At 60.9% G+C, this 55508-nt stretch carries 65 protein-coding genes (2 of these 65 only partly in view); 53 read left to right on the top strand and 12 right to left on the bottom strand.

The window, feature by feature from the left end:
- The 3 genes from LOX95_RS09780 to LOX95_RS09770 form a co-directional block, all read right to left on the bottom strand.
- On the bottom strand, positions 1-590 hold the 5' end (the start) of the coding sequence (locus LOX95_RS09780) for a M61 family metallopeptidase (RefSeq protein WP_242914300.1). The gene continues 1402 nt to the left of window position 1, outside the view; 590 of the gene's 1992 nt are visible here — the first part of the coding sequence; it begins with the start codon at positions 588-590; its stop codon lies beyond the left edge, outside the window.
- Between the two features lie 28 nt (positions 591-618).
- Positions 619-2565, bottom strand: coding sequence for a M61 family metallopeptidase (locus tag LOX95_RS09775; RefSeq protein WP_242914299.1), 1947 nt, complete (start codon positions 2563-2565; stop codon positions 619-621).
- Between the two features lie 141 nt (positions 2566-2706).
- Positions 2707-3252, bottom strand: a complete 546-nt coding sequence (locus LOX95_RS09770) for an FKBP-type peptidyl-prolyl cis-trans isomerase (protein WP_242914298.1) — start codon at positions 3250-3252, stop codon at positions 2707-2709.
- A 322-nt stretch (positions 3253-3574) separates the two neighbouring features.
- Between LOX95_RS09770 and rpoB the strand changes: the two genes are divergently transcribed.
- Both rpoB and rpoC read left to right on the top strand, forming a co-directional pair.
- The gene (gene rpoB / locus LOX95_RS09765) at positions 3575-7690 is read left to right on the top strand and encodes a DNA-directed RNA polymerase subunit beta (protein WP_242914297.1); all 4116 of its coding nucleotides are present in this window, start codon (positions 3575-3577) and stop codon (positions 7688-7690) included.
- Positions 7691-7790: 100 nt separating this feature from the next.
- On the top strand, positions 7791-11981 hold the full coding sequence (rpoC, locus tag LOX95_RS09760) for a DNA-directed RNA polymerase subunit beta' (protein ID WP_242914296.1): 4191 nt from the start codon (positions 7791-7793) through the stop codon (positions 11979-11981).
- A gap of 71 nt (positions 11982-12052) precedes the next feature.
- Here the strand turns inward: rpoC and LOX95_RS09755 are convergent, their stop codons facing one another.
- Together LOX95_RS09755 and LOX95_RS09750 are read right to left on the bottom strand one after the other, a co-directional pair.
- Positions 12053-13243 carry a hypothetical protein gene (locus LOX95_RS09755; protein WP_242914295.1) on the bottom strand — a complete coding sequence of 397 codons (1191 nt, stop codon included), beginning with the start codon at positions 13241-13243 and terminating at the stop codon, positions 12053-12055.
- A gap of 111 nt (positions 13244-13354) precedes the next feature.
- Complete coding sequence (locus tag LOX95_RS09750) at positions 13355-14164, bottom strand: hypothetical protein (RefSeq protein ID WP_242914294.1); 810 nt, start codon at positions 14162-14164, stop codon at positions 13355-13357.
- 355 nt (positions 14165-14519) lie between these two features.
- Here LOX95_RS09750 and rpsL point away from each other — a divergent pair, with 355 nt between their 5' ends.
- From rpsL to LOX95_RS09710, 8 genes are all read left to right on the top strand, one after another.
- The gene (rpsL, locus tag LOX95_RS09745) at positions 14520-14894 is read left to right on the top strand and encodes a 30S ribosomal protein S12 (protein WP_003165508.1); all 375 of its coding nucleotides are present in this window, start codon (positions 14520-14522) and stop codon (positions 14892-14894) included.
- A 45-nt stretch (positions 14895-14939) separates the two neighbouring features.
- On the top strand, positions 14940-15413 hold the full coding sequence (gene rpsG / locus LOX95_RS09740; RefSeq protein ID WP_242914293.1) for a 30S ribosomal protein S7: 474 nt from the start codon (positions 14940-14942) through the stop codon (positions 15411-15413).
- A 150-nt stretch (positions 15414-15563) separates the two neighbouring features.
- A complete protein-coding gene (gene fusA, locus LOX95_RS09735; protein ID WP_242914292.1) occupies positions 15564-17642 on the top strand; it encodes an elongation factor G in 2079 nt (692 codons plus the stop codon).
- 116 nt (positions 17643-17758) lie between these two features.
- A complete protein-coding gene (gene tuf, locus LOX95_RS09730; protein ID WP_242914291.1) occupies positions 17759-18949 on the top strand; it encodes an elongation factor Tu in 1191 nt (396 codons plus the stop codon).
- 173 nt (positions 18950-19122) lie between these two features.
- Positions 19123-20223, top strand: coding sequence for a GNAT family N-acetyltransferase (locus tag LOX95_RS09725; RefSeq protein WP_242914290.1), 1101 nt, complete (start codon positions 19123-19125; stop codon positions 20221-20223).
- Positions 20224-20225: 2 nt separating this feature from the next.
- Complete coding sequence (locus tag LOX95_RS09720) at positions 20226-21140, top strand: cupin-like domain-containing protein (protein WP_242914289.1); 915 nt, start codon at positions 20226-20228, stop codon at positions 21138-21140.
- A gap of 95 nt (positions 21141-21235) precedes the next feature.
- A complete protein-coding gene (locus tag LOX95_RS09715; protein ID WP_242914288.1) occupies positions 21236-22129 on the top strand; it encodes a GIN domain-containing protein in 894 nt (297 codons plus the stop codon).
- A 196-nt stretch (positions 22130-22325) separates the two neighbouring features.
- A complete protein-coding gene (locus LOX95_RS09710) occupies positions 22326-23168 on the top strand; it encodes a class I SAM-dependent methyltransferase (protein ID WP_242914287.1) in 843 nt (280 codons plus the stop codon).
- 80 nt (positions 23169-23248) lie between these two features.
- Here LOX95_RS09710 and LOX95_RS09705 read toward each other — a convergent pair whose 3' ends face one another.
- Complete coding sequence (locus LOX95_RS09705; protein WP_242914286.1) at positions 23249-24001, bottom strand: hypothetical protein; 753 nt, start codon at positions 23999-24001, stop codon at positions 23249-23251.
- A gap of 704 nt (positions 24002-24705) precedes the next feature.
- On the opposite strand from LOX95_RS09705, the gene rpsJ reads away from it, so the two are divergent.
- The 29 genes from rpsJ to LOX95_RS09560 all read left to right on the top strand — a co-directional run bounded on the left by rpsJ (position 24706) and on the right by LOX95_RS09560 (position 40472).
- Positions 24706-25011, top strand: a complete 306-nt coding sequence (gene rpsJ / locus LOX95_RS09700; RefSeq protein ID WP_003164367.1) for a 30S ribosomal protein S10 — start codon at positions 24706-24708, stop codon at positions 25009-25011.
- A gap of 20 nt (positions 25012-25031) precedes the next feature.
- Positions 25032-25763, top strand: a complete 732-nt coding sequence (gene rplC, locus LOX95_RS09695; RefSeq protein WP_242914285.1) for a 50S ribosomal protein L3 — start codon at positions 25032-25034, stop codon at positions 25761-25763.
- Complete coding sequence (rplD, locus tag LOX95_RS09690; protein WP_242914284.1) at positions 25763-26401, top strand: 50S ribosomal protein L4; 639 nt, start codon at positions 25763-25765, stop codon at positions 26399-26401. The genes rplC and rplD overlap by 1 nt, the downstream gene beginning before the upstream one ends.
- Positions 26401-26706 (top strand): 50S ribosomal protein L23, encoded by a 306-nt coding sequence (locus LOX95_RS09685; protein WP_242914283.1) that lies wholly within the window; start codon positions 26401-26403, stop codon positions 26704-26706. The genes rplD and LOX95_RS09685 overlap by 1 nt, the downstream gene beginning before the upstream one ends.
- Before the next feature lie 4 nt (positions 26707-26710).
- Positions 26711-27547: a 50S ribosomal protein L2 gene (rplB, locus tag LOX95_RS09680; RefSeq protein ID WP_242914282.1), complete on the top strand. Its 837-nt coding sequence runs from the start codon at positions 26711-26713 to the stop codon at positions 27545-27547.
- Positions 27548-27549: 2 nt separating this feature from the next.
- Entirely contained in the window at positions 27550-27828 is a 279-nt protein-coding gene (gene rpsS / locus LOX95_RS09675) for a 30S ribosomal protein S19 (RefSeq protein WP_167178089.1), read from the top strand.
- Between the two features lie 3 nt (positions 27829-27831).
- Positions 27832-28212 (top strand): 50S ribosomal protein L22, encoded by a 381-nt coding sequence (gene rplV / locus LOX95_RS09670; protein WP_242914281.1) that lies wholly within the window; start codon positions 27832-27834, stop codon positions 28210-28212.
- Positions 28212-28958, top strand: coding sequence for a 30S ribosomal protein S3 (rpsC, locus tag LOX95_RS09665; RefSeq protein WP_242914280.1), 747 nt, complete (start codon positions 28212-28214; stop codon positions 28956-28958). The genes rplV and rpsC overlap by 1 nt, the downstream gene beginning before the upstream one ends.
- A 7-nt stretch (positions 28959-28965) precedes the next feature.
- On the top strand, positions 28966-29403 hold the full coding sequence (gene rplP, locus LOX95_RS09660; RefSeq protein ID WP_242914279.1) for a 50S ribosomal protein L16: 438 nt from the start codon (positions 28966-28968) through the stop codon (positions 29401-29403).
- Positions 29403-29597 (top strand): 50S ribosomal protein L29, encoded by a 195-nt coding sequence (gene rpmC, locus LOX95_RS09655; protein WP_242914278.1) that lies wholly within the window; start codon positions 29403-29405, stop codon positions 29595-29597. The genes rplP and rpmC overlap by 1 nt, the downstream gene beginning before the upstream one ends.
- 10 nt (positions 29598-29607) lie before the next feature.
- The gene (gene rpsQ, locus LOX95_RS09650) at positions 29608-29850 is read left to right on the top strand and encodes a 30S ribosomal protein S17 (protein WP_242914277.1); all 243 of its coding nucleotides are present in this window, start codon (positions 29608-29610) and stop codon (positions 29848-29850) included.
- A gap of 18 nt (positions 29851-29868) precedes the next feature.
- Entirely contained in the window at positions 29869-30237 is a 369-nt protein-coding gene (gene rplN / locus LOX95_RS09645; protein ID WP_167178083.1) for a 50S ribosomal protein L14, read from the top strand.
- Positions 30238-30239: 2 nt separating this feature from the next.
- On the top strand, positions 30240-30548 hold the full coding sequence (rplX, locus tag LOX95_RS09640; protein WP_242914276.1) for a 50S ribosomal protein L24: 309 nt from the start codon (positions 30240-30242) through the stop codon (positions 30546-30548).
- Positions 30548-31105 carry a 50S ribosomal protein L5 gene (gene rplE, locus LOX95_RS09635; protein WP_242914275.1) on the top strand — a complete coding sequence of 186 codons (558 nt, stop codon included), beginning with the start codon at positions 30548-30550 and terminating at the stop codon, positions 31103-31105. Before rplX ends, rplE begins: the two co-directional genes overlap by 1 nt.
- A 19-nt stretch (positions 31106-31124) precedes the next feature.
- Positions 31125-31430, top strand: coding sequence for a 30S ribosomal protein S14 (gene rpsN, locus LOX95_RS09630; protein ID WP_242914274.1), 306 nt, complete (start codon positions 31125-31127; stop codon positions 31428-31430).
- Between the two features lie 15 nt (positions 31431-31445).
- Positions 31446-31844 carry a 30S ribosomal protein S8 gene (rpsH, locus tag LOX95_RS09625; RefSeq protein ID WP_242914273.1) on the top strand — a complete coding sequence of 133 codons (399 nt, stop codon included), beginning with the start codon at positions 31446-31448 and terminating at the stop codon, positions 31842-31844.
- 1 nt (position 31845) lies between these two features.
- Positions 31846-32379 (top strand): 50S ribosomal protein L6, encoded by a 534-nt coding sequence (rplF, locus tag LOX95_RS09620; protein WP_242914272.1) that lies wholly within the window; start codon positions 31846-31848, stop codon positions 32377-32379.
- Positions 32380-32382: 3 nt separating this feature from the next.
- Positions 32383-32739, top strand: coding sequence for a 50S ribosomal protein L18 (rplR, locus tag LOX95_RS09615; RefSeq protein ID WP_242914271.1), 357 nt, complete (start codon positions 32383-32385; stop codon positions 32737-32739).
- A gap of 13 nt (positions 32740-32752) precedes the next feature.
- Positions 32753-33352: a 30S ribosomal protein S5 gene (rpsE, locus tag LOX95_RS09610; protein ID WP_242914270.1), complete on the top strand. Its 600-nt coding sequence runs from the start codon at positions 32753-32755 to the stop codon at positions 33350-33352.
- Between the two features lie 3 nt (positions 33353-33355).
- Positions 33356-33550 carry a 50S ribosomal protein L30 gene (gene rpmD, locus LOX95_RS09605; RefSeq protein ID WP_242914269.1) on the top strand — a complete coding sequence of 65 codons (195 nt, stop codon included), beginning with the start codon at positions 33356-33358 and terminating at the stop codon, positions 33548-33550.
- Positions 33551-33768: 218 nt separating this feature from the next.
- The gene (gene rplO, locus LOX95_RS09600) at positions 33769-34362 is read left to right on the top strand and encodes a 50S ribosomal protein L15 (RefSeq protein WP_345791442.1); all 594 of its coding nucleotides are present in this window, start codon (positions 33769-33771) and stop codon (positions 34360-34362) included.
- Between the two features lie 146 nt (positions 34363-34508).
- Positions 34509-35888, top strand: a complete 1380-nt coding sequence (gene secY / locus LOX95_RS09595) for a preprotein translocase subunit SecY (RefSeq protein ID WP_242914268.1) — start codon at positions 34509-34511, stop codon at positions 35886-35888.
- A 27-nt stretch (positions 35889-35915) separates the two neighbouring features.
- Positions 35916-36476: an adenylate kinase gene (locus tag LOX95_RS09590; protein ID WP_242914267.1), complete on the top strand. Its 561-nt coding sequence runs from the start codon at positions 35916-35918 to the stop codon at positions 36474-36476.
- Positions 36477-36916: 440 nt separating this feature from the next.
- On the top strand, positions 36917-37306 hold the full coding sequence (locus LOX95_RS09585; RefSeq protein WP_242914266.1) for an energy transducer TonB: 390 nt from the start codon (positions 36917-36919) through the stop codon (positions 37304-37306).
- A 153-nt stretch (positions 37307-37459) separates the two neighbouring features.
- Positions 37460-37828 (top strand): 30S ribosomal protein S13, encoded by a 369-nt coding sequence (gene rpsM / locus LOX95_RS09580; RefSeq protein WP_242914265.1) that lies wholly within the window; start codon positions 37460-37462, stop codon positions 37826-37828.
- A gap of 16 nt (positions 37829-37844) precedes the next feature.
- On the top strand, positions 37845-38234 hold the full coding sequence (rpsK, locus tag LOX95_RS09575; RefSeq protein ID WP_242914264.1) for a 30S ribosomal protein S11: 390 nt from the start codon (positions 37845-37847) through the stop codon (positions 38232-38234).
- An 84-nt stretch (positions 38235-38318) separates the two neighbouring features.
- Positions 38319-39338 (top strand): DNA-directed RNA polymerase subunit alpha, encoded by a 1020-nt coding sequence (locus LOX95_RS09570; protein WP_242914263.1) that lies wholly within the window; start codon positions 38319-38321, stop codon positions 39336-39338.
- A gap of 121 nt (positions 39339-39459) precedes the next feature.
- Complete coding sequence (gene rplQ / locus LOX95_RS09565) at positions 39460-39876, top strand: 50S ribosomal protein L17 (protein ID WP_242914262.1); 417 nt, start codon at positions 39460-39462, stop codon at positions 39874-39876.
- A gap of 119 nt (positions 39877-39995) precedes the next feature.
- Entirely contained in the window at positions 39996-40472 is a 477-nt protein-coding gene (locus LOX95_RS09560) for a GNAT family N-acetyltransferase (RefSeq protein WP_242914261.1), read from the top strand.
- 6 nt (positions 40473-40478) lie between these two features.
- On the opposite strand, the gene LOX95_RS09555 is transcribed toward LOX95_RS09560, so the two are convergent.
- Together LOX95_RS09555 and LOX95_RS09550 are read right to left on the bottom strand one after the other, a co-directional pair.
- A complete protein-coding gene (locus LOX95_RS09555; protein WP_242914260.1) occupies positions 40479-41327 on the bottom strand; it encodes a hypothetical protein in 849 nt (282 codons plus the stop codon).
- Positions 41317-42231, bottom strand: coding sequence for an ABC transporter ATP-binding protein (locus LOX95_RS09550; RefSeq protein ID WP_242914259.1), 915 nt, complete (start codon positions 42229-42231; stop codon positions 41317-41319). The genes LOX95_RS09555 and LOX95_RS09550 overlap by 11 nt, the downstream gene beginning before the upstream one ends.
- Positions 42232-42356: 125 nt before the next feature.
- Here LOX95_RS09550 and LOX95_RS09545 point away from each other — a divergent pair, with 125 nt between their 5' ends.
- The 7 genes from LOX95_RS09545 to LOX95_RS09515 all read left to right on the top strand — a co-directional run bounded on the left by LOX95_RS09545 (position 42357) and on the right by LOX95_RS09515 (position 48846).
- Entirely contained in the window at positions 42357-43619 is a 1263-nt protein-coding gene (locus tag LOX95_RS09545; protein ID WP_242914258.1) for an alkaline phosphatase family protein, read from the top strand.
- Positions 43620-43820: 201 nt separating this feature from the next.
- Positions 43821-45197, top strand: coding sequence for a trypsin-like peptidase domain-containing protein (locus LOX95_RS09540; RefSeq protein WP_242914257.1), 1377 nt, complete (start codon positions 43821-43823; stop codon positions 45195-45197).
- Between the two features lie 53 nt (positions 45198-45250).
- A complete protein-coding gene (locus LOX95_RS09535; protein ID WP_242914256.1) occupies positions 45251-46597 on the top strand; it encodes a replication-associated recombination protein A in 1347 nt (448 codons plus the stop codon).
- Positions 46594-46980 carry a VOC family protein gene (locus tag LOX95_RS09530; RefSeq protein WP_242914255.1) on the top strand — a complete coding sequence of 129 codons (387 nt, stop codon included), beginning with the start codon at positions 46594-46596 and terminating at the stop codon, positions 46978-46980. The genes LOX95_RS09535 and LOX95_RS09530 overlap by 4 nt, the downstream gene beginning before the upstream one ends.
- Before the next feature lie 68 nt (positions 46981-47048).
- Complete coding sequence (locus LOX95_RS09525; protein WP_242914254.1) at positions 47049-47480, top strand: hypothetical protein; 432 nt, start codon at positions 47049-47051, stop codon at positions 47478-47480.
- 40 nt (positions 47481-47520) lie between these two features.
- Positions 47521-48246, top strand: a complete 726-nt coding sequence (locus LOX95_RS09520) for an RluA family pseudouridine synthase (protein ID WP_242914253.1) — start codon at positions 47521-47523, stop codon at positions 48244-48246.
- 78 nt (positions 48247-48324) lie between these two features.
- Positions 48325-48846: a CC0125/CC1285 family lipoprotein gene (locus LOX95_RS09515; RefSeq protein ID WP_242914252.1), complete on the top strand. Its 522-nt coding sequence runs from the start codon at positions 48325-48327 to the stop codon at positions 48844-48846.
- A 3-nt stretch (positions 48847-48849) separates the two neighbouring features.
- Here the strand turns inward: LOX95_RS09515 and LOX95_RS09510 are convergent, their stop codons facing one another.
- Together LOX95_RS09510 and LOX95_RS09505 are read right to left on the bottom strand one after the other, a co-directional pair.
- Positions 48850-49113: a DUF2214 family protein gene (locus tag LOX95_RS09510; RefSeq protein ID WP_242914251.1), complete on the bottom strand. Its 264-nt coding sequence runs from the start codon at positions 49111-49113 to the stop codon at positions 48850-48852.
- The gene (locus LOX95_RS09505) at positions 49046-49288 is read right to left on the bottom strand and encodes a hypothetical protein (RefSeq protein ID WP_242914250.1); all 243 of its coding nucleotides are present in this window, start codon (positions 49286-49288) and stop codon (positions 49046-49048) included. The genes LOX95_RS09510 and LOX95_RS09505 overlap by 68 nt, the downstream gene beginning before the upstream one ends.
- 44 nt (positions 49289-49332) lie before the next feature.
- Here LOX95_RS09505 and crcB point away from each other — a divergent pair, with 44 nt between their 5' ends.
- From crcB to LOX95_RS09470, 7 genes are all read left to right on the top strand, one after another.
- On the top strand, positions 49333-49719 hold the full coding sequence (gene crcB, locus LOX95_RS09500) for a fluoride efflux transporter CrcB (protein WP_242914249.1): 387 nt from the start codon (positions 49333-49335) through the stop codon (positions 49717-49719).
- Entirely contained in the window at positions 49716-50711 is a 996-nt protein-coding gene (locus tag LOX95_RS09495) for an RluA family pseudouridine synthase (protein ID WP_242914248.1), read from the top strand. Before crcB ends, LOX95_RS09495 begins: the two co-directional genes overlap by 4 nt.
- Before the next feature lie 26 nt (positions 50712-50737).
- Positions 50738-52240, top strand: a complete 1503-nt coding sequence (locus tag LOX95_RS09490) for a putative 2OG-Fe(II) oxygenase (RefSeq protein ID WP_242914247.1) — start codon at positions 50738-50740, stop codon at positions 52238-52240.
- Between the two features lie 12 nt (positions 52241-52252).
- Complete coding sequence (locus LOX95_RS09485; RefSeq protein WP_242914246.1) at positions 52253-52939, top strand: HAD-IA family hydrolase; 687 nt, start codon at positions 52253-52255, stop codon at positions 52937-52939.
- A gap of 16 nt (positions 52940-52955) precedes the next feature.
- Positions 52956-53717 carry an ATP12 family chaperone protein gene (locus LOX95_RS09480; protein WP_242914245.1) on the top strand — a complete coding sequence of 254 codons (762 nt, stop codon included), beginning with the start codon at positions 52956-52958 and terminating at the stop codon, positions 53715-53717.
- A 115-nt stretch (positions 53718-53832) separates the two neighbouring features.
- Positions 53833-54300, top strand: coding sequence for a hypothetical protein (locus LOX95_RS09475; protein ID WP_242914244.1), 468 nt, complete (start codon positions 53833-53835; stop codon positions 54298-54300).
- Positions 54297-54599, top strand: coding sequence for a winged helix-turn-helix domain-containing protein (locus LOX95_RS09470; protein WP_242914243.1), 303 nt, complete (start codon positions 54297-54299; stop codon positions 54597-54599). Before LOX95_RS09475 ends, LOX95_RS09470 begins: the two co-directional genes overlap by 4 nt.
- On the opposite strand, the gene LOX95_RS09465 is transcribed toward LOX95_RS09470, so the two are convergent.
- Positions 54596-55363 (bottom strand): pseudouridine synthase, encoded by a 768-nt coding sequence (locus LOX95_RS09465; protein ID WP_242914242.1) that lies wholly within the window; start codon positions 55361-55363, stop codon positions 54596-54598. The genes LOX95_RS09470 and LOX95_RS09465 overlap by 4 nt on opposite strands.
- Before the next feature lie 55 nt (positions 55364-55418).
- Positions 55419-55508, bottom strand: the 3' portion of a protein-coding gene (locus LOX95_RS09460; protein WP_242914241.1) for a DUF938 domain-containing protein. 543 nt of this gene lie beyond the right edge of the window; only the last 90 of its 633 coding nucleotides appear in the window; its start codon lies beyond the right edge, outside the window — the gene reads right to left on this strand; it ends in the stop codon at positions 55419-55421.

Genomic DNA, 55508 nt, shown 5'->3' with positions numbered 1-55508 from the left:
GGGGCGAAGGTGATGCCGGTCGAATGATAGCCTGCGGGATAGAGCAGAGCTTTTTCCCACTGCAGGTTGACCATGTCAGGCGTCATGACAACGCGCCACTGGCTGTTGTCCGGCTGGGTCAGCCATTGGAACTCGACCACGATTTCCGACACACCTTGCGGTACGTCGACATGGAAGGCGTAAGGGTCAATCGTATCGCGCAGCCACTCGATGCGTTGGCCCGCGCCGGTGACGGTCACGCCCGAGATAAGCTGGATCGGCCCTGTGTCGGCATGGTTGCCCGGCAGGAATTTCGGGTACAGCAGGACTAGGGAGCCCGACTTGACCGGAATGGTCTGGCGCAAATTGACGATCTTGCGTTCGACGTCTGTGGCATCGACCTCATAGCGGATGATCCCCGGATAGGTCGCCTCGGTCGGGGCGGGGATCGGTGGCAGGGCGCGTGACAGGGCCAGAGGGGTGTTCTGGGGCGTCGGATTGGCGGGCGCTGCCGGCCCGGTCCACTGCTGGCTTCCGTTATGGGCAAGGGCAGCCGTCGCGGTGCTGCTGAGCAACAGAGCCATTGCGGCGGCGGACAGATGTTTCTTCATGTCGTGTACTCGGGTCTAACGGAAGGTCTTAGCGGCGTGCGGTCAGGATATCGCCGAGGCGGTCCGGCGTGCCGGCGATGCGTTCGAGGTGCGGATAGCGCAGGCCATCGCGGTAGTCGAAGTTGACCGTCTTGAAGCGGTCACCCTGCTTAAGGATCAGGGTGATCGGCGATGAGCCGTCCTTGGCAGCCGTCACCGCCTTTTTCAGCGCATCCTCGCTGGCAGCTACGTTGTTGACCGCCACCAGTTCCCAACCTGCGGTCAGGCCCTGCTGGAACGCCGGGCCGTTCCACACCACCGAGGTGATGCGGTTGGACTTGTTCATCTGGAAGCCGAGAGAATAGGTGAAGTCCATGCGGCCCAGCTCCTTGTTGAGCTGGCTCATGTAGGCGTTCGGGGTGTCTTTCCAGACCAGCCGATAGCCGCCCTGTTCAAAGCCGTTGATCGGTGCCGGCGCGTCCGGCCCGACCGCATCCACCCGTTCACGCAGGAACGTGGCCCAGTCGTGCGCAACGACGCCGTTAAGTGCCGTCACGACGTCTTCAAACGTATAGGGTTTGGCTTCCCAGTTGCCGTCCTCAATGCCGAAGAAGGCTTTAGCGAAGTCATCGAGCGACTTGCGGCCATTGGTCTTCTCGCGGATCAGGGTGTCGGCATCCAGCCACACAAGCGACCCTTCGCGGTAGTAGTCTTCCGAGCGCTGGACGCTGGGCCACGGCGAGGGGCGACGCTGCTGGATGATGGGATCATTGGTGGTGTCCTGCATGGCGCGCCACGCACGGGCAGGCGTGGTGGAGTACTGGGCAGCGTTATTGGCCATAACGCCCAGCGCTTCTTCCTTGGTCATCAGACCGGCGCGCGCAGTCAGCACCAGACCCCAATACTGCGTCTGGCCTTCATAGACCCACAGCAGCGAGTTCTGCAGCGGCTCGTTAAGGTTCGCCGTCATCTGGTCAGCAGGGCGACGCCATTTGCCGTTCCAGCTGTGGGTGTATTCGTGGCCGAGCAGGTCGCGGTCGGCGATGGTGCCGGTCGGATCCGTGAAATATTTGGTGTCGACGCTGTTCTCGCTTGAGCGCTGGTGCTCCAGACCGATGCCGCCCAGCTTGTCCGTGACCGCCAGCAGGAAGTCGTAGCGGTCGTAATGGCGGGCTCCGAACAGTAGATCGGCCTGACGCACCAGATTGCGGTGCTGGGCCAGATGCTCGTCCTTGATTTTCACCATCTCGGCGCTGTCGCCAACGACGTTCAGGTAAACCGGAGAACGGCCGTTCGGGTCCAGATCATACTGGGCGAAATGCTTTCCCGCGAATACCGGGCTGTCGGCCAGATGCTCGAGGTTGATGGGCTCAAGCTGGAGATAGCCGTCGATATTGCCCTCGACCTTGAGTGCGCCGGAATATCCCCAGCCTTCCGGCAGTTTCAGGCGGGGCAGGAAGCCGATGTGGCTGCTGCGGTAACCGGCGGGATAAAGCACAGCCTTTTCCCACTGGTGGTTCAGCATTTCGGGAGTGACGACGATGCGCCCCTGCGAACTTTCAATCGGGGTCAGCCATTGGAAGGAAACGTCGACCTTGTCCGCGCCTTGGGGCACTTCGATCTGGTAGGCCCACGGCTGCAGCGTATTGCGCACCCACTCGATACGCTGGCCATTGGCCGAGAACTGGAGGTTGGCGACCTGAGACACAGGGCCGACGGGGCCGTGGTTGCCGGGGATCCATTGCGGATAGAACAGGACCATCGGTCCCGACTGGGTAACGGGAATGGTCTGGCGCACCGACATGATACGGCGGTCGATATCCGAAGCATCGACCCAGAGTTCTATTGCACCGGGGCGGACCTGATCGCTGACAGGCGGGATAGGCGCCAGGGCGACAGGCAGGGCGGGCGCTGCGGCTCCGGTCTGGGCCAGCGCAGGCGCGGCCACCAGAAGAGCGAGAGCAGAAGCACAGACGGCCAGAGAGTGGCGAGACATACGGTGTTCCCCCAAGGAAGGCCGCCAGGCGGCAAAAACATGTCGGGGGAAGGCAAGCCGCGCGCGCCGCCCTACGTCAAGCGTATTGCGGCCCGTCGGTGATTTTAATCCACGATTGCGGCCACTTGGGCTCGGTCGTGCTTACGGATTGACCTTCAAAAGTTCGACAGTGAACAGAAGGGCCGAGCCCGGCGGGATCAAGCTGCCGCCGACCCAACGCTCGCCGTAGGCCAGGTTGGCGGGGATGACGAACTCGTATTTTTCGCCTTCGCGCATCAGGCCCACGCCCTCGGTCCAGCCCTTGATAACGCGGTTCAAAGGGAAGCTGGTCGGTTCGTTGCGCGAATAGGAGCTGTCGAACTCGCGGCCGTCGATGAAGGTCCCGCGGTAATGAACGCTCACAGTGTCCGTCTCGGCGGGTTGCGGGGCATTGGGCTTAGCCTTGCCGACGCGGCGGTACTGCAGGCCGCTTTCGGTTGTCGTCCAGCCCCGCCGCGCCTTGTTCCAGTTTTGATAGGCAAGCTGTCCGGCTTCCCACGTGGCCTGCGCCGCGCGCTGTTCGGCGACGGCACGCTCATAGGCGACCATGGCGTCGGAAGGCGTTTCCTGCGCCATGGTAGAGACGGGCAGGGCCAGCAAGGTGGCGGCGATCAGGGTGGAGACAGCGCGATTCATGGGCTTAGGCATAACACGGAAACCGTAAGGTGCCAGAACCCGCTTAAAACGCCCAAAGGGTCTTTATTTTGCCGCGTCAAGCGTTATATATGGCCGCTTCGTAGATTCCATGAATCCGCGCATTAGCGCCGAGGCCCGGTTTGAAGCCCTCCAAACCGGTGCGAAGGCGTCGCTCCTTCCCAAGGGAGCGTGACATTTCAGGCATCCTGTTCTGCCCGGCAGTTCGAGGGTGGATGCCGAAAGACGTTTAACGGTCACGGACCGCCGATTGGCGTGCCGTGGCTGCTGCATTGAGAGCTGGGTCCTTCACGGGGCTCACTATTGGGAAAACAGAATGGCCAAGTCCACCGACGGTCTCGCCTTGGGCAAGATCGCAGCCGCGACCTCCTTCACTGGCAAGAAGCGCATTCGCTACAGCTTCGGGCGTATCCCGGAAGCCGTGCAGATGCCGAACCTGATCGAGGTTCAGCGCGCTTCCTACGAACAATTCCTGCAACGCGAGAGCCGTCCGGGCCTGCGTCGCGACGAAGGCATCGAAGCTGTCTTCAAGTCGGTCTTCCCGATCAAGGACTTCAACGAACGCGCTGTGCTCGAATACGTTTCGTACGAATTTGAAGAGCCGAAGTACGACGTTGAAGAATGCATCCAGCGCGACATGACCTATGCCGCGCCGTTGAAGGTCAAGCTGCGCCTCATCGTCTTCGAAACCGAAGAAGAAACCGGCGCGCGCTCGGTCAAGGACATCAAGGAACAAGATGTCTACATGGGCGACATTCCGCTCATGACCGAGAAGGGCACCTTCATCGTCAACGGCACCGAGCGCGTCATCGTTTCCCAGATGCACCGTTCGCCGGGCGTGTTCTTCGACCACGACAAGGGCAAGACCCACTCGTCGGGCAAGCTGCTGTTTGCTGCCCGCGTGATCCCTTACCGCGGTTCGTGGCTGGACTTCGAGTTCGATGCCAAGGACGTGGTTTACGTCCGTATCGACCGTCGTCGTAAGCTGCCGGCCACCACCTTCCTGTACTCGCTGGGTATGGACGGTGAGGAAATCCTCAAGACCTTCTACGAGACCGTCCCGTACGAAAAGCGCGGCGAAAACTGGGTCACCCCGTACAAGCCGGAACGCTGGCGCGGTGTGAAGCCGGAATTCGACCTGATCGACGCCGACACCGGCGAAGTGGTCGCTCCGGCTGGCCAGAAGATCTCGGCCCGTGCTGCCAAGAAGCTGCAAGACGCTGGTCTGCAGTCGCTGTCGCTGGCGGCCGATGCCCTGCTCGGCAAGTATCTGGCTGCTGACGCGGTCAACTACGAAACCGGCGAAATCTACGCCGAAGCCGGTGACGAACTGGACGCCGAGTCGATCGCTGTCCTGGAAGCTCAAGGCTTCTCGACCATCGACGTGCTGGACATCGACCACGTCACGGTCGGTGCCTACATGCGCAACACCCTGCGTATCGACAAGAACACGGGCCGCGAAGACGCTCTGTTCGACATCTATCGCGTGATGCGCCCGGGCGAGCCGCCGACGCCGGAAGCCGCCGAAGCGATGTTCAACTCGCTGTTCTTCGACGCCGAACGCTACGACCTGTCGGCCGTTGGTCGCGTCAAGATGAACATGCGTCTCGAAACGCCGGAAGTTTCGGACGAAATCCGCGTTCTTCGCAAGGATGACGTCCTGAAGGTTCTGCAGATCCTCGTGGGTCTGAAAGACGGCCGTGGCGAAATCGACGATATCGATAACCTGGGCAACCGTCGCGTTCGCTCGGTTGGCGAGCTGCTGGAAAACCAGTACCGCGTCGGCCTGCTGCGTATGGAACGCGCGATCAAGGAGCGTATGTCGTCGGTCGATATCGACACCGTCATGCCGCACGACCTGATCAACGCGAAGCCGGCCGCTGCTGCTGTTCGTGAATTCTTCGGCTCGTCGCAGCTGTCGCAGTTCATGGACCAAACCAACCCGCTATCGGAAATCACCCACAAGCGTCGCCTTTCGGCGCTTGGCCCAGGTGGTCTGACCCGCGAGCGTGCAGGCTTCGAAGTCCGCGACGTTCACCCGACGCACTATGGCCGTATCTGCCCGATTGAAACGCCGGAAGGCCCGAACATCGGTCTGATCAACTCGCTGGCCACCCACGCCCGCGTGAACAAGTACGGCTTCATCGAGTCGCCGTACCGTCGCGTGAAGGACGGCAAAGCTCAGGACGAGGTGGTCTACATCTCGGCTATGGAAGAAGCCCGCTACACGATCGCTCAGGCGAACATCGAGCTGAACAACGGCGAGATCGTCGAAGAAATCGTCCCGGGTCGTGTGAACGGTGAATCCCAGCTCCTGACCAAGGAGTCGGTGGACATGATGGACGTTTCGCCGAAACAGGTTGTTTCGGTCGCAGCGGCCCTGATCCCGTTCCTTGAAAACGATGACGCCAACCGCGCACTGATGGGCGCGAACATGCAACGTCAGGCCGTGCCGCTGGTCCAGACCGACGCCCCGCTGGTGGGTACCGGTATGGAAGCCGTTGTGGCGCGTGACTCGGGCGCTGTTGTGATCGCTCGCCGTGACGGTGTGGTCGAACAGATCGACGGTACCCGTATCGTTGTCCGTGCGACCTCGGACGTCGACGCCGGTCGTTCGGGCGTGGACATCTACCGCCTGTCGAAGTTCCAGCGTTCGAACCAGTCGACCTGCATCAACCAGCGCCCGATCGTGCGCGTGGGCGATGAAGTGAAGTCGGGCGACGTCATCGCTGACGGCCCGTCGACCGATCTGGGCGATCTGGCTCTGGGCCGTAACGTCCTCGTCGCCTACATGCCGTGGAACGGCTACAACTTCGAAGACTCCATCCTAATCTCCGAGCGCATCGTGCGCGATGACATCTTCACCTCGATCCACCTCGAGGAGTTTGAAGTCATGGCCCGCGACACCAAGCTTGGGCCAGAAGAAATCACCCGCGACATCCCGAACGTCGGCGAGGAAGCCCTGCGCAACCTCGACGAAGCCGGTATCGTTGCCATCGGTGCCGAAGTGCAACCGGGCGACATTCTGGTCGGTAAGGTGACGCCGAAGGGCGAAAGCCCGATGACCCCGGAAGAGAAGCTGCTGCGCGCCATCTTCGGCGAAAAGGCATCTGACGTCCGTGACACCTCGCTGCGTCTGCCGCCGGGCGTTGCCGGTACCATCGTTGACGTTCGCGTCTTCAACCGTCACGGCGTCGACAAGGACGAACGTGCTCAAGCTATCGAGCGCGCCGAAATCGAACGTCTGGGCAAGGACCGCGACGACGAGCTCAAGATCCTCGAGCGCAACGTCTATGGCCGTCTGAAGCCGCTGCTGCTGGGCAAGGTCGCTGTATCGGGTCCTAAGGGCATCGGTCGTGGCGAAATCACCGAAGACGCCATGAGCGAAGTCTCGAAGGGTCTGTGGTGGCAGATCGCCCTCGAAGACGAAAAGGCCATGGCTGAACTCGAAGCCATGAAGAAGCAGTTCGAGGACGCGCGTAAGCAACTGGACCGTCGTTTCGAAGACAAGGTCGAGAAGCTGCAACGCGGTGACGAACTGCCGCCGGGCGTCATGAAGATGGTCAAGGTCTTCGTTGCCGTGAAGCGCAAGCTTCAGCCGGGCGACAAAATGGCCGGCCGTCACGGCAACAAGGGCGTTATCTCCAAGATTCTGCCGATCGAGGACATGCCGCACCTTGAAGACGGTACGCACGTCGACATCGTTCTGAACCCGCTGGGCGTGCCTTCGCGCATGAACATCGGCCAGATCTTCGAAACCCACCTGGGTTGGGCATCGGCTGGCCTCGGCAAGCAGATCAAGGCCCTGCTCGAAGAGTGGATGGACGGCGGTGAACGCGAGCGTCTGACCAAGCGTCTGACCGAGATCTACGGCGAGGACACCCCTCTGCCGCAGACCGACGAGGAACTGATCGAGCTGGCTCAAAACCTCTCGAAGGGTGTTCCGTTCGCGACGCCGGTATTCGATGGTGCCCGCATTTCGGACATCGAAGACCGTCTGGAGTGGGCTGGTCTGGACCGCTCGGCGCAATCGATCCTGTACGACGGTCAAACCGGCGAGCAGTTCAAGCGTCCAGTCACCGTTGGCTATGTGTACATGCTGAAGCTGCACCACCTGGTCGACGACAAGATCCACGCCCGTTCGATTGGCCCGTACTCGCTCGTCACGCAGCAGCCGCTGGGTGGTAAGGCGCAGTTCGGCGGTCAGCGCTTCGGGGAAATGGAGGTCTGGGCTCTGGAAGCTTACGGCGCCGCCTACACCCTGCAGGAAATGCTGACGGTGAAGTCGGACGACGTGGCTGGCCGTACCAAGGTTTACGAGGCAATCGTCCGCGGCGACGACAGCTTCGAAGCCGGTATCCCGGAAAGCTTCAACGTCCTGATCAAGGAAATGCGCTCGCTGGGCCTGAACGTGGAGCTGGAGAACAGCTGATCCGAAAAGTTTCCCTCCCCGCAGCGGCGGGGAGGGGCCCTTTAAATCAGCCCCTCTGCTCTGAATGATTTTCGCGGCTCCTGCCGCAGAAGGAAAAAAGATGAACCAGGACGTCCTGAACATCTTCAACCCGGTCCCGGTCACCCCGACCTTCGACCAAATCAAAATCGCTCTGGCCTCGCCCGAGAAGATCCGTTCGTGGTCCTTCGGCGAAATCAAAAAGCCGGAAACCATTAACTACCGCACGTTCAAGCCGGAACGTGATGGCCTGTTCTGCGCCCGTATCTTTGGCCCGACCAAGGACTACGAATGCCTGTGCGGTAAGTACAAGCGCATGAAGTACAAGGGCATCATCTGCGAGAAGTGCGGCGTTGAAGTTACCCTGGCCCGCGTTCGTCGCGAGCGTATGGGTCACATCGACCTCGCTGCTCCGGTTGCCCACATCTGGTTCCTGAAGTCGCTTCCGTCGCGTATCTCGCTGATGCTCGACATGGCGCTGAAGGACGTTGAACGCGTTCTGTACTTCGAGAACTATATCGTCACCGAGCCGGGTCTGACCCCGCTGAAGCAGAACCAACTGCTGACGGAAGACGAGTTCTATCGCTATCAGGAAGAGTACGGCGACGACGGCTTCACCGCTGAAATCGGTGCCGAGGCTGTTCGCAACCTGCTGATGGCTATCGACCTGCACGCCGAGGCTGAAAAGCACCGCGCCGAGCTGGCCGACAGCCCGTCGGAAATGAAGGCCAAGAAGGCCTCCAAGCGCCTGAAGCTGCTGGAAGCCTTCATCGAGTCGGGCAACAAGCCGGAATGGATGATCCTGACGATCGTCCCGGTTATCCCGCCGGAACTGCGTCCGCTGGTTCCGCTGGACGGCGGCCGCTTTGCGACGTCGGATCTGAACGACCTCTACCGTCGTGTGATCAACCGTAACAACCGTCTGAAGCGCCTGATGGAGCTGCGCGCTCCTGATATCATCATCCGTAACGAAAAGCGGATGCTGCAGGAGTCGGTTGACGCCCTCTTCGACAACGGCCGTCGCGGCCGCGTCATCACCGGCGCTAACAAGCGTCCGCTGAAGTCGCTGGCTGACATGCTGAAGGGTAAGCAAGGTCGCTTCCGTCAGAACCTGCTCGGCAAGCGCGTCGACTACTCGGGCCGTTCGGTTATCACCGTGGGTCCGGAGCTGAAGCTGCACGAGTGCGGCCTGCCGAAGAAGATGGCTCTGGAGCTGTTCAAGCCGTTCATCTACGCACGTCTGGACGCCAAGGGCCTGTCGGGCACCGTCAAGCAGTCCAAGCGCATGGTTGAGCGCGAACAACCGGCCGTTTGGGATATCCTCGACGAGGTTATCCGCGAACACCCGGTGTTCCTGAACCGCGCACCGACGCTTCACCGACTGGGCATTCAGGCCTTCGAACCGAAGCTGATCGAAGGTAAGGCTATCCGCCTGCACCCGCTGGTCTGTACCGCGTTCAACGCTGACTTCGACGGCGACCAGATGGCCGTGCACGTTCCGCTGAGCCTCGAGGCCCAACTGGAAGCACGCGTCCTGATGATGTCGACGAACAACATCCTGTCGCCTGCCAACGGCAAGCCGATCATCGTACCGTCGCAGGATATCGTCCTGGGTCTGTACTACCTGTCGCTCGTCAAGGACGGCGAACCGGGTGAAGGCAAGCTGTTCGCCAACATGGGCGAAATCGACGCGGCTCTGGATGCTGGTGTTGTGACCCTGCACACCAAGATCAAGGCCCGTTGGACCGAGATGAATGCAGACGGCGAAGTTGTGACCAAGGTCATCGACTCCACGCCGGGCCGCATGAAGCTGGGCGCACTGCTGCCGATGAACAAGAACATCGGCTACCGTCTGGTCGACAAGAACCTGACCAAGAAGGAAATCGGTAACCTGATCGATCAGGTCTATCGTCACTGCGGTCAGAAGGCGACGGTCATCTTCGCCGACCAAATGATGGGCCTCGGCTTCAAGGAAGCTGCCAAGGCGGGTATCTCGGTCGGTAAGGACGACATCGTCATTCCGGACGCCAAGTACACCCTGGTCAACGAGACCCGCGCCCAGGTTGAAGAGTACGAGCAGCAATATGCTGACGGCCTCATCACCAAGGGCGAGAAGTACAACAAGGTCATCGACGCTTGGTCGAAGGCCTCGGACAAGATTTCGGACGCCATGATGGCCGAGATCGCCCGTCCGCGCGTACTGATCGAAGGCCAGAACCCGGACATCAACTCCGTGTACATGATGGCCAACTCGGGTGCTCGTGGTTCGCAAGCCCAGATGAAGCAGCTTGGCGGTATGCGCGGCCTGATGGCCAAGCCGTCGGGTGAGATCATCGAGACCCCGATTACCTCGAACTTCAAGGAAGGCCTGACCGTTCTGGAGTATTTCAACTCCACCCACGGTGCCCGTAAGGGTCTGGCCGATACCGCACTGAAGACCGCCAACTCGGGTTACCTGACCCGTCGTCTGGTGGACGTTGCCCAGGACTCGATCGTGACGGAGGAGGACTGCGGTTCGACCCGTGGCATCACCCTGCGCGCCGTGACCGAAGGCGGTGACGTTCTGGTTTCGCTGGGCCAACGTGTTCTGGGTCGCTATGCGGCAGAGGACATCAAGGAGCCGGGTACGGACAACGTTCTGTTCCCTGCCGACACCTACCTCGAGGAAGAACAAGTCGACGTCATCGACGAGGCTGGCGTTGCCTCGATCAAGGTCCGTTCGGCCCTGACCTGTGAAGCCGAAGCCGGTATCTGCGCCCACTGCTATGGTCGCGACCTGGCTCGCGGCACCAATGTGAACATGGGTGAAGCTGTCGGCGTTATCGCTGCACAGTCGATTGGTGAGCCGGGTACCCAGCTGACCATGCGTACCTTCCACATCGGCGGTACCGCACAGGTTTCGGAAACTTCGTTCTACGAAGCGACCAACGCCGGTGTTGCCAAGATTGCTGGCCCGACCGTTACCGCGCCTCACGGCGATCTGGTGGCGATGAGCCGCAACGTTGTCGTCTCCATCATGGTCGACGGCAAGGAACGCGAAACCCACAAGGTGCCTTACGGTGCTCGCCTGCGCGTCAAGGAAGGCGCGGAAGTGGCCAAGGGCGCTCGCGTGGCCGAGTGGGATCCGTACACCAACCCGATCATCACCGAAGTGGGCGGCAACATCCGCTTCGAGGATCTGGTCGAAGGTCTGTCCGTCAAGGAAGAGACCGACGAGGCAACCGGTATCGCACAACGCGTTGTGTCGGACTGGCGTGCAAGCCCGCGTGGTTCGGACCTGCGTCCGGCCCTGGGTCTGATCCAAGGCGAGGGCTATGCCCGTCTGGCTTCGGGCTCTGACGCCCGTTACCTGCTGCCGGTTGGCGCCATTCTGTCGGTGTCGAACGGTGACGAGGTCAAGCCGGGTGAAGTTATCGCCCGGATCCCGACCGAAGGTGCCAAGACCCGCGACATCACCGGCGGTCTGCCGCGCGTTGCCGAACTGTTCGAAGCCCGCCGTCCGAAGGATTGCGCTGTCATCGCCGAAATGGATGGCCGCGTTGAGTTCGGTCGTGACTACAAGAACAAGCGTCGTATCAAGATCACGCCGGAGCCGGATGCCGATGGCAACCAAGGCGAAGCCGTTGAATTCCTGATCCCGAAGGGCAAGCACATCTCCGTCCACGACGGCGATCTGATCCAGAAGGGCGACTACATCATCGACGGCAACCCGGATCCGCACGATCTGCTGCGCATCCAAGGCGTCGAAGCTCTGGCCGAGTACCTCGTCAACGAGGTGCAGGAAGTCTACCGTCTGCAAGGCGTGCCGATTAACGACAAGCACATCGAAGTGATCGTGCGTCAGATGCTGCAGAAGGTCGAAGTCATCGACTCCGGCGAGACCACCCTCATCAAGGGTGACACCGTCGAAGTGGCTGAGGCCGAGCTCGAGAATGCCAAGGTCGAGAAGCGCGGTGGCCGTCTGGCTGTCACGCAACCGGTCCTGCTGGGCATCACCAAGGCGTCGCTGCAAACCCGCAGCTTCATCTCGGCGGCATCGTTCCAGGAGACCACCCGCGTGCTTACCGAGGCTTCGGTCCATGGCAAGAAGGACACGCTGGAAGGCCTCAAGGAAAACGTCATCGTCGGCCGCCTTATCCCGGCCGGTACGGGTGCTTACCTGCGTGCCATGCAGAAGATCGCCAACGAGCGCGACGCCGAGCTTACCCAAGCTCGCGAAGACGCGGTCGAGCCGCTGCCGGCCGATCTGGCTCTGGAACTGGATCAAGGCTGATCCAGACTTCCGGCCTAGGCTGAAAGAAAAGAAGGGCGGTGTCGCAAGACACCGCCCTTTTTGCTTTCCGCTTAGTCGTTACCGCGAGGTGGTGGTCGCGGGCCGTTGCTGGCACCGATCTGTTGCTGAAGTTTGCTCACCCCGCGATCGGTACCTGACATGGCATCCAGTTCGGCACCGCGACCCGAGCCCGTGGTATCGAGAATGGGGTTGCCCGTTCCGCCCGATGCGGGCCGGCGGAGGGCCTCATAGTTTTCCATGCGGGCAGCGCCGACAGCACCCAGTTGAGCATCGCGGGCTCCATTGCCGCTGCCCTGAACGCGGACGCCCCGCTCAATCGCCTGACGGATGCGGCGCTGGTCCGCGCTGTCGCACGACAGGCGCTGGATGTCGCTGAGCATCTGGGGCTGGGTGCAGTCCACGGGCGTGGACCCCTGCCCATAATAGATGCGGCCCGTCTGGGTGGCCGTGTTGCCCGCCAGCCCGCCCTGACCCGCCATGGGGTCGGTGCGTTGACCGCCTTGCGAGCGCGCGGCTCCACCCGCCTCGGGGCGATAAGTCCACGCGTCGTCCAGCGCACCGCCCCGTGCAGCGGCGGCCAAGGCAGCTTCGGCTTCATCGTCGATCCGCGCCCGGCGCGGGATAGGCGTATCCGGAGAGCCCATGTCGGACTGGGACGCCTGACCTTCGCGCTCTGCGGACTGTAGGGAAGGGAGAGCAGAGCTGTCCAGGGGCGCGATCTGCGTGTTCGCCGTCGGACCATCGATGGCTTCGATAACAGGGCGGGTCACCGGCGCGGCCAGGCCGGGCAGGGTGCTATTGTTCAGGTCACTGACCTGTGCGCCCTGCGTCATTTCCAGACGTTCTGAAACCTGCGGCTTTTGCTCGACGATCTGCGGCAGGATTGCCGAAAGCTGTTCCTGGGTGATCTGCGGGTTGGCGGCGACGATCTTTTCGATCAGCTGCTCGCGAACGGGATCGACCTTGGTTTCTTCAGGGAGGGGGACGTCGGTCTCTTCGACGACGGGCGGCTGCTCACGACGCTCCTGAGGCTTGGGCGTCGGTCGCGGTGTATCGCGCGGCATGTCGATCCAAACCTCGAAGCTGTCATCGTCCTCGAACTTCGGCAGGAACACCGTATTGAGCGCGACCGGCACCAATACGGCGATGTGGATCAGCGCAGATGCCACCAGCAATGCACCGCGCTGACGGCGCGGCGAGGGCGTAATAGGCGGCGGGGGTGCCGACAGGCTGAAACTCATGGGCTACCTCTAAGGGAGGTTCTGGGGCACGCCATACGGACAACCTCACAAGAGCCGAGTCACGGCGTTACCGCCAGTGTGTCACATGAAGTTGAGAACGCTGATTTCTTGTTAATGCGGTGTCCGTTGGATCCGGTCCTCGGGAGGGCCGTCGCGTCGCTTGGTCTGAACCGGCCCATAAGCGTCCGGTTGAAGCGATGAATCGAGGTGCCGCCCTGCGGGACCGATACCAAGATTGGACCCTACACTGTCGGAGGGACGACCGTTGCCGACTTCGTCATTCGTTATGGGAAGGCGGCGGGAGTTGAAGTTACGAAGTCGCGCCGTGCCTTCGCGCTGAAGCGCGCCGTCGCGGCGAGCGTCGCCCGTTCCGGTAATACGCTGACCGCGTTCCAATTCCCGGACGGCGCGGTTGGTGGCTCGCTCATTACATATGGCCCGCTCGCTGTCGGACAACCGCTCGGGATAGTCGCACCCGATAGGGGAGGTGCGTAGGGTCCGCGCTACGGCGCTGCCTGTACTTTCAGGACGATAGGCCCATTGGCCATTGGAAGGCTGGGACGTTGGCCCGGTGTCCGCATCTGCCGAAGAGGCCACCCCTGTCGTCGCGGGCAGATTGCGGGCTTCACGAGGGACCGGCGTTGTGGGTGCTCCGCGTGAAGGGGACGTAGAATCGGAGGCGGCGGATTCGCGAGGACGCACGCGCGCGGGAACCTCGCGGGGGAGGACGACAGGTTCTATATCTACATAGATGGTGGGCCGCGAGGCGTTGTCATCCCGCCTGAGGGGCTGGGGTGCCCAGATCAGGCCCAGAGCCAATACACCGAGGTGGAATACGACGGACGCAACGACCCACACCGCCTTGCTCGGCTTGGGTTTTTCCGGGGGCAGGAAGGCAATCGGCAGGTGCACCGTCGTCAAGGAATGTCCTCCAACCCTGCACGCTTGCGAAATATTACGTTGGAAAAGTGGCGTTACATATTACCTAATTCTAAACGCGGATATCAGACGAACTTGACGGACAGCCCCCACACACGTACAAGCCGCTCACTTTCGAGACGTGGGCAGTTCGCTGTCCGCTGAACGAGTGACAACTTGACGGTCGGGCTGTGTCCCGCCGGAACGCCCAAAGCGCGCGTTCCGGTTTTTCCGTTTGGAAGACGCTCTTTCGGCTCGAATACCAACCCCGGGCGACCTTAGGGTCGTTCAAAAGAAGGCAATGAGGCGCTCCGGCCGAAAGGCACACGCCTCCACATCGAAAAAGAGACGAATTCGAATGCCCACGATCAACCAGCTGATCCGCAAGCCGCGTAAGCCGAAGCCCGTTCGTAACAAGGTTCCGGCCCTCGAGGGTTCGCCCCAGCGCCGCGGCGTTTGCACCCGCGTTTACACCACGACCCCGAAGAAGCCGAACTCGGCACTTCGTAAGGTTGCCAAGGTTCGCCTGGCAAAGAACGGCGTTGAAGCTGTTTGCTACATCCCGGGTGAAGGCCACAACCTGCAAGAGCACTCGGTTGTGCTCATCCGCGGCGGCCGCGTGAAGGACCTTCCGGGTGTCCGTTACCACATCCTGCGCGGTGTGCTGGATACCCAAGGCGTTAAGGACCGTAAGCAACGTCGTTCGCACTACGGTGCGAAGCGTCCGAAATAAGCCATTCGCGTTCCTGCGCTCTACAAGATTTAAGAGGATACTCTCATGTCCCGTCGTCACCGCGCCCAGAAGCGTGAAGTTCTGCCGGATCCCAAGTTTGGTGATCTGATCGTTACCAAGTTCATGAACTACGTCATGTACGAAGGTAAGAAGGCTGTTGCCGAAAACATCGTTTACGGTGCTTTCGACATCCTGGCTGAAAAGAAGAAAGACCAGACCGCAGTGGAAACCTTCCACCAGGCTCTGGAAAACGTCGCTCCGTCGGTCGAAGTTCGTTCGCGCCGCGTGGGTGGTGCTACCTACCAGGTTCCGGTTGAAGTTCGTCCGGACCGTCGTCGCGCCCTGGCCATCCGTTGGCTGGTAAACGCTGCTCGCAAGCGTGGTGAAAACACCATGACCGAGAAGCTGGCTGCTGAACTGTTGGACGCCTCGAACAACCGCGGCACCTCGGTCAAGAAGCGCGAAGACACCCACAAGATGGCCGAAGCCAACCGCGCCTTCAGCCACTACCGCTGGTAAGCGTCTTAAAACCGTCCTCGTACCCCGGTATGAGGACGGACGCGATCTAAGACGATCTGGCGCGGGCATTCTGATTGAATCGCCCGCGCCGTCATATCCGACACAACGGGGCGCTCGCGGCGTCCGCGAGTACTCCGGAAGGCAAGACCAATGGCCCGTACACACAAAATCGAAGACTACCGTAACTTCGGTATCATGGCTCACATCGACGCGGGTAAGACCACGACGACCGAGCGCATCCTGTTCTACACCGGTAAGAACCACAAAATGGGCGAGACGCACGATGGTGCCTCGACCATGGACTGGATGGACCAGGAACAAGAACGCGGTATCACCATCACCTCGGCTGCTACCACCGCCTTCTGGCAAGGTAAGCGCCTGAACATCATCGACACCCCAGGCCACGTTGACTTCACCATCGAAGTCGAACGTTCGCTGCGCGTGCTCGACGGTGCTGTGACCGTTCTGGACGGTAACGCCGGCGTTGAGCCGCAGACCGAAACCGTCTGGCGTCAGGCTGACAAGTACAAAGTTCCGCGTATCGTGTTCGTCAACAAGATGGACAAGATCGGTGCTGACTTCGACAAGTCGGTTGAATCGATCCGCGATCGCCTGGGCGCCAAGGCTGTGCCGATCCAACTGCCGATCGGTTCGGAATCGAACCTGAAGGGCGTTGTCGACCTGGTCGAAATGAAGGCCCTGATCTGGGAAACCGACGCTGTTGGCGCTGCTGCTGACGTCCGCGAAATCCCGGCCGACATGGCTGACGCTGTTGCTGCAGCGCGTCAGTACCTTGTCGATAACGCCGTCGAAATCGACGACGAAGCCATGGAAGCTTACCTCGGTGGCGACGAGCCGTCGGTTGAAGTGCTGAAGCGCTGCATCCGTAAGGCTGTTATCGAAGGTCACTTCTACCCGATCCTCGCTGGCTCGGCCTTCAAGAACAAGGGCGTTCAGCCGCTGCTCGACGCAGTAGTTGACTACCTGCCTTCGCCGCTCGACATCCCGGCAACCCCGGGCATCGACTTCAAGACCGAAGAGCCGGTTACCCGTAAGGCTTCGGACGAAGAGCCGCTGTCGGTTCTGGCGTTCAAGATCATGGACGACCCGTTCGTTGGTTCGATCACCTTCTGCCGCCTGTACTCGGGCACGATGGAAACCGGCCAGTCGCTGCTGAACTCGACCCGTGACAAGCGTGAGCGCGTCGGTCGTATGCTGCAGATGCACTCGAACAACCGTGAAGACATCAAGGAAGCCTATGCTGGCGACATCGTCGCTCTGGCAGGCCTCAAGGAAACCCGCACCGGCGACACCCTGTGTGATCCGCTGAAGTCGCCGGTCATCCTCGAGCGCATGGAATTCCCGGCACCGGTTATCGAAATCGCTGTTGAGCCGAAGACCAAGGCCGACCAAGAGAAGCTGGGCGTGGCTCTGGCCAAGCTGGCTTCGGAAGATCCTTCGTTCACCGTTTCGACCGACCACGAGTCGGGCCAAACGATCCTGAAGGGCATGGGCGAGCTGCACCTCGACATCAAGATCGACATCCTGAAGCGTACCTACAAGGTCGAAGCGACCATCGGTGCTCCGCAGGTTGCCTATCGTGAATCGATCGGCAAAAAGGTCGAGATCGACTACACCCACAAGAAGCAAACCGGTGGTACCGGTCAGTTTGCACGCGTCAAGCTGGTCTTCGAGCCGGGTGAACCGGGTTCGGACTTCGTGTTCGAGTCGGCCATCGTCGGCGGTGCTGTTCCGAAGGAATACATCCCTGGTGTTGAAAAGGGCCTGAAGTCGGCCAAGGAAAACGGCCTGCTGGCTGGCTTCCCGGTCATCGACGTCAAGGCAACCCTGATCGACGGCGCCTTCCACGACGTCGACTCCTCGGTCCTGGCCTTCGAAATCGCTTCGCGCGCTGCCTTCAAGGAACTGAAGGAAAAGGGTGCACCGAAGCTGCTCGAGCCGATCATGGCCGTCGAAGTTGTGACCCCGGAAGAGTACCTGGGTTCGGTCATCGGTGACCTGAACGGTCGTCGTGGTATGATCCAAGGCCAAGACATGCGCGGTAACGCGGTTGTCGTGAACGCCTTCGTGCCGCTGGCCAACATGTTCGGTTACGTGAACACCCTGCGCGGTATGTCGCAAGGTCGTGCACAGTTCACCATGCAGTACGACCACTATGAGCCGGTGCCGCAACACGTCGCCGACGAAGTGATCAAGAAGTACGCCTAATCAGCCGTCTTTTTGACGACTGAGACTTGAAATCGGGGCGGTTTGGTAACAAATCGCCCCCCATCGATATCCCCAAACTAAATGGTCCCCGGTTCGGGGATTCCAGGAGCTAGAAAATGGCCAAGGAAAAGTTCGAACGCACTAAGCCGCACTGCAACATCGGCACCATCGGTCACGTTGACCATGGCAAGACCACGCTGACGGCTGCGATCACCATCACGCTGGCTAAGGCCGGTGGCGCGACTGCAAAGAACTACGCAGACATCGACGCTGCTCCGGAAGAAAAAGCACGCGGCATCACCATCAACACCGCGCACGTTGAGTACGAGACGGCTAACCGTCACTACGCCCACGTGGACTGCCCGGGTCACGCCGACTACGTGAAGAACATGATCACCGGTGCTGCCCAGATGGACGGTGCTATCCTGGTTTGCTCGGCCGCTGACGGCCCGATGCCGCAAACCCGCGAGCACATCCTGCTGTCGCGTCAGGTTGGCGTTCCGGCACTGGTCGTGTTCCTGAACAAGGTTGACATGGTCGACGACGAAGAGCTGCTCGAGCTCGTCGAAATGGAAGTTCGTGAACTTCTGTCGTCGTACAACTTCCCGGGTGACGACATTCCGGTGATCAAGGGTTCGGCTCTGGCCGCCGTTGAAGACCGCGATGCTGCCATCGGTCAAGACGCCGTTCTGAAGCTGATGGAAGCTGTCGACAGCTACATCCCGCAGCCGGAACGTCCGATCGACCAAGCCTTCCTGATGCCGGTTGAAGACGTATTCTCGATCTCGGGTCGTGGTACGGTTGTGACCGGTCGCGTTGAGCGCGGCATCGTCAAGGTCGGTGAAGAAGTCGAAATCGTCGGCATCCGTCCGGTTCAAAAGACGACCTGCACGGGCGTCGAAATGTTCCGCAAGCTGCTGGACCAAGGTCAAGCTGGTGACAACGTCGGCGTTCTGCTGCGCGGCACCAAGCGTGAAGACGTTGAGCGCGGCCAAGTGCTGTGCAAGCCGGGTTCGATCACCCCGCACACCAAGTTCGTTGCTGAGGCCTACATCCTCACCAAGGAAGAGGGCGGCCGCCACACCCCGTTCTTCACCAACTACCGTCCGCAGTTCTACTTCCGCACCACCGACGTGACCGGCATCGTTCACCTCAAGGAAGGCGTGGAAATGATCATGCCGGGCGACAACGCCGAGCTGGACGTCGAGCTGATCACCCCGATCGCCATGGAAGAGAAGCTGCGCTTCGCTATCCGTGAAGGCGGCCGCACCGTCGGTGCCGGCGTCGTTTCGAAGATCGTTGCCTAAGCAACAGCTTTGATCCGACCCTGACGGACAACCGTCAGTGACGACAAAACAAGACGGCCCTCCGGAGAAATCCGGGGGGCCGTTTTTGTTTGGACGAGGGGCATTGTGTTTGGATTTTGGTTTCCATTTCACCTTACACTGATCGTGCAAATAGGTTGGGGGACCTTAGGGGAATGGAGATCAGCGCCGAGTGCCTGACGGTGGATGGGTTGTCTGCAGACGACCGCGCCCGCTGGTGTGCGTGGCAGGCCGCTGACGCCGCGCGCTCAAGCCCCTTCTTCCGCATCGAGTTCACGGACGCGGTGGCAGCTGTGGCCCCCGACGTATTCGTCCTGAAGATCTGGCAGGCGGGCGAGGTGGTTGGCTACTGGCCGCATCAGCGTCGCGGCGGGACACTTTATCCGGTCGGTGCGCCGCTGAATGATTACCACGGGGTCATCGGGCCGGCGGCGACTTTGGTGTCCCTTTCCTTATTGGTGACGTTGGCGAACGGTCGCCGCCTCAGTGCCAACAGTTGGGTAGGGCGGGCACCGGCCGGATTGCCGCTAGCCACCTGTCAGGCCGATCTGTCGGGCATATCCTACGATGAATGGTACGGGCAGCAGAGCTCTGCATTTGCGAAATACTATAAGGACAAGGCACGCAGCCGGCGCGGACTGGAGCAGTCTCTTGGACCTGTGTCGGTGCGCTGTGATGTTCGCGAGCCCCAGGTGCTGGATCAACTGATCGCCCTGAAACGCGAGCAGTACCGCCGCACCGGACGGCACGACATTTTCGCGGCATGCTGGACGCGTCAGCTTTTGCACCGGCTGCTGGTGCAGCAAGAGGATTTCGGGGCGTCAGTGGCGGCGCTTTACGCCGGTGACACACTGGTGGCGCTGGAACTCAGCCTTCACGCAGGGAGTGTGTGGCACTTCTGGTTCCCCGCCTATCTGCCACAGGGAGCGCGCTATTCGGCGGGGATCTGGCTCAGTCTTGAAACCATCCGCGTCAAGCGGGCCGAGGGCTTTACGGAGTTTGACTACGGGTTTGTGGGCGAGCCCTACAAAAAGTATTTCTGCAATCGCACACGCGAAGTCGCAGAGGTGACGGTTGGACAGCCTTCGTGGGTCGACCACGTGGGGAGGGTTGTCAGAAACGAGCGCGTGCTGGTGAGCGCGCGACGACGGTGGGCTGCGATTGATGCGAGCGAGACGGGCGGGCTGGGGAAGGGCCGCGGTCTCCTTCTTGCAGGCAAGAGCATGGCCAGCCGGATACGGACGGGGGAGTCCTGAGAATGCATGATTATGGCACGAAGCGTGAGCTGGGTCCGATACGCCAAAGCGCGGTTTACACCCACGGGCTGGATAGCGCGGAACTCACCGGCGATGCGGCGCTGGCGGCGTTGCTGGACCGCTATCCAGAAGAACTGATCGACATCAACGAATATCGCTTCGACGAGCGCGGACAGGTTACCTTGCGCGCGGGCACAAGAGGCGATGCCACCGGGGCGGAACTCCTGGAAGCGGTCCGCAGAGCGCGCATCTGGGTCAATCTCCGCGGCATTGAGGATCAGTGGCTGGAACTGTGGTCGCGGGCGACGGATGCTTTCGGGGACATTGCAGCGGCCTACCCATCGTTACGGGCCATCAAACGTTCGGGACAGTTGATCATCTCGTCGCCCGGAACCCGCGTGCCGTATCACTTTGATCCGGCCGGCGTAGTGCTGTTCCACATGCGCGGGATCAAACGCATGTTTGTTTACCCATCTGATGAAGCCCATCTACCGGAAGTCACGATGGAAAGAGTTGTGGCCCGTCAGACGTCCGAAGAAGTGCCCTACAGTCTCGAGTTCGAGGCAGATGCGCAGGTGTTCGAACTACACCCGGGCGAGGCGCTGGCGTGGCCATTGTACGCGCCGCACCGCGTCGAGAATGTCGATGGTCTCTGTGTGAGCCTGTCGATGGAATACCAGACCTGGGAGAGCCGCGCCCGAACGGGGGCCCTATATACCCACGCCTATATGCGCACGCGCGGACTTAATCCGCCCGCCGTGTCGACCGTAAACGGTCCAGCGCTGGCTATGAAGTGGGCGATGTCTGTGCCCCTGAGGCGCATGATGGTCCTCGGGAACCGCATTGCGGCGATCCCGCGCGAGTTTGTGGCGGATCCTACGGCCAGTGGAGGGCTGCGGATTCAGGCGCAAGATTAAAAGGGCTTAATGACAGGCTTTTAAGCGGACATCGGATCAGCCTTGGGTCAGCATGCTTCCAACAACGGCGACGTGGCCGAACAAGGAGACTGACGATGAAACAGACCCTGACCCTGCTTTTGGCCGGTGCCGCAGTTGCGACCCTTGGTGGTGGTGCAGCGAGCGCCCAGTCCGTCCGCGTCGACAACGCGATTGCCCGCGTCGTCTACATGCCGGAGGCCCGCTCCGACATTGCGGTGGAGGTCCAGCAAGGTAACAGCAACCTGCCCGCCTTGGAAGTTGTCCGCGAGGGCGGAAACGTTCGCATCGACGGCAACATATACCGCCGTGGACTGCGCACCCGCGCTTTGAGCTGCGAAGGCGGAAGGCGCGGAGATACCCCACCTTCGCGCCCCGGTGAGGGGGCCTCCGCCTCTGTGCGCGGCACGGGTCGTGTCGAGTTGTCCAACGCTCCGCTGATTATCATCCGTGGCCCCCGCGACGCGGATGTGCGAACCGACGGCGCCGTCTTTGGCGCGATCGGGCGAGGGGCGGAGAACGTTCGTCTGGCCCATTCGGGTTGCGGCAACTGGGTCATTGCCAACGTCGCCAACGACACCAAGGTGAGCATCGGGGGCTCGGGAGACGTGTGGACCGGAAGTGCTCGCAAGCTGGATGTCTCGATCGGTGGCAGCGGAGATATCCGTTCCACGGCGGTTGGCGACCTCTCGATCAATATTGCCGGTTCGGGCGATGTCGAAGTCCAGCGGGCCGAGGGCGACGCCCGCATTTCCATCGCGGGCTCAGGTGATGTTGACATCACCGACGGCCGCATCGGCCAGTTGCAGGTCAACATTATGGGCTCTGGCGATGTGCAGGTGGGCGGTGTTGTTCGCGATGTCTCGGCAAGCATCGCCGGCGCAGGCGATATCGTGATCGATCGTGTGACCGGCAATGTGAGCAAACGTGCCGTCGGTTCGGGTGACGTACGGGTGCGTCGTCGGGACTAGGGGCGATTAACGTCACCCCGCTTGCCAAATGAGTTGATCCCCGGAGTTCTATCTATAACGTTGTTAGCTAGAATCAATCCGGCTTCGGCTTAGAGTGAGGGCAGGCGTTCACATGGGGCATATGGGTAAGTTTGAGAGTGCTCTTCGCGAGATCTCCCATGGAGACCATCTTTGGGAGGAGCACCTCAAATACATCTTGAGCGGCAACGAACGTGGTGCAGAGATCGTCGATAAGATGGTCACGCACTTTACCGGCCCGTTAGCCGACAAGCGCGTACTCGACATCGGCTGTGGTTATGGCGGGGTCTGCATCGCAGCGGCCCAGCAAGGGGCCACGGTTCGCGGCATAGAGGTCGGCGAGTCCGAGCTGAAGTATTTTGCTCTCAACCTCGAGGACAATAACGCGCTCGACACCGTCGAAATCACCTACGGCGATGCCGACGACATCGACTTCATGGAAAGTCTGGGCAAGTTCGATCTGGTTGTCTGTGACAATGTGCTGGAGCACGTGCCTGACAGCCACCGGCTGATCTACAATATCGCGCAGGCCATGAACGAGCAGGCACGGTGCTATGTGACGGTGCCGAACTACCAGTCGCTGGGCCAAGTGCTGATGGAGTGCCACAACCGCGAGTTCGGACTGTCGCTGCTGAACCGCTTCGATGCCCAGAAGCTGTATGAAGCCCGCGGTCACTATGGCACCTACTCGGTCGGCGACTACTTCGACTACAACCAGTACATCGCCATGTTCGCGATCAACGGACTGGCGGCTGTGAACATCGTGCCGGTGTTCATGGAAGGCAGCCACATGGGCGAGGTTATGGACCTGCTGGCGCAGATCAAGGCCAAGCGTGCGGCAATGCCGGTAGAGATCGAGATCGAAGCTCTGACGGCTCAGCACCTCGACCACTACATTGATCGGGTAGAGCGGCGCCTCGCCGAATTGCAGCGCGCACCGACTGACTGGCGCCGCGTGGAGTTCTTCCGTGACTTCATGTCCCAGCGACTGGACTTCGTGGCCTCGCACCGGGCCTACTGAGCGTCAGGCAACAAAAAAGGCCCCGGTGGAAATCCACCGGGGCCTTTTCTGTGTGCCTTACGGCTCAACCAAGGCGAAGCTTAGTTGAAGAACGGTACGAACACGTTGTTGCTCAGGTCCATGCGAGCACCAGCGCGGTCGCGGGCTTGCAGGCCACCGCCGAAGCTGTAACGCACACCGATCTTGAAAGCGTTGTCTTCAACGGCCAAGTCGTCCGAGTCGGTGTAGGTGTAAGCACCGAAGACCGAGTACGGCGAGTTAGCGAACTGGTATTCAGCGCCAACGGTACCGGCAACGGTGTCGAAGTCAGCGCCGCCGAAGTCAACGTTCTGGAACGAAACGCCCGCGTTCAGGCGCAGGTCCGAGGTTGCGTAGAAAGCAGCGTCAGCCTTCACGGTGTAGATGTCGGCGTCGTAAACCGAGCCGTACGAAGCGACGCCCGAAACGGTTGCACGGTCGAAGTACTTCTGAGCGACAGCGCCGAAGGTGTTCAGGGTTGCACCCGGCATTTCGTTAGCGGCGTAGAAGCCACCGACGCGGTACGAACCGATGACCTTGGTCAGGGCAGCCGAACCCGACAGGGTGGTTTCGCTGGCAGCCAGGTCCGATTCAGTGTTGGCGACGTTTGCTTCTGCAGTGACAGTCCAGTCACCGAAGATCGGGGTGGCGACAGCGCCGTTCAGAGCGAAAGCGTCGGTGTCCAGGCCTTGCACGGCAGCAACGTCGGTCTCGCTGTGGGTGTAGGAGACGCTAGCCGAACCAACGGTTTGAGCCATAGCCGGAGCAGCGATCAGAGCGGCGACGGCTGCCGAAGCGAAGAAAACGGTTTTCATTGTCGTATGTCCTTAAAAGACTTTCTTGGGCTCGTTCACCAAGGAACGTGCCGGTGGAGACGACTTAGGGTCAAACGAGGCGGTTCGCTGTAACGAACTTGTCATGTTTCGGACTAGCGAGGCATGGTGTTGCCGCGATGTTACGCAATAAGGCAAACATACGTCGTTATTTGATCGTGCGGCGGAAGTTTCTTTTTTGCTGCCTTGGTCCTGCCGCATTTCGCCTCAGCCCTTAATTCAAATTAACCAAACCCCTCTGGAATCGCCCTCCATGCGGCTGGAGGGGAGGGGCGTGCGGGCCATTGTTTTGAAATCAACTTTTCCGGCTCGGCCTCTCACGGGGTCGTAGATGGCCAAATTGGGGTCTTGAAAAGTGGTGGGAGGGGCGGCTATGAGGCGACAACTCATGAGGCGCAAACACTTATGGGACTTGGGATTCAGTGCTTGACCCGAAGGGATTCGGAAGGCATAAGCACCACTCTTGTTGGACCGGCTGTGCATCTCCGGATGCAAACGCGGTTCGCAGGGACGACCTAAGTTACTGTTCTTTTTGCAGCTTCTTGGGATTTTTTGGCTCAGGCGGGAAACCGTGTGGGCCGTTCGTTTTTGCGGATTTGCGTTCCCTGGGGTTTCGACCCTGAGGCTTCGGTCTTTGAAATGGTTCACAGGGACGCGGCTCCGGCCGCATGGGAATACTAACCGATATGGATCAAAGCATCCGCATCAGGCTCAAGGCCTTCGATCATCGCGTCCTCGACTTCTCGACGCGCGAAATCGTTAACACCGCCAAGCGCACGGGCGCGACTGTTCGTGGTCCGATCCCGCTGCCGACCCTGATCGAGAAATTCACCGTGAACCGCTCGCCGCACGTCGACAAGAAGTCGCGCGAGCAGTTTGAAATCCGCACGCACAAACGCGTGCTCGATATCGTCGACCCCACCCCGCAGACTGTGGACGCGCTCATGAAGCTCGACCTGTCGGCTGGCGTGGACGTCGAGATCAAGATCTAAGAAAGAAGAGGCGGGATCCGATGCGCACGGGCGTGATCGCCAAAAAGCTGGGTATGACCCGCGTGTTCGCCGATGATGGTGCACACGTGCCGGTTACTGTACTTCAGCTCGACGGCTGCCAAGTCGTCGGCCAACGTACCAAGGAACGTGACGGTTACGTCGCGCTCCAGTTGGGCGCTGGCTCTAAGAAGGCCAAAAATACGGCCAAGCCGCAACGCGAAGCTTTCGCGAAGGCTCAAGTTGAACCCAAGGCATACGTTACCGAGTTCCGCGTGGACGAGGATGGCCTGCTGGACGTGGGTGCCGAACTGTCGGCTGACCACTTCGTAGCTGGTCAAAAGATCGACGTCCAAGGCCTGACCATCGGTAAAGGTTTTGCCGGTGCGATGAAGCGTTGGAACTTCGGCGGTCTGCGTGCCACCCACGGCGTTTCGGTCTCGCACCGTTCGCACGGTTCGACTGGTAACCGCCAAGATCCGGGTCGTACGTTCCCGGGCAAGAAAATGGCTGGTCACTACGGTCAAGAAACTGTCACCCAGCAAAACCTCACGATCGTTCGTGTTGACGCTGAGCGTGGTCTGATCCTGGTCAAGGGCGCTGTCCCGGGCCACGACGGTACCTACCTCAAGGTCACCGACGCTGTGAAAAAGGCTCGTCCGGCTGAAGCCCCGTTCCCGGGTGCTGTGAAGTCGGCTGCTACCGAAGCTGCTGCAGCTCCGGCCGTAGAAGCCAGCGAAGGCGGTGAAGCGTAATGAAACTCTCTGTCATCAAACTCGACGGCAAGGCTGCTGGCGACGTGGAACTGTCGGATGCCGTTTTCGGCCTGACCGACATCCGCGGCGACCTGCTGGCCCGTACCGTGAACTGGCAGCTGGCCAAGCGTCGCGCTGGCACGCACAAGGTTCAAACCCGCAACGAGAACTCTCGTACGGGTAAGAAGATGTACAAGCAAAAGGGCACCGGCGGCGCTCGTCACGGTTCGCGCCGTGCACCGCAGTTCGTTGGTGGTTCGCGCGCTTTCGGTCCGGTCGTTCGCGACCACGGCTTCTCGCTGCCGAAAAAAGTCCGCGCCCTGGCTCTGCGTCACGCCCTGTCCTCGAAGGTCAAGGCCGGCGACCTGGTTGTCGTAGACACCGTTTCGGTTGCTGAAGCCAAAACCTCGACCCTGCGCGCCACTTTCGGTGCTCTGGGCTGGAACAAGGCTCTGATCATTGCTGGTCCGGAAGTTGACACCAACTTCGGCCTCGCTGCTCGCAACATCCCGCACATCGACGTCCTGCCGAACGCCGGCCTGAACGTCTATGACATCCTGCGTGCTGACAAACTTGTGCTGACCAAGGCTGCTGTTGAAGCAATCGAGGCGCGCTTTGCTGAGAAGGAAGCCGCATAATGGCCGCCGCTCAACCTACCGCCAAGCACTACGACACCATCCTGAGCCCGATCATCACTGAGAAGGCCACGATCCTGTCGGAACAGAACAAAGTCGTGTTCCGCGTTGCCGGTACCTCGACCAAGGATGAAATCGCTGCTGCGGTTGAATCCCTGTTCAAAGTCAACGTCCTCAAGGTCAATACCCTGGTTCAAAAGGGCAAGACCAAGCGCTTCCGTGGCATCAATGGCCGTCGCGTGGACATCAAAAAAGCTATCGTGACGCTGGCTGAAGGCCAGTCGATCGACGTGACGACGGGGCTCTAATCAGATGGCTCTGAAGCATTACAATCCGACTTCGCCGGGCCGCCGCGCCCTGGTGCTGGTTGATCGTTCCGAGCTGCACAAAGGCCGTCCGGAAAAGTCGCTGACCGAAGGCCTGACCAAGTCGGGCGGACGTGGTCAGGGTGGTCGTATCGCTGTCCGCTTCCGTGGCGGTGGCGCTAAGACCCTCTATCGTAAGATCGACTTCAAGCGTCGCAAGTTCGACGCTATCGGCACCGTTGAGCGCCTGGAATACGATCCGAACCGTACCGCGTTCATCGCTCTGGTGACGTACGCTGACGGTGAGAAGACCTACATCATCGCTCCGCAACGCCTGAAGGCTGGTGACACCATCGTCGCTGGCGAGAAGGTTGACGTGAAGCCGGGCAACGCTATGCCGCTGCGCTCGATCCCTGTCGGCACCATCATCCACAACGTGGAAATGAAGCCGGGCAAGGGCGCTCAGCTGGCTCGTTCGGCTGGTGCTTACGCCCAGCTGGTTGGCCGCGACCAAGGTTACGCTCAAATCCGTCTGGGTTCGGGTGAACTGCGTATGGTTCTGGATGGCTGCATGGCTACCGTTGGTGCCGTGTCCAACCCGGACCACATGAACCAGAACCTCGGTAAGGCTGGTCGCAAGCGTCACATGGGCTTCCGTCCGCACGTCCGCGGCGTTGCCATGAACCCGATCGACCACCCGCACGGTGGTGGTGAAGGTCGTACCTCGGGCGGTCGTACTCCGGTTACGCCGTGGGGTAAGGACACCAAGGGTACCCGTACTCGCAAGAACAAGGCCACGGACAAGTACATTATCCGTAGCCGTCACGTGAAGAAGGCTCGCTAAGAATGGCCCGCTCCTCCTGGAAAGGCCCGTTTGTCGACGGGTATCTGCTCAAGAAGGCCGACGCCGCTCAATCGTCGGGCCGTAAAGATGTGATCAAGACCTGGTCGCGTCGCTCCACCATCCTGCCGCAGTTCGTGGGTCTGACCTTTGGCGTTTACAACGGCCAGAAGCACGTTCCTGTCGCCGTCTCGGAAGAGATGGTTGGCATGAAGTTCGGCGAGTTCGCGCCGACCCGTAACTTCCCGGGTCACGCTGCGGACAAGAAGGCCAAGAGGAAATAATCCATGGCCCAGACCAAGAACACCCGTCGTGTTGCTGCGAACGAAGCCCGCGCTAAGCTGGTTAACGTTCGTATCAGCCCGCAGAAGCTGAACCTGGTAGCTGCCTCGATCCGTGGCCTGCCGGTTCAAAAAGCTCTCAACGAGCTTGAGTTCAGCCGCAAGCGCATCGCCATCGACGTTCGTAAGGCCCTGTATTCGGCCATCTCGAACGCCGAGAACAACCACAACCTGGACATCGACAACCTCATCGTTGCCGAAGCCTTCGTGGGTAAGAACCTGGTGATGAAGCGTTTTGCGAGCCGCGCTCGTGGTCGCTCGTCGCGCATCCTGAAACCGTTCAGCGAAATCACCATCGTGGTTCGCGAAGCAGGTGAGGCCGCCTAATGGGTCAGAAAATCAATCCGATTGGTCTGCGCCTTGGCGTGAACCGCACGTGGGACAGCCGCTGGTTCGCCGGCGGTGCTGACTACGCTAAGCTGCTGCACCAGGATCTGGCGCTGCGTGCTTGGCTGAAAGATCGTCTTTCGGCCGCTGGCGTTGCCCGCGTAATCATCGAGCGTCCGCACAAGAAGTGCCGCGTGACGATCTACGCCGCCCGTCCGGGCGTCGTGATCGGCAAGAAGGGCGCTGACATCGACAAGCTGCGCAAGGACATTGCGGCTCGTACTGAAGGCGAAGTTCACCTGAACATCGTCGAAGTCCGTAAGCCGGAAACCGACGCTCAGCTGATCGCTGAAAACATCGCTCAGCAGCTGGAACGCCGTGTGGCCTTCCGCCGTGCCATGAAGCGTTCGATGCAATCGGCCATGCGTCTCGGCGCAAAGGGCGTTCGTATCAACGTTTCGGGCCGTCTCGGCGGTGCAGAAATCGCTCGTATGGAATGGTACCGTGAAGGTCGCGTTCCGCTTCACACCCTGCGTGCCGACATCGACTACGGCTTCTATGAAGCCAAGACGACCTACGGCATCATCGGCGTGAAGGTCTGGGTCTTTAAGGGTGAAGTGCTCGAGCACGACCCGATGGCTCAGGACAAGCGTTGGGCCCAAGAAGCCTCGGGTCCGTCGTCCAACGAAGGCCGTGAACGTGGCCCCCGCGGTGACCGCGGTCCGCGTCGTGGTCGTGAGGGCTGATTAGACCATGCTGCAACCTAAAAAGACCAAGTACCGTAAGGCCTTTAAGGGCCGTATCAGCGGTTCGTCGAAGGGCGGCTTCTCGCTGAACTTCGGTTCGTACGGCCTGAAGGCCATGGAGCCGGAACGCATCACTGCTCGTCAGATCGAAGCGTGCCGTCGTGCTGTTACCCGCCACATGAAGCGTCAAGGCCGCGTGTGGATCCGTATCTTCCCTGACCTGCCGGTTACCGGTAAGCCAGCCGAAGTCCGGATGGGTAAAGGTAAGGGCGCCGTGGATCACTGGGCAGCTCGCGTTGCTCCGGGCCGCATCATGTTCGAAATCGACGGCGTGCCGGACGATATCGCTCGTGAAGCTCTGCGCCTCGGCGCAGCTAAGCTGCCGATCCGTACCAAGGTGGTTACCCGCCTGGATGCCGGCATCGTAATGGAGCAAGCCGCATAATGACCAAGATCGCAGATCTCCGGTCGCAAACCGTCGACCAACTGTCCGAAGAGCTCCTGAAGCTCAAGAAGGAACAGTTCAACCTGCGCTTCCAAGCGGCTACCGGCCAAATGGAAAAAACCCACCGCGTGGGTGAAGTGCGCAAAGATATCGCTCGCATCTCCACGCTTCTGCGTGAGAAGCGCGCTTCGTAAGGAAACGAATATGCCCAAGCGAATTCTCGAAGGCGTGGTCGTGTCCGACAAGGGCGACAAGACCGTCGTGGTTAAGGTGGAGCGTACTTTGCTCCACCCGGTTCTGAAAAAGACGGTCCGTCTTTCGAAGAAGTATCACGCGCACGACGAAGCCAACGTCCTCAAGGTCGGTGACATCGCTCGTATCGTCGAGTGCGCCCCCAAGTCCAAACTGAAGCGCTGGGAAGTCCTTTCCCCGGCTTCGGCCTCGTAATCAGAAGGATCTGATCTTATGATCCAGATGCAAACTAACCTGGAAGTGGCCGATAACTCGGGCGCCCGCCGGGTCATGTGCATCAAGGTGCTCGGCGGTTCTAAACGTCGTTACGCCTCGATCGGCGACACCATTGTCGCCTCTGTGAAGGAAGCTATCCCGCGCGGTCGCGTTAAGAAGGGTGATGTCGTTCGCGCCATCGTCGTTCGCACCGCCAAGGATATCCAACGCAAAGACGGTTCGGTCATCCGCTTCGACAAGTCGGCTGCCGTCATCGTTAACAAGTCGAACGAGCCTGTTGGCACTCGTATCTTCGGCCCGGTTCCGCGTGAGCTTCGCGCCAAGAACCACATGAAGATCATCTCGCTGGCTCCGGAGGTCCTGTAACCATGGCTGCCAAGATCAAGAAGGGCGATAACGTTATCGTCCTGACCGGCAAGGATAAGGGCCGCACTGGCAAGGTGCTCAAGGTTCTTCCGACCGAAAACCGCGTCGTCGTTGAAGGTATCAACATGGTTCAGCGCCACACGCGCCCGACCCAGGCTGATCCGCAAGGCGGCATTAAAAACAAAGAAGCCTCGCTTCACCTGTCGAACGTCGCAATCGCTGACGCCAACGGCAAGGCGACCCGCGTTGGCTTCAAGGTTGAAGGTGACCAAAAGGTCCGCTTCGCCAAGTCGACCGGAGACGTCATCTGATGGCTACCGAGAAATACACCCCGCGCCTGAAGACCGAGTACGTTTCGCGTATCCGTTCGGTCATGAAGGAAAAGTTCGGTTACACGAACGAAATGCAGGTGCCCAAGCTGGACAAGATCGTCCTGAACATGGGTATCGGTGAAGCTGTTGCTGACTCCAAGAAGGCTAACGCAGCCCTCAAGGATTTGACGGCTATCGCTGGTCAGAAGGCTGTTGCCACCAAGGCCCGTAACTCGATCGCTGGCTTCAAGCTGCGTGAAGGTATGGTCATCGGCGGTAAGGTGACGCTGCGCGGCGACCAAATGTACGAGTTCCTGGACCGGTTCATCACGATCGCGCTGCCGCGCGTGAAGGATTTCCGTGGCCTCAAGGGCACCTCGTTCGACGGTCGTGGCAACTACGCCACCGGTCTGAAGGAGCACATCGTGTTCCCGGAGATCAACTATGACCAGATCGACCAGATGTGGGGCATGGACATCGTCGTTTGCACCACGGCCAAGACCGATGAGGAAGCCAAGGCTCTCCTCACCGAGTTCAAGTTCCCGTTCGTGAACTGATCGGGAAGGGAAGAGATCAATGGCTAAAAAGAGCGCCGTAAACCGCAACGAAGCCGTCAAGGCCCTGGTTGCGAAGTATGCCGCGAAGCGTGAAGCCCTCAAGGCTATCGCTAACGATGAGAGCCTGCCGCTGGAGGATCGCTTTGAAGCGCGCCTCGCACTGGCAGCCCTGCCGCGTAACTCCGCTCCGACCCGTATTCGCAACCGTTGCGAAGTGACGGGCCGTCCGCGGGCTTACTACCGCAAGCTCAAGATGAGCCGTGTTGCCCTGCGTGAGCTGGGCAACCTGGGTCAAATCCCCGGCCTGACGAAGTCGAGCTGGTAAGGGGAGCGAACAGATATGATGATCAACGATCCCCTGAGCGACATGATCGCTCGCATCAAGAACGCTGCGACCCGCAAGCGTTCTAAGGTGCTCACCCCGGCTTCCCGCCTGCGCCAGCGCGTCCTCGACGTGCTGCAGTCGGAAGGCTACATCCGCGGTTACAGCCTGGTTCAAAACCCGGGCGAGTTCCCGCAGTTCGAGATCGAGCTCAAGTACTTCGACAACCAGCCTGTGATCGCCGAGATCGCTCGCGTGTCGAAGCCGGGCCGTCGCGTCTATTCGGCAATCGGCGATCTGAAGCCGGTCAAGAATGGCCTCGGCATCTCGATCCTTTCGACTTCCAAGGGCGTCATGAGCGACGCTGCTGCCCGCGACGCTAACGTCGGCGGCGAAGTCCTGTGCAGGGTCTACTAATATGTCCCGTATTGGTAAGAAAACCATCGCAGTGCCGAAGGGCGTGACTGTCACGCTCGACGGCCAGAACGTCACTGTGAAGGGTCCTAAGGGCGAACGCTCGTGGACCGTCGCTGAAGAAATCGAAATCAAGCAGGACGGCGATGAACTGGCCCTGACCCCGGTTTCGCAATCGCAGCGCGCAATGGCTATGTGGGGTCTGTCGCGTACCCTGGTTGCCAACATGGTAACCGGTGTAACCGACGGCTTCGAGAAGACCCTTGAACTGGTCGGCGTGGGTTACCGCGCTGCCCTGAAGGGTCAATCGCTGTCGCTCCAACTCGGCTTCTCGCACGACGTGGACATCGCTCCGCCTGCTGGCATCACCTTTGCGGTGCCGAAGCAGACCGAGATCAAGATCTCGGGCAACGACAAGCAAGCCGTTGGTGAAATCGCCGCCGTCATCCGCAAACTGCGTCCGCCGGAGCCCTATAAGGGCAAGGGTGTGCGCTATCAGGGCGAAACCGTCCGACGCAAGGAAGGCAAGAAGAAGTAAGTCATGGCTCTCTCTCTTCAACAACAAGCCAAGCGTCGCGCAGAACGCAACCGTCGCCGCCTCAAGGCTGTGGCAAATGGTCGTCTGCGTCTGTCGGTTCATCGTTCGGACAAGAACATCTCGGCACAAATCATCGACGACTCGAAGGGCATCACTGTCGCTTCGGCCTCGTCGCTGGAAGGTGGCAAGGGTTCGAAGGGCTCGGACGTCGCTGCAGCTGCCAAGATTGGCAAGCTGATCGCCGAACGTGCCATCGAAAAGGGCGTCTCCGACGTCGTTTTCGACCGCGGTGGCTACATTTATCACGGCCGGGTCAAGGCGCTGGCGGAAGCCGCGCGCGAAGCCGGTCTGAACTTCTAAGGGAACGACAGACATGGCTCGTGAACCCCAACGCGGTGGCGGCGGTAACCGTCGCGATAACCGCAATGCTCCAGTCGTAGACGGTCCGGATTCGGACATCGTCGAAAAGCTGGTGCACATCAACCGCGTCGCTGCCACTGTTAAAGGTGGCCGTCGTTTCTCGTTCGCAGCCTTGATGGTTGTGGGCGACGGCAAAGGTCGCGTCGGCTTCGGTCATGGCAAGGCACGTGAAGTGCCGGAAGCTATCCGCAAGGCGACCGAAGAAGCCAAGAAGACGATGATCCGCGTTCCGCTGCGCGAAAACCGCACCCTGCACCACGACGGCAACGGCCGTTGGGGCGCTGGCAAGATCATGATGCGCGCTGCCCCTCCAGGCACCGGCGTCATCGCAGGTGGTCCGATGCGTGCCGTCCTCGAAACCCTCGGCGTTCAAGACGTCGTTGGTAAGTCGACCGGTTCCTCGAACCCCTACAACATGATCCGTGCGACCTTCGAAGCTCTGAAGGTCCAGTCTTCGCCTCGTCAAGTTGCTGCCAAGCGCGGCAAGAAGGTCGCTGACCTGATGGGCCGCCGCAATGATGGTGCTTCGGCACCGGAAACTGTGGAGGGCTAATCAATGGCCAAGAGCGAAAAGAAGACCGTGACCATCCGTCAGGTTGGCTCGCCGATCCGCCGCAAGGCTGACCAGCGCGCAACCCTGGTTGGTCTGGGCCTGAACCAAATCGGCCGTGAGGTCACCCTGGAAGATACGCCGTCGATCCGCGGCATGATCTCCAAGGTCTCCCACATGGTTGAAGTGGTCGAAGGCTAAAGCCTCTAAGACGCCCTCCCTCGGAAATGGGGGAGGGCGTTTTGCTATTCAAGGGCCCCGCATCATTCGGTGCGGGGCCTCTTGTCTATCCCTCCGCATAACGAGATTTGCGTTTGCACTTGCAGCGGAGGGGCGGGTCGCCTAGAAGCGACCCTTCGTTTTTAACGCCGAGTCAGCCGCATTGCGTCTGGCGCTTAGCACCCGAAAGGATCAGGCACATGAAACTGAATGAAATCCGCGACAACCAAGGCGCAACCAAAGCTCGTATGCGCGTCGGCCGTGGCCCGGGCTCGGGCAAGGGCAAGACCGCAGGTCGCGGCGTCAAGGGTCAGAAGTCGCGTTCGGGCGTCGCCATCGGCGGCTTCGAAGGCGGTCAAATGCCGCTGTACATGCGTATGCCGAAGCGTGGCTTCAACAATGCAAACGCACTGAAGCTGGCTGAAGTGAACCTGTGGCGCATCCAAGAAGCCATCGACGCTGGCAAGCTCGACGCCAAGGCTGAAATCAACGGTGCCGCTCTGGTCGCCGCTGGTGTCATCCGTCGTGAAAAAGACGGCGTCCGCGTTCTGGGCGAAGGCGAACTGAAGGCCAAGCTGAACCTGGTCGTCTGGTCGGCAACCTCGGGCGCCATCAAGGCTATCGAAGCTGCTGGCGGCAAGGTCGAGCAACAGCGTATCGAAGCTGAAGCCAAGGCTGCTGCCCGCGTTGCCAAGCGCGAAGCTGCCAAGGGCAAGGCTCCGGCTCCGAAGGCTCCGCAAGGCGACGCCAACAAGGTGTCGGCTCGCGCAAAGCGCACGGCTGCCAAGGCCTAATTGCTAGTTCGTCATCCCGAATTCGCTCGTAGTCGGGCGTAATTCGGGATCTTCTCGGATAGGGATGACGATTTTTCGAAAGCGGCTCTCGCATGGGGGCCGCTTTCACCTTATCTGACGACACGAATATTCGTGGGGACCAACAGATGGCTTCGGCCGCCGAACAACTCGCAGCAAATATGAACATGGGCTCGTTCGCCAAGGCGACCGAGCTGCACAAGCGCCTGCTGTTCACGCTGGGCGCTCTCCTTGTTTACCGCTTGGGCACCTATGTGCCCATCCCGGGCATCAACTCCGATGCCTTCCTCCAGTTCTTCCAGAACCCGGACGGTCAACGTGGCATCCTGGACATGTTCAACATGTTCTCGGGCGGTGCCGTTGAGCGTATGGCTGTGTTTGCACTGAACGTGATGCCGTACATCTCGGCCTCGATCATCGTGCAGCTCATGGGCGCGGTTTATCCGCCGTGGGAGAAGCTGAAGAAGGAAGGCGGCGAAAGCGGTCGCAAGCAACTGAACCAATACACCCGCTATCTGACGGTTGTGCTGGCTCTGGCTCAATCCTTCGGCATCGCTGTCGGTCTGAACGCCTCTCAGGGCCTCGTCGACAATCCGGGCCTGTTCTTCATCGCCACGACCGTGGTTACCCTGACGGGTGGCACCATGTTCCTGATGTGGCTGGGTGAGCAGGTTACGGCACGCGGCGTCGGTAACGGTATCTCCCTGATCATCTTCGCCGGTATCGTGGCTGTTCTGCCGGGCACCATCGCGCGTCTGCTGGGTCTGGCCCAGCAAGGTCAAATGTCTGCCTTCGCCCTCCTGGGTCTGGCGATCCTGGCCGTCGCGACCGTGATGTTCATTGTCTTCATGGAACGCGCCCAGCGCCGTCTTCTGATCCAGTATCCGAAGCGCCAAGAAGGTAACCGCGTTACCGGTGGCGAACGTTCGTTCCTGCCGCTGAAGGTGAACACCGCCGGTGTTATTCCGGCCATCTTCGCCTCGTCGCTGCTGATGCTGCCGACGACGGTTGCCCAGTTCACCGCTACGGCAAACCTGCCGGAGTGGATGTCGTGGCTGCCGATGGTTACGGCGCAACTGACGCACGGCAAGCCGGTGTTCATGGTGCTGTACGCAGCCCTGATCATCTTCTTCTGCTTCTTCTACACCTCGATCACCTTCAACCCTGAAGAGACGGCCGAGAACCTGCGCAAGTACGGCGGCTTCCTGCCGGGTATCCGTCCGGGCAAGCGCACGGCCGAATATCTGGACTATGTGTTGACCCGTCTGACGGTCATCGGTGCGGGCTACATCACCTTGGTGTGCTTGCTGCCGGAGTTCATGGTCGCGGGCATGGGTAACGCCATGTACTTCGGCGGTACCTCGCTGCTGATCGTGGTGTCCGTGACGATGGATACTGTTTCGCAGATCCAGTCCCACCTGCTGGCTCACCAGTATGAGGGTCTGATCAAGAAGGCGAAGCTGCGCGGCCGTGGTGGTCGTGGCGGTACGCCGGTCGTTCGTCGCTAAGATTCGGGTGCTGGGGATAATCTGACAATGAATCTGATCCTGTTCGGACCGCCGGCAGCCGGTAAGGGTACTCAGGCCAAGCGCCTCGTAGAGACCCACGGCATGGTACAGCTCTCGACCGGCGATATGCTGCGTGCAGCCATCGCATCGGGCTCGGAGCTGGGCCTCAAGGTCAAGGACGTGCTGGCGCGTGGTGACCTCGTCACCGACGAGATCGTCATCGCCCTGATCGAAGCCCGTCTTCCGGAAGCCGAAGCTGCCGGCGGTGCCATCTTTGATGGCTTCCCGCGCACGGTGGCCCAGGCCGAAGCTTTGGACGCCATGCTGGCCAAGCGTGGTAGCCAGATTGACGCCGTGGTTCGTCTCAAGGTGGACGACGCTGCCCTTACCGAACGCATCACCAAGCGTTTCGAGGAACAGGGTCGCGCCGACGACAATCCTGAAACCTTCAAGGATCGTCTGGCGGTCTACAACGCCAACACCGCTCCGCTGCTTCCTTATTACGAAGCGCAGGGCAAGCTGACGGAAGTGGACGGCATGGGTGACATTGCGACGGTAGCCGCGGCTATCGACGCAGCGCTCGCCTAAGACGTTCAGCTAGCCTTCAGGCTCGCTCATCCAGATTAAGGGTCGATGCTCCGGCATCGGCTCTTTTTCTTTGGCTCGTGCGTTGATGAAGGATGTCGCCTCTGGACCAGCCCCCTAACCGGCCGCGCTCGCGAAAACAGTGGACGCGCGTGGGTGTCATCACGCTCGTATTCTGTCTGCACGCCAGTGCCGGATTGCTGCTGGGACGCTGGACGGCGGACAGCCCGCCCATGGTCGCGTCACCTGCCATTTTGGTCGACCTCGTTCGGCCCGTCGTAACACCGCCGCCTCCGCCACCTCCGCCGCCTCAACCATCGAGCGACAGCGAAGGGGGAGGGGCTCCTGCCTCGACGTCGGCGGTAAGGGTGCCGACCCCGCGCCCCAATCCCCCGCCTCCCGAGGTAACGGCTCCGCCCGCGCCAACTCCTAATCCACCCCTCGTGATCGGCGTGGCAGACGAAGCGACGCCTACGCCGGGAATGGGACAGGGCGGAGAGGGAACCGGCACCGGACGCGGTCAGGGCAGTGGATCTGGCGACGGAGCAGGCTCGGGTCCCCGGTTCGTGCGTGGGCCGCTGCAGTCCGAGTTGCGCGCGCTTCACCCCCGCGAAGCGTTTCGCAGGCGGCAGGGCGGATCGGTCCAGCTGGATTGCCGTCTGGGCGCGGATGGCCGACTCAACCGTTGCCGTGTCGCCAGCGAGGCCCCACAGGGGATGGGATTCGGTCAGGCAGCACTTGCGGCCGCGCAATATTTCCGCTTTCGTCCAGCGGTCCGTGATGGCCGTCCCATCGACGGGGCAGAAATCCGCGTCGGGGTTGAATGGCCTTAGGAAACTTTCTGTTAATCTCTCTTTCCCGCCAGCAAGCGTTGACGGAAAAGGAATCCCATGTATAAGGGCGGTCTTCCGCGAAGGGCGCACACGTTCCAGGTTTGTTAACCGGAACGTTTTCTGCGTCTGACTAACGCGTACCTGGAGAATTTCGTGGCCCGTATCGCTGGCGTCAACATTCCGACCAACAAGCGCGTTGAAATCGCGCTTCAGTACATTCACGGCATTGGCGCGCACACCGCCAAGGAAATCACTGCAAAGGTTGGCATTGAGCCGGCTCGTCGCGTGAATCAACTTTCCGATGCCGAAGTCCTGCAAATCCGTGAAACCATCGACCGTGATTACACTGTCGAGGGCGACCTGCGTCGCGAAACCTCGATGAGCATCAAGCGTCTGATGGATCTGGCCTGCTATCGCGGCCTGCGTCACCGTAAGGGCCTGCCGGTCCGCGGTCAGCGCACGCACACGAACGCACGTACCCGCAAGGGTCCGGCCAAGCCGATCGCCGGCAAGAAGAAGTAAGAGAGAGGCCTAAGCTATGGCTAAGGAACCGGGTCGCGTTAAGCGCCGCGAACGTAAGAACATCACCTCGGGCGTTGCCCACGTGAATGCCTCTTTCAACAACACCATGATCACGATCACCGATGCCCAAGGCAACGCGATCTCGTGGTCGTCGGCTGGTCACATGGGCTTCAAGGGTTCGCGTAAGTCGACCCCGTATGCCGCCCAGATGGCTGCCGAGGATGCTGGCAAGAAGGCTGCTGAACACGGCGTCAAGACCCTCGAAGTCAACGTCTCTGGTCCGGGTTCGGGCCGTGAGTCGGCGCTGCGCGCACTGCAAGCTGTTGGCATGACCATCACGACCATCCGTGATGTGACCCCGATGCCGCACAACGGCTGCCGTCCGCCCAAGCGTCGTCGCGTTTAATCGCCGCCTGACTCTTTTCTTGCTGGCCCCTACTAGCCTGAGTGCACACAGGTGGGGTCAGCGAAACCCGTTCGAGGGACACTAATGATCGAAAGAAACTGGCAAGAGCTGATCCGTCCCGAGAAGCCCCAGGTCGAGGCCGGCTCTGACCCGCAGCGCAAAGCGCGTCTGGTCGCCGAACCCCTCGAGCGTGGCTTCGGTGTGACGCTCGGCAACGCGCTTCGCCGCGTTCTGCTGTCTTCGCTTCAAGGCGCAGCAGTCACCGCCATCCAAATCGACGGCGTTGTCCACGAGTTCTCCTCGCTGGAAGGCGTGCGTGAGGACGTTGTCGACATCGTCCTGAATATCAAGCAACTGGCTCTCCGCATGCATGCGGAAGGTCCGAAGCGTATGACCCTGCGCGCCACCGGTCCTGGTGTTGTGACGGCTGGTCAGATCGACGTCCCGGCAGACATCGAGGTCCTTAACCCGGATCACGTTATCTGCACGCTGGACGACGGTGCTTCGATCCGCATGGAACTGACCGTTCAGAACGGTAAGGGCTATGTCGCAGCCGAGTTCAACCGTCCGGAAGACGCTCCTATCGGCCTGATCGCGGTTGACGCGCTCTACTCGCCGGTCAAGCGCGTTGCCTATCGCGTTGAGCCGACCCGCCAAGGTCAGTCGCTGGACTACGATAAGCTGATCCTCGAGATCGAGACGAACGGTGCGGTTTCGCCGGTTGACGCAGCAGCTTTCGCTGCTCGAATCCTGCAAGACCAACTGCAGATCTTCATCACCTTCGAAGAGCCGACCAAGGCTGTCGAGCAGTCGGACGGTAAGCCCGACCTGCCGTTCAACCCGGCTCTGCTGAAGAAGGTGGACGAACTGGAACTGTCGGTCCGCTCGGCAAACTGCCTGAAGAACGACAACATCGTCTACATCGGCGACCTGATACAGAAGACCGAGGGCGAAATGCTTCGCACCCCGAACTTCGGCCGCAAGTCGCTGAACGAGATCAAAGAAGTGCTGGCGACCATGGGCCTCAGCCTCGGTATGGACGTACCGAACTGGCCGCCGGAAAATATCGAAGACCTGGCCAAGAAGTTCGACGACCAGATCTGATCATCAACCCTCCGCCCAGGTCCTTAAGTTGGATTGGTTGGGGCGGTTAGAATGAGAGGCCCTAGGTCCTCGCCCACACAGAGTTCGGGCAGGAAACCAGGGTTGAGTAGGAGAGACCCCGATGCGCCACGGCGCCGCCTATCGTAAGCTCGGCCGCACGGTCAGCCACCGCCAGGCCATGTTCGCCAACATGGCTGCCTCGCTGATCAAGCACGAGCAGATCACCACCACCCTGCCGAAGGCGAAGGAACTGCGTCCCTTCGTCGAGAAGCTGGTCACCCTCGCCAAGCGCGGCGACCTGCACGCTCGTCGTCAGGCCATCAGCGCCGTTCGTGATGTGCCGCAAGTCGGCAAGCTGTTCGACACCCTGGCTGCTCGATACGCAGACCGCCAAGGTGGCTACATCCGCATCATGAAGGCTGGCTTCCGTCACGGCGACAACGCCGCAATGGCAGTCATCGAGTTCGTCGACCGCGATGTCTCGGCCAAGGGCAAGGACTCCGGTCCGGTTGTCATGATCGAAGGCGACGAAGCTTAATCTTCGTTTCCTGATCCAAGTGATCGAAAAGGGCGGTTCGCTGTATGGCGGGCCGCCCTTTTGTCATTGTGCAGGTTCGGCGGCTTGCGTTGTGACCACATGCGCGGGATAGAGCGAATATGGTCGAGCTTTTGTATCGCGTTGTTCCGTATCGTCCCCAGCATGCCCAAGCGTGGCGAGCACTCAACGAGGCGTGGATCCTCGAGGGCGGTTTTATCATCGAAGCCAAAGACCAGCTGGTGCTGGGCAATCCGCAGGCAAGTATCCTCGAGCCGGGCGGCCACATCTTCATGATTGAAGGCGCTGATGGCACCTGTGTGGGATGTTGCGCTATCCAGAAAATGGACGACGGTGGCTTTGAACTGGCCAAGATGACCGTCTCGCCTGCAGCGCGCGGGGCAGGGCTATCCAAACAGCTCATGCAGGCATGCGAAGCGAAGGCGCGCGAATTGGGGGCGCATCGGCTATATCTTGAAACCAACTCGTCATTGGCTCCGGCGCTACGCCTCTATGAAAGCTGGGGCTTTGAATATCTGCCCGCGCGGGACACGCCTTATGCGCGGGCAGACATTTTCATGGAAAAGCGGCTGGCCTGAAGCCGCCTATTCCTTCGACAGGTCCTGACGCTCAAAAAGCCAGACGGCGAGGGCCGTTGGGGCAGCCAACCAGAACATAAGGCCGATAATCGCCTTCACATTGGTTGCGGCAGGGATGGGGCCACCTGCTAGCGCCGACTGAAGGACATCGTGCGCCTTAGCAGGGAACAGTAGAAGAGTGCGCCACTGGTTGGCATCCCACCCGAAGCCGGAAAGCATGCCGGCCAACAGGAAGGTGCCTGCCGAAACAGCCATAGGCACCACATAGCCACCGAAGATCGATCGGGTGGCGACACCGGCCAAAAGCGCGAGCGCTGCGACCTGTAGTGTCCGTAGCCACGCCACAACGAACATGAGCACCGTCGCACCAGCCTGTTTTGTTTCGAAGCCGATAACGATGGACCGGTTCTCCAGACTGGCGCTGATGATGCGCCCGAACGTCTCGCATACGAGATGCAGCGACAGCGGTACGAGGGCAATCACAGCAATGGCGATGCCCTTACCCAGTATGAGATTGCGCCGGCTATTGCGCGGGCGGATAAGCCGCCAGCTTTCCCAGCGATAGTCCGAGGCCGAGATCGTGGCCGCCGCAATCAGGAAGAATGCCAGCAGGTTGATGCCTGCCAGTTGTGCGGTCTGGTCGGTGATGACGTCACCGAGGTTCATCGCGGCTTTGGGAATAACCAGACTGGCCGGCGAGGATGCGGCGGCTTTCTGGAGCGACGTCATCAAAAACTGGCGGGCGAAAATGCCCACGATGGCCGAGCCTAACGGGATGACCAGCAAGGACCACAGCCACACGGTGCCGTTGCGCGAAAACCGGAAGAGTTCTGCTCGGATGGCATCAATCAACATGGGCGCTCACCTCTGCCTCGGGGACACCGAGGGTCTCGGACATGAACACAGCTTCCAGATCGCCACCCACCCAGCGCGCCTCCATCACGTCGACATCCTGTTGAACCAGATGGCGGATCAGGCCTGCGGTATCTTCGCGGCGGATGTTGACCAGGATGGCATCGCCGACGATCTCGGCGGCATCGCCGATGATCTCCTTCACCTTCGCCAGCGGGGTGGCTTCCAGATGCAGGTATTCGGTGGCTTCGGTCAGATCGCTGACCTTGCCCTCGGCGGCGAGACGACCGCGGTTTAAAATGGCGACGCGGTCGCAGATACGTTGGACTTCCAGCAACTGATGGCTGGCCAAGATAACCGTAACGCCGTCGTTTTCGGCCAGATCACGGATCAGGGAACGCATCTCGTGAATTCCGGGCGGGTCCATGCCGCTTGTGGGCTCGTCGAGAATGACCAGATCGGGCCTTGTCATAAGCGAGGCGGCTAAGCCCAAACGCTGCATCATGCCTACCGAAAAGCCGCGCACTTTCCGGTCAGCAGCGTCCTTAAGACCTACGCGTTCCAGCCAGTGGTCGACGTCGATCTGTGTCGCCTGGCCGTGGGCGGCCGCCAACCATTGGAGGCTGTCCCGCGCGGTCAGATAGGCGGGGTAGCGCGGCGTTTCGATCATCGAGCCAATGCGGCGCAGGGTCTCGGTGTGGGCGAGGGGATAACCCATGACCTGAGCGTGACCGCTTGTCGGTTGTATGAGCCCCAGAAGGATGCGGAACAGTGTCGATTTGCCAGCGCCATTCGGCCCCAGAATGCCGTAAACACCGCCTTGCGGGATTTCGAGGGACAGCCCGTCCAGCGCGCGGACGTCGCCAAAGGACTTGGTGAGTCGCTCGATTGAAATAACAGCGTTCATAACCGGACACTGACGTCACTTCGCGGTTGCGGCAAGTCGATTCATCTTCAACGCTGTCTTCAAGCTGTGACACAAACAGCTTAGCAGTGTGACCCGGTTATTTTTGAGTCGCCGGAGTGATGTGTATGGCCAACCCCCTGTCGTTGCGTAACCTGTTACTGGGGTCGGCTATCGGCCTGGGCCTGCTGATGAGCGGCTGCGCCACCACGCCGGAAATGTCGGCTCCGGTCGCCGCCGAGGCCAAGGCAGAGCTGCCGCGCACGGTTATTCTGGTGTCCATCGATGGTTTCCGCCCAGAATACCTGAACCGCGGTATTACGCCAAACCTGTCGCAACTTGCGGCAGAGGGGGCTTCAGGCGCGATGAAGCCGTCCTTCCCCACGATTACCTTCCCCAACCACTACACCTTGGTCACGGGCCTGCACCCCGATCATCACGGCATCGTCGGCAACAATATGCGCGATGCGGAGCTGGGATCGTTCTCTCTGGGCAATCGCGCTGCGGTCACGGATCGCCGCTGGTGGGATGACGGCGAGCCGATCTGGGTGACGGCGGAAAAGCAGGGCGTTGTGACCGGCACCATGTTCTGGCCGGGATCCGAAGCTGATGTCCGCGGTGTGCGTCCTACGCACTGGGCTGTGTTCGAGCAGTCGATGCCGGGCGATGTGCGCGTTGACCGCCTGCTGTCGTGGCTGGATCTGCCCGAGGGCCAGCGTCCGCGTCTGACCACCCTGTATTTCGATCTGGTCGACACCATGGGCCACCACCACGGCCCCAACTCCCAAGAAGCCGAAGACGCGGTCAAGGCAACCGACGCCAGCATTGGCCGGCTGATGCAGGGTCTGAAAGACCGCGGCATGGAGAAGGACGCGGTTGTTATCGTCGTATCCGATCACGGCATGGCGGACGTGTCGCCGGATCGTGTGTCCTATATCGATGATCTGGTACCTGCAGATGCGTTCAGCGTCGTTTATTCGGGCCCTGTTGGCTTCATCAATGCGTCCGAGGGTCGTGAGGCTGAGGTTGCCGGGGCTCTGGTGGGTAAACACCCGCATATGGAGTGCTGGCGCAAGGGCGAGATTCCCGCCCGCTTTGCGCTGGGGACCCATCGCCGCGTGACCGACTTTGTTTGTCTGGCCGAGAACAACTGGGTTGTTGCGACACGGGCCCGACCGTTGACCCGTGCGGGCGGGGCGCATGGCTATGACAATGAGTGGGCCGATATGCAGGCCGTCTTCATCGCACATGGTCATGGGGTGGTGGCTGGCCGTCAGCTCCAGAATCTGGACAGCGTCGATGTTCAGCCTCTGTTGGGTCGACTGCTGGGCATCGAAGTGCCCAAGGGCGACGGCAATCCTGCGGACACCCTGCCGGTCACAAAGCGCTAAGCTATACGAGAGTTTGAATAACGGGCGGTTCGGCGATGTCGGGCCGCCCGTTTCTGCGTCTGCGCGTCGCCTTGAAGCGGCTGACTTCGCCCTTAAATGAAATATGGCAGACCGGCGCTCCGCAGAGTGCCTTGATCCGGTCGCAGTTTCGTTGCGGAATGGCGTCCAATACCCTGACGTGCCTGAAGATTTAGGATTGATATGAAGACTTCACATCTTGCTATCACGGCAGCTTTGCTGGTTGCAGCCTGCGGCCAGTCCCAGCCGTCAAAGGCGCAGGAGGGCGTATTTGCCGAACAGCCACGCGTCGTTCCCACCGACGCAGGCGCGGTCAAATCCAGCTTTGCGCCTGTGGTGCGCAAGGCGGCACCGGCAGTCGTGAACATCTCGGCGCGTGGCGTTCAGCAGGGTCGCGATCCGTTCTGGGGCATCCCGACGGCACGCCAGACCGGCTCTATAGGTTCGGGCGTGATCGTGCGGCCTAATGGTGTGGTCATCACCAACGCCCACGTCATCAAGAACATGAGTGAAATCCGCGTTACGCTGAACGACCGTCGAGAGTTTCCGGCCCGTGTCCTGTTGGCCGACGAGCGGTCGGACATTGCGGTGCTTCAATTGGAAGGCGTTGACGGTGACCTGCCGACCATTCGCCTCGACGATCAGGAAGAGCAGCAGGTCGGGGATCTGGTGCTGGCTATCGGTAACCCGTTCGGGGTCGGCCAGACGGTGACCAACGGCATCGTTTCGGCCCTGAACCGCACGGACACCGGCATCAGCGATTCCGGCTCCTTCATCCAAACCGATGCACCGATCAACCCCGGCAACTCGGGCGGTGCACTGGTGGACATGGATGGTGATCTGATCGGCATCAACACCGCGATCTACAGCCGTTCGGGCTCGTCCTCGGGTGTAGGCTTTGCCGTGCCCGCGGCAATGGTTCGTCGTGTGCTGGAATCGGCTGTTGGCGGTGAAACGCGGGTGATCCGCCCGTGGCTAGGCGTAAAGGGCGATACCCTGTCCGGCGACATGGCCCGCAGCCTCGGCCTGTCCCGACCGCAGGGCCTGCTGGTCACAGAGATCTATTCGGGCGGTCCGGCGGATCGCGCCTCGATCGAGCAAGGCGATGTGATTACCTCTATCGATAGCGTCGAGATTAACGATCAAGGCGGCCTGAACTATCAGATCGGCACCAAGGCACCGAATGATACCGTGCGCGTGACGCTGCTGCGTGACGGGCGCGAGATCACGGTGAATGCCCGCGTGACGCCGGTTCCGGGTGACGCGACAGTGGACAAGGGCACGGCGGTATCCCAAGGCGCACTGGCGGGCATCACCGCTTTTGCGCTGAACCCTGCGCGTGCCGAAAGCCTCGGCGGTGATCCGTTCATGACGGGTGTCTTCATCACCGGTATCCAGCGTGGAAGCATCGCGCAACGGATCGGCTTGCGACCCAATGATGTGATCAAGAGCATCGATGGTCGTGCTGTGAACTCGGTCGAGGCTGTGAGCCGTGCGGCGCGCGGTTCGGAGTTGACGATCATCCGCGGCGGTCGCCAACTGAACGGTCGTATCCCTTAAGTTGCTGCCCGTAAGCAGGTGAAATCGGACGCCGGACGGCTTATGGATAGGTCATGAGTGATCTGTTCGAAGCCTCCGGCATCCATCCCCCCGACGCGCCTCTGGCCGACCGTCTGCGCCCGACGACGCTGGACGAGGTGGTGGGGCAGGAGCATCTGCTGGGCGAGGGCGGACCGATCCGCCGGATGACGGCGGCGGGCCGTCTCGGCTCGATGATCCTGTGGGGGCCCCCGGGAACGGGCAAGACCACGATTGCCCGCTTGCTCGCAAAGGCCGCGGGCTATGAATATATGCAGATCAGCGCCGTGTTTTCCGGCGTGGCCGATCTGAAAAAGGCGTTTGAACAGGCCAAGGCCATTCGGGCCTCGGGCCGTTCGGTTCTGCTGTTCGTCGACGAAATCCACCGCTTCAACCGCACCCAGCAGGACAGCTTCCTGCCGTTCGTCGAGGCGGGCGTGGTCACGCTGGTCGGCGCAACGACCGAGAACCCCAGCTTTGAACTGAACGGCGCGTTGCTGTCACGTTCGCAGGTCTATGTGCTCAAGCGCCTCGACGATGCGGCGATGGAGCTTTTGCTGCAACGCGCCGAAGCTCACATGGGCAAGCCGCTGCCGCTGCTGCACGAAGCGCGTGAAGCCCTGTTCGTCATGGCCGACGGCGATGGCCGCTATCTGCTGACCATGGTTGAGGTTCTGTTCAATCTGGCGGAAGGCGAACAGCTGGACGTGCAGGGCATGTCGGCCATCCTGCAGAAACGCGCCCCCGCCTACGACAAGAGCAGGGAAGAGCACTACAACCTGATCTCGGCCCTGCATAAGTCGGTGCGCGGATCGGACGTGGACGCGGCGCTATACTGGTTTGCGCGGATGCTGCACGGCGGGGAGGATCCGTTGTTCATTGCGCGGAGACTGGTTCGCATGGCGGTGGAGGACATCGGCGAGGCCGATCCGCTGTCCATCCTCGTCGCCAATGCGGCCAAGGATACCTATGACTTCCTCGGCTCGCCAGAGGGTGAACTGGCGCTGGCGCAATGCGTGGTGCATCTGGCGACCGCGCCCAAGTCCATCGGCGTCTATGCGGCCTATAAGGCGGCGCGTAAGGCAGCAGCCGAGACCGGCTCTCTGATACCGCCCGCCCATATCCGCAATGCGCCGACCAAATTGATGAAGGAACTGGGCTACGGCAAGGGGTACAACTATGACCCCGATACGCCAGAAGGCTTCAGCGGAGACAACTTCTTCCCCGACGGCATGCCGCGCCAGCGCTTCTACAACCCCAAGGGTGAGGGCCACGAAGAGAAGGTCAAACAGCGCATGGAGCGTTGGGCCCAGATGCGCGCGCGGATTCAGACGCAAAAGGCCGGTTCTGCCGAAGAGGACGACGACTGGGGCCGTCAGTGAGGCTTAATCAGGTCACGGTCGAAGTCTCGGACATTCCGCGCGCCAAGGCATTTTACCAGTCGTTGGGCCTGACGATGATCGTGTCCAGCGACCACTATGCGCGCTTCATCGTGGGGCCGGAGAGCGACGCCGCCTCGACCTTTTCGATCCATATTGCCGATCCTGTGAGACCCAATATGGGCGGCGTTTATTTCGAGTGCGATGATCTGGACGCCCGTGTTGCTGCTCTGAAAGCGAAGGGCATCGCTTTCGACAACGATCCTGTCGATCAGAACTGGAGCTGGCGTGAGGCGTGGCTGCGCGATCCGGATGGCAATCGGCTGTGCCTTTATTTTGCGGGGACGAACCGGCTCGATCCGCCCTGGCGCGTGGCTGGAAGCTGAACACGACCATTGCCAAGCCCAGAGCGCTGCCCTACGGCTCGCTCAGGTTTCTGGCTGGGAGTTGAACCATGAACGGCAATACAAAAGCACCTTGGCATCTGTATGCCGTAGGCCTCCTGACCCTGATTTGGAACGGCTTTGGCGCGTCCCAGTGGTATATGCAGGCGATGAAGGTCCGCAGCTATTACGCGCAGATGACCATGGAGCAGGTGCAGTTCCTGCAGGCCCAGCCGGTGTGGGTGGAAGTCCTGTTCGGCGTCGGTGTTTGGACCGGCGTGCTGGGTGCGCTGATGTTGTTGCTCCGCCGTAAGCTGGCCTTCAACGCCTTTGTCGCCAGCCTGATCGCCGTTGTCGCCAACACCATCTACATGCAGGTCATGACCAATGGCCGCGAAGTGTTCGGCGTCGGTACCCTGTATGCCGCGATTGCTGTGATCGTCGTGGCGGCAGCCTCGGCGGCCTATGCCCACTTCGCCCGTTCGCGCAGCATTATCCGCTAAGCTAATCGACCTTCGGGGGCGGGTGGGCTAAGAGCGCGCCATGAGTAAGCGCCAGCCCCTAGACCTGCCCCCCGAAGACGTCGCCTTCATGCGTTCACTGGTCCTGTTCCAGGACTCGCATGTCATGGTGGTGAACAAGCCGTCGGGCCTGTCCAGTCAGGGCGGGCGCATTCAGGCGCATACGCTTGATGACCTGCTGTGGGCGTTCAAACGCTCCAATGGCAAGCGTCCGGAACTGGTGCATCGCCTCGACCGCGACACCTCGGGCGTCATCCTGATCGCCAAGACCAAACCTGCGGCGAGCTTCCTCGGCAAGGCGATGCAGGATCGCAGATTCCAGAAGACCTATCGCGCTATCATCTCTGCAGCTCCCGAGCCAAAGCAGGGGATGATCGAGGCCGCTCTGCGTCGCGAGGAGATTGGCCGAGAAGCCTATATGCGCGTCGTCGCCGATGATGCCGAGGGCGCGCAGGCCTCGCAAAGCCGCTATCGTACGCTGACTGCGAACGATGAGGGCGCGGTGGTCGAACTTGAACCTCTGACCGGCCGTATGCACCAGCTGCGTGTCCACATGGCCCATATCGGACGGCCATTGGTCGGTGATGTCCGCTATGGCGGTGCGCTGACTTTCGCAGGGCGTGGAGCGCCACGCCTGATGCTACATGCTGCCAAGCTGACCTTCCCGCATCCGCTGGGCGAGCGCATGATGGTCGAAGCGCCCGAGCCTAAGGACTTCGCGGACTTGCGGGCAGCAGCGGGGCTGTAAGCGGTTTCATCTGGCGTTCAGCCCACATATCGGAACAATGGGACTTCATATTCGCTGAGTCCGTATGATCTGTTCGGAGTGATCGCCATAACGTCTGTCTTTTCAAAAAAGAGCCTGACCGTATCTGTGCTGGCGGCCTCGGCGCTGGCTTTGACAGCCTGTGCCAGCCTCGCGCCCTATGGGCCGCAGATGGCGGCGCGGGGGCAGGGCTATTCCGAGCAACAGATAGAGAGTAACCGCTTTCGCGTGACTTATTCGGGTGTCGGCGCGGTGGGGCCGGTGGCCGACCTTGCGCTTTATCGCGCTGCCGAACTGGCGACCCAGAACGGCTATGACTGGTTTGAGGTCACGCAGCGCTGGATTGACGGACGACCCGACAGCGCAGGCGGTGTGCGTCCCAATGTCTCCATCGGGGCAAGCAGCGGACGTTACGGCGGATGGTCGACGTCGGGTGTGGGTGTTGGTGTGGGCCTCAACCTCAACGGCCCGTCGCCCACCTCAACGACACTGGAGGTTGTGATGGGACGCGGCTCCAAGCCCGATAGCCCGGAAGCCTATTCGGCGCGTGGCGTGCTGGAAGCCATCGGACATCGCCTCTAGAGCCTAGAAGGGCCAGCGAGCCATCGCGGCAGCGAACACGAACAGGAAGCCAACGAGCACCAGTTCGACCCGAATGAAGTTCTTGGACTTCTGAAGCTCGTTCAAGGGCGGGGTGAAGGTTGTGTTGGCGGCAGACTGCTTGTGCCAGCGGACGAACATTACTGTCGGCCCGATGGACAACAATCCGATCAGCAAAAGGTCACCATCTTTGCCCAGAAGAAGGGGTTGGATTGGTAAAAGGCCAGCCTTTTTCGCCCCAGATGACACGGGACAGTCCGATCACGAGAATCAGGCCCGACCCCATGCCCACGCCCTTATCCAACTTGGATAGCGGAAGGATGGGCAGCGGAGTTTGTTCGAGCAGAACGGCTTGGCGGCCTACAATTACAATCAAGCCGAGCAGGGTCAGGTGGTGAAGGCACGCGAGGATCAGCGACAGCATGGGCTCTCCCTTCGCAAAATCCGCTAGAAGCGTTAGATCACACCATGATCCAATTCCTGATTGTGGCAATAGGGGGCGCTATGGGCGCGATGGCGCGCTATGGCACGGGCTTGGCCGCCAGCCGCTGGCTGGGCGCGACCGCGTGGCCGTGGGGCACGTTCGGCGCCAACCTGGTCGGCGGACTGCTGATCGGCCTGATTACCGGCTGGATTGCATTTAAAGGGTCCGCGAACAGCGAGAGCATTCGCCTTTTTGCCGTTGTCGGAGTATTGGGCGGGTTCACGACCTTTTCGGCGTTCTCGCTCGAACTGGTCAATTTGCTTGAGCGCCGCGAGATAGCCATGGCTTTGGGTTACGCGCTCGCTTCAGTTTTTCTTTCGACGGTCGCCGTGTTCATCGGCTTGACTGTCATGCGTAAGGTTTTCGGATGAGCCGCGAAGCACAAACCCTCTATGTTGCCGAGGACGAAGACGGCATCCGTCTGGACCGCTGGTTCAAACGCCGCTGGCCGCACCTGTCGCACATTCAGGTCCAGAAGATGGCTCGCGCAGGCAACATCCGCGTGGACGGCAGCCGCGTTAAGCCCGAGGCTCGCCTGACGGCCGGTGCTGCTGTGCGCGTGCCGCCGATCCCCGAAGCTATTGTCCGCGCACCGGGCGAGCGCGAAGTGCTGACCCAGCGCGATATCGACTACGCCAAGTCTCTGGTCATCTATGAAGACAAGATGGTCATCGCGCTGAACAAGCCGGTTGGTCTGGCTTGTCAGGGTGGCACCAAGACGACCAAGCACGTCGACCGTCTGCTGTCGGCATGGGGCGAGGGCATGGACCGTCCGCGTCTGGTGCATCGCCTCGACCGAGACACCTCGGGCGTTCTTCTACTGGGCAAGGGACCGGAAGCTGCCAAGCGTCTGGCCGGTGCCTTCGCCCGTCGTCAGGCCAAAAAGACCTATTGGGCCATCGTCATCGGCAACCCCAAGCCTAGCGAAGGCCAGATCGATATCCCGCTGAAGAAGTCAGGCATCAACGATTTCGAGATCATGCGTCCGGCCAATCCCAAGGATGCCAACGCCGAGACCGCCGAGACCGCCTTCATCACCATCAGCCGCGCTGCACACCGTGCCGCCTTCATGGCGCTGCGTCCGTTTACGGGCCGCACGCACCAGCTTCGCGCCCACATGGCAGCCATTGGCCACCCGATCCTTGGCGACCCGAAATACGGTGACGAGAAGTCCAACGCTCTGTCGGGCAATCTGAAGCTTCAGCTTCACGCCCGTCGTATCGAGCTGGATCACCCCAACGGCGGCAAGTTGATCGTCGAGGCACCGATCAGCCCCGAGATGCGCGCTGGCTTCGAGCACTTTGGCTTTACCGAGCAGGATGCCGACGAGGACATCTTCGCCAACGTCAAACGCATGCGCTAAGGACGTACCTCGGGGGAGAAGGCGTCGTGAAGCAGATTTCGGTTCAGGAGCGCGGCCAGACGGCCCAGTCGCTGGCCCGCGAGGGGCAGATCAGCGAGGCGCTGGCCTTGGTGCAGGCCGCGTCGTCGGCGGATCGCGCCGCGCTTCGTGAACTGGAAATCGGCCTGCTGCGGGCCTGTCAGGACTTTGACGGGCTGGTGACGCTGCGTCGCCAGCAGGTGGCCGAAAAGCCCGCCTCGGTGGTGGCGCATCATAATCTCGGCTCTGTTCTGGGCGATGCTGGAAAACAGGCCGATGCCGAAGCAAGCGCCCGTAAGGCCATAGCATTGGGTGGTAACTCGCCCGAGACTTGGCTGGTGCTGGCCCGCGCGCTTCAGGCCCAAGCCAAGGCCGATGAAGCCATCGACGCCTATCGTCAGGTACTGAGCCTAAAGCCCGACTACGTCGAAGCGGTCAATGAACTTGCCCAGCAGATCTGGATGACAGGCGGTGCCGTCGAGGCGGCGCGTGAGCCGTTCGAGCAGGCGCTGGAGCAGTTTCCGGCCAGTTCGCCGTTGCTGCGCGCGCTGGCGGTTTTCAACGCCTATGTCGGTGTTGATCCCAAAGCTGTTTACGACGATCTGGTTGCCAGAAGGACCAAGGCCGCACTGCGAGACGCCGCCGTCGAGGTCGCCGCATCGCACCTTGCGCTGGATTTCGATGTCGAGCGGGCCATGGCCCACGCTGTGACGGCGACGCAGATCGTTCCCAACGACCTTCCGGCCTGGACGGCTGTGGCCAAATGCCACTTGGTCAGCGGACAGGCCGAAGACGCGGTTGCCATCATGGATCAACTGGTCCGCGTGGCGGGTCACGACCAAGCCACTCTGGCCATCCACGCCACGGCGATGCGCATGGCGGGGCGTCCCAATCCCACAGGACTGGACGATGCCGATGGTTTGATCCGCGGCATGACGATCGACGCTCCACAGGGTTGGGACACGCTTTCGGACTATCTGGCGGACCTGACCAAGGCGTTGGAGGCGCAGCACAGTTTCTCGCGCCACCCCATCGGCCAAAGTTTGCGGCACGGCTCGCAAACGCCCGTGGATCTGCGCCGTGTCGACGATCCCGTCATTCAGGCCTTCTTCGAGGCCATCGACGGTCCGATCCGTCGCCATCTCGCGGCGATGGGTACAGGCAGCGATGCCGTGCGAAGCCGCAATACGGGTGATTACCGGATCGTCGGCTGCTGGTCGGTGCGGTTGCAGTCGGGTGGCTTCCACGAAGCGCATATCCACTCCAACGGTTGGCTGTCGTCGGCCTGCTACATTGATCTGCCAACGGCGGTGGATCGCGGCGGGACCGAGGGTTGGATCGGCTTTGGCGTGCCCCCATATCGGATGCAGACGCCGCTTGAACCGCTAAAGGTCGAAAAGCCGGAACCGGGCAAGCTGGTGTTGTTTCCGTCCTGTATGTGGCATGGAACCCTGCCGTTCGAAGACGAGCGGCACCGGCTGACCATCGCCTTCGATCTGATCCCTGTCTGAGTGCTTGACCGTATGACCGCTTCCGATGCCCCGCTGGCTGTATTCGATGTCGACGGGACGCTGGTCGACAGCCGTAGCTCGATCCACATCGGCGCGTGCGAGGCAGCCAAGGCTCTGGGCCTGCCCGAGCCGAGCTATGACCGCGTGCGCCAGATTGTGGGTCTGACGCTGGACAAGGCGCTGCACACGCTGGAGCCGCAACTGACCATGGCCGAACTGGCCGAGTTCGTTGCCGCCTTCCAAAAGAGCTTCCGCGACCGTTATGAAGCGGGCCACGAAGAGCCGCTGTACGATGGCGTAATGCCGACCCTGCGCCAGTTGAAGAAGGACGGCTGGAAGCTGGCCATTGCGACCGGACAAAACAGCCGTGGCGTGGCGCGCAATCTGGCCCGTCCGGAGTGGGGCGACCTGTTCTTGTCGGCGCACTGTGCGTCCGATGGTCCGGGCAAGCCTGATCCGTCGATGCTGCTGGCGGCGATGCACCGCAATGGTGCCTGCGCGGCCAGAACGGTTATGATCGGGGATACCAGCCACGACATGCTGATGGCCGTGAACGCCAAGGTGGCGGGGCAGGGCGTCGGCTGGGGCTTCCACACCGTCGAAGAGCAACTGGCGGCAGGTGCCGTTCACGTTGCCGATGATTTCCAAGATTTGCAGGCGGCGTTGAACCGCTTTGCCTCAACGGCCCTCGCGGCCTGAGAACCGAGTTAAGACCATGAGCCATATCCCACCGCTGGACCCGAACGTCGCCGCCCGTAAAGGCTTCAAGGAATCCGAAGAGCGTATCAAACGCTTCTGGAAAGAAGCGGGCGTCGTTCAAACCGAAGAGGGCTGGGCGGTGGTTCTGGATGGTCGCACGCCGAAAACCCCTGCGCACCGCAAGCTGGTCCTGCCCACCGAGGCTGCGGCGAAACTGGTGGCCGCAGAATGGGACGCGCAGGGCGAGTTCCTTGAACCGGGCACCATGCCTGCCACCCGTCTAGCCTCGACCGCGATCGATCGCGTGGTCGAGGTAATGGAGGCGGTGGCCGACGAGATCACCGCCTATGCCGGTAACGACCTGACCTGCTATCTCGCCGAAGCCCCGCAATCCCTGATCGAGCGTCAGGAGCGCGAGTGGGGCGCATGGCGTAAATGGGCCGAGGACGAGCACGGCATCCGTCTGGTCCCGGTTCAGGGCATCGTCCATCAACCACAGGATCAGGCCTCGCTGGACAAGGTGAAGTCGCTGGCTCTGTCGCTGGACCATTTCCACCTGTCGGGTCTGGCTATGGCGGTGCCGCTGCTGGGTTCAGCCGTGCTGGGTCTGGCCCTGCAACAGGGAAAGCTGACGGGCGAGGTTGCCTATGATCTGTCTCGCTTGGACGAGGCCTTCACCGAAGAGCGTTGGGGCATTGACGAAGAAGCCGCTGCCCGCGCCGCCGCCCAGCGTGCCGAGACGGTGATGCTGCAACGTTGGTTTGAAGCTCTGGCGTAAATACCCTCAACATAACTGGGTTTTGCTGTAACGTAATTTTCCACTTTGGAAAGTTACGACTTGCCAAGTTGGAAAGTCGGTGTCATTTTCCAGTATGGAAAGTGAGGAAACGCTGATGACTAACGACCATGAAAAGTTTGACGGCGCTGGCGCGATGGAGGCTCTGAACAGCATCCGCGAGACGCGCGAGCAGGCGCTCGGCAAGATGGACTATTGGCCCTGGTGGTATGACGCCGGCTATGCGGCGGCCTGTGGACTGCTGGTCGCAGGGCAGGGGCTGGGCACCACCATTGGCGTGGCCTGCACGGCAGTCGCTATCGCCATCCTCGTCCTCATCATGCGCAAATGGCAGGCCGAGACTGGCATGTGGGTTAACGGCTACGGCCCCAAGCGTGCCCGTTGGGCTGCGTTCGGACTGGCAGGCCTGCTGCTCGGGTTGATGGCCATCAGCGTCTGGTATGGCCGCGTGCAGGACATCATCTGGGTGCCGATCGTCTGCGGGATTGTTGCCGCCGTGCTGGGTCTGGTCGGCATGCGGGTGTGGATGGCCCTGTACCGCAAAGACGTGAGGGATCTGAAATGACAGCGCCCGTATTTGATCCTTTGATCCACGCGCCGGGACGGCTGCAGATTTGCGCCATCCTGTCGGCAGCAGAGGCCGAGTTCGCGGTGGTGCGCGATGCCATCAAGGTCTCGGACTCTGTCCTATCCAAACACGTGAAGGCGCTGGAAGAGGCCGGTTATGTCGCCGTGCGCAAAGCCCCCTTTGAAGGTCGACAGCGGACGTGGCTATCCATGACCCTGAGCGGCAAAAAGGCGTTCAAGGCCCATGTGGCCGAGTTGGAGCGGCTGGTAAAAATCAGCGCAGAGCTGACGATCTAGGCGACGCTGGCTTTGATCAGGGCGTCACGTTCCTCGGGGGTAATGTGACGCCATTTGCCTTCGGGCAGGGTGCCCAGATGCAGCGGGCCGATGCGGGTGCGGAACAGGTCCACGACCTCCAGGCCAACAAGTTCGCACATACGGCGGATCTGGCGCTTGCGGCCTTCTTTCAGGATGAACTTCAGGTCCTGACCCCGGATAAGCGTCACCTTGGCAGGGCGCAGGCGACGGCCATCCAGTTCCAGACCATTGCGCAACCTGTCCAGCTTGCTGGCGGTGATGTCCCCTGACACGCGGACCAGATATTCCTTGTCGAGATCTGACTCCGGCCCGATCACGGCCTTGGCGACGACGCCGTCCGACGACACCAGGAGCAGACCGCGCGAGTCCTCGTCCAGTCGCCCAATCGGCGGCAGGGATTCATCACGGCGCGGGATATAGCCTTCGTCCGCCCGGTTCTTGAACGACAGCAGACGAACAGCCGGAATCTTGCCCGGCTCGGGCTGACCCGAGACATAGCCGACCGGCTTGTGCAGCATGATGGTGACGCCCGCCTGAAGGGCTTCTTCGGCATCATTGTTCAGGACCAGCGTCTGGCCCTTTTCGATCTTGCGGCCCGCGTCGGTAACTTGTTCGCCGTCGATGGTGACATAGCCCTCGGCGATCAGGGCTTCGGCCTCGCGGCGCGAGCAGACGCCCGACTGGCCCAGCCACTTGTTGATGCGAACCGGTTCGTCGCCGTCGTAGGTGCGGGTAAAGGCCATGGGGGTCTCCTGTCAGGGCGGGCTGTTTAAGCCGTGCAGCACCGTAAAGAAAGCGTCAGAAGCGGCGGAACATCAGGCTGATGTTGTTTGCAGGCATTTCGGCCCGCAAGGTCGGGAGCAGTCCGTGCTGTTTGGCCAGTGCCGA

The sequence above is a fragment of the Brevundimonas pishanensis genome, assembly GCF_022750635.1.
In the GTDB taxonomy this organism is placed as follows: Bacteria; Pseudomonadota; Alphaproteobacteria; order Caulobacterales; family Caulobacteraceae; genus Brevundimonas; species Brevundimonas pishanensis.
Note: the sequence above shows the minus strand (reverse complement) of the source record. Positions and strands in the feature narration are given on the sequence as shown.

Bases quoted from the DNA above. Each gene is read 5' to 3' on its own strand.
- LOX95_RS09775 (WP_242914299.1), bottom strand. From the start codon at position 2,565: ATGTCTCGCCACTCTCTGGCCGTCTGTGCTTCTGCTCTCGCTCTTCTG.
- LOX95_RS09770 (WP_242914298.1), bottom strand. From the start codon at position 3,252: ATGCCTAAGCCCATGAATCGCGCTGTCTCCACCCTGATCGCCGCCACC.
- rpoB (WP_242914297.1), top strand. From the start codon at position 3,575: ATGGCCAAGTCCACCGACGGTCTCGCCTTGGGCAAGATCGCAGCCGCG.
- rpoC (WP_242914296.1), top strand. From the start codon at position 7,791: ATGAACCAGGACGTCCTGAACATCTTCAACCCGGTCCCGGTCACCCCG.
- LOX95_RS09755 (WP_242914295.1), bottom strand. From the start codon at position 13,243: ATGAGTTTCAGCCTGTCGGCACCCCCGCCGCCTATTACGCCCTCGCCG.
- rpsL (WP_003165508.1), top strand. From the start codon at position 14,520: ATGCCCACGATCAACCAGCTGATCCGCAAGCCGCGTAAGCCGAAGCCC.
- rpsG (WP_242914293.1), top strand. From the start codon at position 14,940: ATGTCCCGTCGTCACCGCGCCCAGAAGCGTGAAGTTCTGCCGGATCCC.
- fusA (WP_242914292.1), top strand. From the start codon at position 15,564: ATGGCCCGTACACACAAAATCGAAGACTACCGTAACTTCGGTATCATG.
- tuf (WP_242914291.1), top strand. From the start codon at position 17,759: ATGGCCAAGGAAAAGTTCGAACGCACTAAGCCGCACTGCAACATCGGC.
- LOX95_RS09725 (WP_242914290.1), top strand. From the start codon at position 19,123: ATGGAGATCAGCGCCGAGTGCCTGACGGTGGATGGGTTGTCTGCAGAC.
- LOX95_RS09720 (WP_242914289.1), top strand. From the start codon at position 20,226: ATGCATGATTATGGCACGAAGCGTGAGCTGGGTCCGATACGCCAAAGC.
- LOX95_RS09715 (WP_242914288.1), top strand. From the start codon at position 21,236: ATGAAACAGACCCTGACCCTGCTTTTGGCCGGTGCCGCAGTTGCGACC.
- LOX95_RS09705 (WP_242914286.1), bottom strand. From the start codon at position 24,001: ATGAAAACCGTTTTCTTCGCTTCGGCAGCCGTCGCCGCTCTGATCGCT.
- rpsJ (WP_003164367.1), top strand. From the start codon at position 24,706: ATGGATCAAAGCATCCGCATCAGGCTCAAGGCCTTCGATCATCGCGTC.
- rplC (WP_242914285.1), top strand. From the start codon at position 25,032: ATGCGCACGGGCGTGATCGCCAAAAAGCTGGGTATGACCCGCGTGTTC.
- rplD (WP_242914284.1), top strand. From the start codon at position 25,763: ATGAAACTCTCTGTCATCAAACTCGACGGCAAGGCTGCTGGCGACGTG.
- LOX95_RS09685 (WP_242914283.1), top strand. From the start codon at position 26,401: ATGGCCGCCGCTCAACCTACCGCCAAGCACTACGACACCATCCTGAGC.
- rplB (WP_242914282.1), top strand. From the start codon at position 26,711: ATGGCTCTGAAGCATTACAATCCGACTTCGCCGGGCCGCCGCGCCCTG.
- rpsS (WP_167178089.1), top strand. From the start codon at position 27,550: ATGGCCCGCTCCTCCTGGAAAGGCCCGTTTGTCGACGGGTATCTGCTC.
- rplV (WP_242914281.1), top strand. From the start codon at position 27,832: ATGGCCCAGACCAAGAACACCCGTCGTGTTGCTGCGAACGAAGCCCGC.
- rpsC (WP_242914280.1), top strand. From the start codon at position 28,212: ATGGGTCAGAAAATCAATCCGATTGGTCTGCGCCTTGGCGTGAACCGC.
- rplP (WP_242914279.1), top strand. From the start codon at position 28,966: ATGCTGCAACCTAAAAAGACCAAGTACCGTAAGGCCTTTAAGGGCCGT.
- rpmC (WP_242914278.1), top strand. From the start codon at position 29,403: ATGACCAAGATCGCAGATCTCCGGTCGCAAACCGTCGACCAACTGTCC.
- rpsQ (WP_242914277.1), top strand. From the start codon at position 29,608: ATGCCCAAGCGAATTCTCGAAGGCGTGGTCGTGTCCGACAAGGGCGAC.
- rplN (WP_167178083.1), top strand. From the start codon at position 29,869: ATGATCCAGATGCAAACTAACCTGGAAGTGGCCGATAACTCGGGCGCC.
- rplX (WP_242914276.1), top strand. From the start codon at position 30,240: ATGGCTGCCAAGATCAAGAAGGGCGATAACGTTATCGTCCTGACCGGC.
- rplE (WP_242914275.1), top strand. From the start codon at position 30,548: ATGGCTACCGAGAAATACACCCCGCGCCTGAAGACCGAGTACGTTTCG.
- rpsN (WP_242914274.1), top strand. From the start codon at position 31,125: ATGGCTAAAAAGAGCGCCGTAAACCGCAACGAAGCCGTCAAGGCCCTG.
- rpsH (WP_242914273.1), top strand. From the start codon at position 31,446: ATGATGATCAACGATCCCCTGAGCGACATGATCGCTCGCATCAAGAAC.
- rplF (WP_242914272.1), top strand. From the start codon at position 31,846: ATGTCCCGTATTGGTAAGAAAACCATCGCAGTGCCGAAGGGCGTGACT.
- rplR (WP_242914271.1), top strand. From the start codon at position 32,383: ATGGCTCTCTCTCTTCAACAACAAGCCAAGCGTCGCGCAGAACGCAAC.
- rpsE (WP_242914270.1), top strand. From the start codon at position 32,753: ATGGCTCGTGAACCCCAACGCGGTGGCGGCGGTAACCGTCGCGATAAC.
- rpmD (WP_242914269.1), top strand. From the start codon at position 33,356: ATGGCCAAGAGCGAAAAGAAGACCGTGACCATCCGTCAGGTTGGCTCG.
- rplO (WP_345791442.1), top strand. From the start codon at position 33,769: ATGAAACTGAATGAAATCCGCGACAACCAAGGCGCAACCAAAGCTCGT.
- secY (WP_242914268.1), top strand. From the start codon at position 34,509: ATGGCTTCGGCCGCCGAACAACTCGCAGCAAATATGAACATGGGCTCG.
- LOX95_RS09590 (WP_242914267.1), top strand. From the start codon at position 35,916: ATGAATCTGATCCTGTTCGGACCGCCGGCAGCCGGTAAGGGTACTCAG.
- rpsK (WP_242914264.1), top strand. From the start codon at position 37,845: ATGGCTAAGGAACCGGGTCGCGTTAAGCGCCGCGAACGTAAGAACATC.
- LOX95_RS09570 (WP_242914263.1), top strand. From the start codon at position 38,319: ATGATCGAAAGAAACTGGCAAGAGCTGATCCGTCCCGAGAAGCCCCAG.
- rplQ (WP_242914262.1), top strand. From the start codon at position 39,460: ATGCGCCACGGCGCCGCCTATCGTAAGCTCGGCCGCACGGTCAGCCAC.
- LOX95_RS09560 (WP_242914261.1), top strand. From the start codon at position 39,996: ATGGTCGAGCTTTTGTATCGCGTTGTTCCGTATCGTCCCCAGCATGCC.
- LOX95_RS09555 (WP_242914260.1), bottom strand. From the start codon at position 41,327: ATGTTGATTGATGCCATCCGAGCAGAACTCTTCCGGTTTTCGCGCAAC.
- LOX95_RS09550 (WP_242914259.1), bottom strand. From the start codon at position 42,231: ATGAACGCTGTTATTTCAATCGAGCGACTCACCAAGTCCTTTGGCGAC.
- LOX95_RS09545 (WP_242914258.1), top strand. From the start codon at position 42,357: ATGGCCAACCCCCTGTCGTTGCGTAACCTGTTACTGGGGTCGGCTATC.
- LOX95_RS09540 (WP_242914257.1), top strand. From the start codon at position 43,821: ATGAAGACTTCACATCTTGCTATCACGGCAGCTTTGCTGGTTGCAGCC.
- LOX95_RS09535 (WP_242914256.1), top strand. From the start codon at position 45,251: ATGAGTGATCTGTTCGAAGCCTCCGGCATCCATCCCCCCGACGCGCCT.
- LOX95_RS09525 (WP_242914254.1), top strand. From the start codon at position 47,049: ATGAACGGCAATACAAAAGCACCTTGGCATCTGTATGCCGTAGGCCTC.
- LOX95_RS09520 (WP_242914253.1), top strand. From the start codon at position 47,521: ATGAGTAAGCGCCAGCCCCTAGACCTGCCCCCCGAAGACGTCGCCTTC.
- LOX95_RS09505 (WP_242914250.1), bottom strand. From the start codon at position 49,288: ATGCTGTCGCTGATCCTCGCGTGCCTTCACCACCTGACCCTGCTCGGC.
- crcB (WP_242914249.1), top strand. From the start codon at position 49,333: ATGATCCAATTCCTGATTGTGGCAATAGGGGGCGCTATGGGCGCGATG.
- LOX95_RS09495 (WP_242914248.1), top strand. From the start codon at position 49,716: ATGAGCCGCGAAGCACAAACCCTCTATGTTGCCGAGGACGAAGACGGC.
- LOX95_RS09485 (WP_242914246.1), top strand. From the start codon at position 52,253: ATGACCGCTTCCGATGCCCCGCTGGCTGTATTCGATGTCGACGGGACG.
- LOX95_RS09480 (WP_242914245.1), top strand. From the start codon at position 52,956: ATGAGCCATATCCCACCGCTGGACCCGAACGTCGCCGCCCGTAAAGGC.
- LOX95_RS09475 (WP_242914244.1), top strand. From the start codon at position 53,833: ATGACTAACGACCATGAAAAGTTTGACGGCGCTGGCGCGATGGAGGCT.
- LOX95_RS09470 (WP_242914243.1), top strand. From the start codon at position 54,297: ATGACAGCGCCCGTATTTGATCCTTTGATCCACGCGCCGGGACGGCTG.
- LOX95_RS09465 (WP_242914242.1), bottom strand. From the start codon at position 55,363: ATGGCCTTTACCCGCACCTACGACGGCGACGAACCGGTTCGCATCAAC.